The organism is Streptomyces sp. NPDC030245 (assembly GCF_055572995.1).
Window position 1 is genome coordinate 61,706 of sequence record NZ_JBVICF010000007.1, and the last position, 54,870, is coordinate 116,575.

Annotated in this window: 55 protein-coding genes and 1 pseudogene (1 of these 56 running past the window's edge); 22 read left to right on the plus strand and 34 right to left on the minus strand. The window is 71.9% G+C overall.

All coding sequences use genetic code 11. The annotated features are described in order from the left end of the window. A pseudogene (locus ACZ4Z4_RS19830) lies at positions 1 to 214 on the plus strand (SAM-dependent methyltransferase); the annotation flags it as partial. Here the strand turns inward: ACZ4Z4_RS19830 and ACZ4Z4_RS19835 are convergent. Further along, positions 179 to 1,342 (minus strand): NADH-quinone oxidoreductase subunit D, encoded by a 1,164-nt coding sequence (locus ACZ4Z4_RS19835; RefSeq protein WP_468328588.1) that lies wholly within the window; start codon positions 1,340 to 1,342, stop codon positions 179 to 181. The pseudogene ACZ4Z4_RS19830 and the gene ACZ4Z4_RS19835 overlap by 36 nt on opposite strands. A gap of 55 nt (positions 1,343 to 1,397) precedes the next feature. Between ACZ4Z4_RS19835 and ACZ4Z4_RS19840 the strand changes: the two genes are divergently transcribed. Next, complete coding sequence (locus ACZ4Z4_RS19840; RefSeq protein WP_468328590.1) at positions 1,398 to 1,916, plus strand: PH domain-containing protein; 519 nt, start codon at positions 1,398 to 1,400, stop codon at positions 1,914 to 1,916. Continuing rightward, complete coding sequence (locus ACZ4Z4_RS19845) at positions 1,913 to 3,295, plus strand: PH domain-containing protein (RefSeq protein WP_468328592.1); 1,383 nt, start codon at positions 1,913 to 1,915, stop codon at positions 3,293 to 3,295. Before ACZ4Z4_RS19840 ends, ACZ4Z4_RS19845 begins: the two co-directional genes overlap by 4 nt. Positions 3,296 to 3,456: 161 nt before the next feature. Here the strand turns inward: ACZ4Z4_RS19845 and ACZ4Z4_RS19850 are convergent, their stop codons facing one another. From ACZ4Z4_RS19850 to ACZ4Z4_RS19865, 4 genes are all read right to left on the minus strand, one after another. After that, positions 3,457 to 4,695 (minus strand): hypothetical protein, encoded by a 1,239-nt coding sequence (locus ACZ4Z4_RS19850; protein WP_468328594.1) that lies wholly within the window; start codon positions 4,693 to 4,695, stop codon positions 3,457 to 3,459. 117 nt (positions 4,696 to 4,812) lie between these two features. Further along, positions 4,813 to 5,784, minus strand: coding sequence for an ABC transporter substrate-binding protein (locus ACZ4Z4_RS19855; RefSeq protein WP_468328596.1), 972 nt, complete (start codon positions 5,782 to 5,784; stop codon positions 4,813 to 4,815). Between the two features lie 49 nt (positions 5,785 to 5,833). Further along, on the minus strand, positions 5,834 to 6,496 hold the full coding sequence (locus ACZ4Z4_RS19860; protein ID WP_468328598.1) for an ABC transporter permease: 663 nt from the start codon (positions 6,494 to 6,496) through the stop codon (positions 5,834 to 5,836). Beyond that, on the minus strand, positions 6,493 to 7,227 hold the full coding sequence (locus ACZ4Z4_RS19865) for an ABC transporter permease (RefSeq protein ID WP_468328600.1): 735 nt from the start codon (positions 7,225 to 7,227) through the stop codon (positions 6,493 to 6,495). Before ACZ4Z4_RS19865 ends, ACZ4Z4_RS19860 begins: the two co-directional genes overlap by 4 nt. Positions 7,228 to 7,385: 158 nt before the next feature. Between ACZ4Z4_RS19865 and ACZ4Z4_RS19870 the strand changes: the two genes are divergently transcribed. Further along, positions 7,386 to 8,543 (plus strand): ABC transporter ATP-binding protein, encoded by a 1,158-nt coding sequence (locus ACZ4Z4_RS19870; protein WP_468328602.1) that lies wholly within the window; start codon positions 7,386 to 7,388, stop codon positions 8,541 to 8,543. A 74-nt stretch (positions 8,544 to 8,617) separates the two neighbouring features. Here ACZ4Z4_RS19870 and ACZ4Z4_RS19875 read toward each other — a convergent pair whose 3' ends face one another. Then, on the minus strand, positions 8,618 to 9,736 hold the full coding sequence (locus ACZ4Z4_RS19875) for an alpha/beta hydrolase (protein WP_468328604.1): 1,119 nt from the start codon (positions 9,734 to 9,736) through the stop codon (positions 8,618 to 8,620). A 248-nt stretch (positions 9,737 to 9,984) separates the two neighbouring features. Here ACZ4Z4_RS19875 and ACZ4Z4_RS19880 point away from each other — a divergent pair, with 248 nt between their 5' ends. The 6 genes from ACZ4Z4_RS19880 (at position 9,985) to ACZ4Z4_RS19905 (ending at position 14,880) form a co-directional block, all read left to right on the plus strand. Continuing rightward, positions 9,985 to 11,805 (plus strand): phosphatidylglycerol lysyltransferase domain-containing protein, encoded by a 1,821-nt coding sequence (locus ACZ4Z4_RS19880; RefSeq protein WP_468328606.1) that lies wholly within the window; start codon positions 9,985 to 9,987, stop codon positions 11,803 to 11,805. A 30-nt stretch (positions 11,806 to 11,835) separates the two neighbouring features. Further along, positions 11,836 to 12,708, plus strand: coding sequence for a dihydropteroate synthase (gene folP / locus ACZ4Z4_RS19885; RefSeq protein WP_468328608.1), 873 nt, complete (start codon positions 11,836 to 11,838; stop codon positions 12,706 to 12,708). Continuing rightward, the gene (locus ACZ4Z4_RS19890) at positions 12,705 to 13,226 is read left to right on the plus strand and encodes a nuclear transport factor 2 family protein (protein ID WP_468328610.1); all 522 of its coding nucleotides are present in this window, start codon (positions 12,705 to 12,707) and stop codon (positions 13,224 to 13,226) included. Before folP ends, ACZ4Z4_RS19890 begins: the two co-directional genes overlap by 4 nt. Positions 13,227 to 13,381: 155 nt before the next feature. Further along, positions 13,382 to 13,741 carry a dihydroneopterin aldolase gene (folB, locus tag ACZ4Z4_RS19895; RefSeq protein WP_468328612.1) on the plus strand — a complete coding sequence of 120 codons (360 nt, stop codon included), beginning with the start codon at positions 13,382 to 13,384 and terminating at the stop codon, positions 13,739 to 13,741. Then, positions 13,738 to 14,349, plus strand: coding sequence for a 2-amino-4-hydroxy-6-hydroxymethyldihydropteridine diphosphokinase (gene folK / locus ACZ4Z4_RS19900; protein WP_468328614.1), 612 nt, complete (start codon positions 13,738 to 13,740; stop codon positions 14,347 to 14,349). The genes folB and folK overlap by 4 nt, the downstream gene beginning before the upstream one ends. Positions 14,350 to 14,394: 45 nt before the next feature. Beyond that, a complete protein-coding gene (locus ACZ4Z4_RS19905; RefSeq protein ID WP_468328616.1) occupies positions 14,395 to 14,880 on the plus strand; it encodes a DUF3180 domain-containing protein in 486 nt (161 codons plus the stop codon). Between the two features lie 8 nt (positions 14,881 to 14,888). Here ACZ4Z4_RS19905 and ACZ4Z4_RS19910 read toward each other — a convergent pair whose 3' ends face one another. The 7 genes from ACZ4Z4_RS19910 to dacB form a co-directional block, all read right to left on the minus strand. Further along, the gene (locus tag ACZ4Z4_RS19910; RefSeq protein ID WP_468328618.1) at positions 14,889 to 15,893 is read right to left on the minus strand and encodes an aldo/keto reductase; all 1,005 of its coding nucleotides are present in this window, start codon (positions 15,891 to 15,893) and stop codon (positions 14,889 to 14,891) included. A gap of 101 nt (positions 15,894 to 15,994) precedes the next feature. Next, entirely contained in the window at positions 15,995 to 16,600 is a 606-nt protein-coding gene (gene folE, locus ACZ4Z4_RS19915) for a GTP cyclohydrolase I FolE (RefSeq protein WP_362997247.1), read from the minus strand. 110 nt (positions 16,601 to 16,710) lie between these two features. Next, positions 16,711 to 18,729, minus strand: coding sequence for an ATP-dependent zinc metalloprotease FtsH (gene ftsH, locus ACZ4Z4_RS19920; protein WP_468328620.1), 2,019 nt, complete (start codon positions 18,727 to 18,729; stop codon positions 16,711 to 16,713). 197 nt (positions 18,730 to 18,926) lie between these two features. Continuing rightward, positions 18,927 to 19,487, minus strand: a complete 561-nt coding sequence (gene hpt, locus ACZ4Z4_RS19925; protein ID WP_030785774.1) for a hypoxanthine phosphoribosyltransferase — start codon at positions 19,485 to 19,487, stop codon at positions 18,927 to 18,929. A 54-nt stretch (positions 19,488 to 19,541) separates the two neighbouring features. Continuing rightward, positions 19,542 to 20,633 carry a tRNA lysidine(34) synthetase TilS gene (tilS, locus tag ACZ4Z4_RS19930; RefSeq protein ID WP_468328622.1) on the minus strand — a complete coding sequence of 364 codons (1,092 nt, stop codon included), beginning with the start codon at positions 20,631 to 20,633 and terminating at the stop codon, positions 19,542 to 19,544. Positions 20,634 to 20,866: 233 nt separating this feature from the next. Next, positions 20,867 to 21,997, minus strand: a complete 1,131-nt coding sequence (locus ACZ4Z4_RS19935) for a zinc-dependent metalloprotease (protein ID WP_468328624.1) — start codon at positions 21,995 to 21,997, stop codon at positions 20,867 to 20,869. A gap of 551 nt (positions 21,998 to 22,548) precedes the next feature. Then, the gene (gene dacB, locus ACZ4Z4_RS19940) at positions 22,549 to 24,057 is read right to left on the minus strand and encodes a D-alanyl-D-alanine carboxypeptidase/D-alanyl-D-alanine endopeptidase (protein WP_468328626.1); all 1,509 of its coding nucleotides are present in this window, start codon (positions 24,055 to 24,057) and stop codon (positions 22,549 to 22,551) included. A gap of 124 nt (positions 24,058 to 24,181) precedes the next feature. On the opposite strand from dacB, the gene ACZ4Z4_RS19945 reads away from it, so the two are divergent. Beyond that, positions 24,182 to 24,673, plus strand: coding sequence for an inorganic diphosphatase (locus ACZ4Z4_RS19945; RefSeq protein ID WP_055568469.1), 492 nt, complete (start codon positions 24,182 to 24,184; stop codon positions 24,671 to 24,673). Between the two features lie 117 nt (positions 24,674 to 24,790). Continuing rightward, positions 24,791 to 26,464 (plus strand): threonine/serine exporter family protein, encoded by a 1,674-nt coding sequence (locus ACZ4Z4_RS19950; protein WP_468328628.1) that lies wholly within the window; start codon positions 24,791 to 24,793, stop codon positions 26,462 to 26,464. A gap of 92 nt (positions 26,465 to 26,556) precedes the next feature. Here ACZ4Z4_RS19950 and ACZ4Z4_RS19955 read toward each other — a convergent pair whose 3' ends face one another. The 8 genes from ACZ4Z4_RS19955 to ACZ4Z4_RS19990 form a co-directional block, all read right to left on the minus strand. Continuing rightward, the gene (locus ACZ4Z4_RS19955) at positions 26,557 to 27,237 is read right to left on the minus strand and encodes a DedA family protein (RefSeq protein WP_468328630.1); all 681 of its coding nucleotides are present in this window, start codon (positions 27,235 to 27,237) and stop codon (positions 26,557 to 26,559) included. 141 nt (positions 27,238 to 27,378) lie between these two features. Then, the gene (locus ACZ4Z4_RS19960; protein ID WP_468328632.1) at positions 27,379 to 28,140 is read right to left on the minus strand and encodes a MerR family transcriptional regulator; all 762 of its coding nucleotides are present in this window, start codon (positions 28,138 to 28,140) and stop codon (positions 27,379 to 27,381) included. An 84-nt stretch (positions 28,141 to 28,224) separates the two neighbouring features. After that, positions 28,225 to 29,004 carry an ABC transporter permease gene (locus ACZ4Z4_RS19965; protein ID WP_468329432.1) on the minus strand — a complete coding sequence of 260 codons (780 nt, stop codon included), beginning with the start codon at positions 29,002 to 29,004 and terminating at the stop codon, positions 28,225 to 28,227. 8 nt (positions 29,005 to 29,012) lie between these two features. Further along, entirely contained in the window at positions 29,013 to 29,948 is a 936-nt protein-coding gene (locus ACZ4Z4_RS19970; protein WP_468329435.1) for an ATP-binding cassette domain-containing protein, read from the minus strand. 82 nt (positions 29,949 to 30,030) lie between these two features. Next, positions 30,031 to 30,672 (minus strand): PadR family transcriptional regulator, encoded by a 642-nt coding sequence (locus tag ACZ4Z4_RS19975; RefSeq protein WP_468328634.1) that lies wholly within the window; start codon positions 30,670 to 30,672, stop codon positions 30,031 to 30,033. 32 nt (positions 30,673 to 30,704) lie between these two features. Further along, complete coding sequence (locus ACZ4Z4_RS19980; RefSeq protein WP_468328636.1) at positions 30,705 to 31,256, minus strand: DinB family protein; 552 nt, start codon at positions 31,254 to 31,256, stop codon at positions 30,705 to 30,707. A 147-nt stretch (positions 31,257 to 31,403) separates the two neighbouring features. Then, complete coding sequence (locus tag ACZ4Z4_RS19985; RefSeq protein WP_468328638.1) at positions 31,404 to 32,861, minus strand: aldehyde dehydrogenase family protein; 1,458 nt, start codon at positions 32,859 to 32,861, stop codon at positions 31,404 to 31,406. A gap of 78 nt (positions 32,862 to 32,939) precedes the next feature. After that, entirely contained in the window at positions 32,940 to 33,803 is an 864-nt protein-coding gene (locus ACZ4Z4_RS19990) for a helix-turn-helix domain-containing protein (RefSeq protein WP_362997269.1), read from the minus strand. Positions 33,804 to 34,115: 312 nt separating this feature from the next. Here ACZ4Z4_RS19990 and ACZ4Z4_RS19995 point away from each other — a divergent pair, with 312 nt between their 5' ends. Next, positions 34,116 to 34,604, plus strand: a complete 489-nt coding sequence (locus tag ACZ4Z4_RS19995) for an ATP-binding protein (protein WP_468328640.1) — start codon at positions 34,116 to 34,118, stop codon at positions 34,602 to 34,604. A gap of 58 nt (positions 34,605 to 34,662) precedes the next feature. On the opposite strand, the gene ACZ4Z4_RS20000 is transcribed toward ACZ4Z4_RS19995, so the two are convergent. The 5 genes from ACZ4Z4_RS20000 to rpmG form a co-directional block, all read right to left on the minus strand. Further along, positions 34,663 to 34,902 (minus strand): DUF397 domain-containing protein, encoded by a 240-nt coding sequence (locus tag ACZ4Z4_RS20000; RefSeq protein WP_223775964.1) that lies wholly within the window; start codon positions 34,900 to 34,902, stop codon positions 34,663 to 34,665. 348 nt (positions 34,903 to 35,250) lie between these two features. After that, on the minus strand, positions 35,251 to 35,487 hold the full coding sequence (gene rpsR / locus ACZ4Z4_RS20005; protein WP_468328642.1) for a 30S ribosomal protein S18: 237 nt from the start codon (positions 35,485 to 35,487) through the stop codon (positions 35,251 to 35,253). A gap of 3 nt (positions 35,488 to 35,490) precedes the next feature. Next, a complete protein-coding gene (locus tag ACZ4Z4_RS20010) occupies positions 35,491 to 36,621 on the minus strand; it encodes a CobW family GTP-binding protein (protein WP_468328644.1) in 1,131 nt (376 codons plus the stop codon). Between the two features lie 59 nt (positions 36,622 to 36,680). Further along, a complete protein-coding gene (locus ACZ4Z4_RS20015) occupies positions 36,681 to 36,926 on the minus strand; it encodes a type B 50S ribosomal protein L31 (protein WP_468328646.1) in 246 nt (81 codons plus the stop codon). 5 nt (positions 36,927 to 36,931) lie between these two features. Beyond that, the gene (gene rpmG / locus ACZ4Z4_RS20020; RefSeq protein ID WP_362997281.1) at positions 36,932 to 37,096 is read right to left on the minus strand and encodes a 50S ribosomal protein L33; all 165 of its coding nucleotides are present in this window, start codon (positions 37,094 to 37,096) and stop codon (positions 36,932 to 36,934) included. Positions 37,097 to 37,167: 71 nt separating this feature from the next. On the opposite strand from rpmG, the gene rpmB reads away from it, so the two are divergent. From rpmB to ACZ4Z4_RS20035, 3 genes are all read left to right on the plus strand, one after another. Then, positions 37,168 to 37,404: a 50S ribosomal protein L28 gene (gene rpmB, locus ACZ4Z4_RS20025; protein ID WP_468328648.1), complete on the plus strand. Its 237-nt coding sequence runs from the start codon at positions 37,168 to 37,170 to the stop codon at positions 37,402 to 37,404. Then, complete coding sequence (rpsN, locus tag ACZ4Z4_RS20030; protein ID WP_468328650.1) at positions 37,404 to 37,709, plus strand: 30S ribosomal protein S14; 306 nt, start codon at positions 37,404 to 37,406, stop codon at positions 37,707 to 37,709. The genes rpmB and rpsN overlap by 1 nt, the downstream gene beginning before the upstream one ends. 64 nt (positions 37,710 to 37,773) lie before the next feature. Then, entirely contained in the window at positions 37,774 to 38,313 is a 540-nt protein-coding gene (locus tag ACZ4Z4_RS20035) for a hypothetical protein (RefSeq protein ID WP_468328652.1), read from the plus strand. A gap of 30 nt (positions 38,314 to 38,343) precedes the next feature. Here the strand turns inward: ACZ4Z4_RS20035 and ACZ4Z4_RS20040 are convergent, their stop codons facing one another. The 5 genes from ACZ4Z4_RS20040 to ACZ4Z4_RS20060 are packed head-to-tail and all read right to left on the minus strand — an operon-like array spanning position 38,344 to position 44,721. Further along, entirely contained in the window at positions 38,344 to 40,995 is a 2,652-nt protein-coding gene (locus tag ACZ4Z4_RS20040) for an FUSC family protein (protein ID WP_468328654.1), read from the minus strand. Positions 40,996 to 41,029: 34 nt separating this feature from the next. Continuing rightward, positions 41,030 to 42,196: an ABC transporter permease gene (locus ACZ4Z4_RS20045; protein ID WP_468328656.1), complete on the minus strand. Its 1,167-nt coding sequence runs from the start codon at positions 42,194 to 42,196 to the stop codon at positions 41,030 to 41,032. A 1-nt stretch (position 42,197) separates the two neighbouring features. Then, on the minus strand, positions 42,198 to 42,911 hold the full coding sequence (locus ACZ4Z4_RS20050) for an ABC transporter ATP-binding protein (RefSeq protein ID WP_468328658.1): 714 nt from the start codon (positions 42,909 to 42,911) through the stop codon (positions 42,198 to 42,200). Beyond that, positions 42,908 to 44,005: a peptidoglycan-binding protein gene (locus tag ACZ4Z4_RS20055; RefSeq protein ID WP_468328660.1), complete on the minus strand. Its 1,098-nt coding sequence runs from the start codon at positions 44,003 to 44,005 to the stop codon at positions 42,908 to 42,910. The genes ACZ4Z4_RS20050 and ACZ4Z4_RS20055 overlap by 4 nt, the downstream gene beginning before the upstream one ends. Continuing rightward, positions 44,005 to 44,721, minus strand: a complete 717-nt coding sequence (locus tag ACZ4Z4_RS20060) for a hypothetical protein (RefSeq protein WP_468328662.1) — start codon at positions 44,719 to 44,721, stop codon at positions 44,005 to 44,007. Before ACZ4Z4_RS20060 ends, ACZ4Z4_RS20055 begins: the two co-directional genes overlap by 1 nt. Positions 44,722 to 44,899: 178 nt before the next feature. Here ACZ4Z4_RS20060 and ACZ4Z4_RS20065 point away from each other — a divergent pair, with 178 nt between their 5' ends. The 3 genes from ACZ4Z4_RS20065 (at position 44,900) to ACZ4Z4_RS20075 (ending at position 47,722) form a co-directional block, all read left to right on the plus strand. Beyond that, entirely contained in the window at positions 44,900 to 45,601 is a 702-nt protein-coding gene (locus tag ACZ4Z4_RS20065) for a response regulator transcription factor (RefSeq protein ID WP_468328664.1), read from the plus strand. 74 nt (positions 45,602 to 45,675) lie between these two features. After that, positions 45,676 to 47,199, plus strand: coding sequence for an ATP-binding protein (locus ACZ4Z4_RS20070; protein WP_468328666.1), 1,524 nt, complete (start codon positions 45,676 to 45,678; stop codon positions 47,197 to 47,199). A gap of 4 nt (positions 47,200 to 47,203) precedes the next feature. Continuing rightward, on the plus strand, positions 47,204 to 47,722 hold the full coding sequence (locus ACZ4Z4_RS20075) for a hypothetical protein (RefSeq protein WP_468328668.1): 519 nt from the start codon (positions 47,204 to 47,206) through the stop codon (positions 47,720 to 47,722). A gap of 10 nt (positions 47,723 to 47,732) precedes the next feature. On the opposite strand, the gene ACZ4Z4_RS20080 is transcribed toward ACZ4Z4_RS20075, so the two are convergent. Beyond that, the gene (locus ACZ4Z4_RS20080) at positions 47,733 to 48,167 is read right to left on the minus strand and encodes a hypothetical protein (protein ID WP_468328670.1); all 435 of its coding nucleotides are present in this window, start codon (positions 48,165 to 48,167) and stop codon (positions 47,733 to 47,735) included. Between the two features lie 113 nt (positions 48,168 to 48,280). Next, positions 48,281 to 49,477, minus strand: coding sequence for a DUF2786 domain-containing protein (locus ACZ4Z4_RS20085; RefSeq protein ID WP_468328672.1), 1,197 nt, complete (start codon positions 49,475 to 49,477; stop codon positions 48,281 to 48,283). Positions 49,478 to 50,294: 817 nt separating this feature from the next. On the opposite strand from ACZ4Z4_RS20085, the gene ACZ4Z4_RS20090 reads away from it, so the two are divergent. Beyond that, complete coding sequence (locus ACZ4Z4_RS20090; RefSeq protein ID WP_468328674.1) at positions 50,295 to 51,026, plus strand: ABC transporter ATP-binding protein; 732 nt, start codon at positions 50,295 to 50,297, stop codon at positions 51,024 to 51,026. Beyond that, positions 51,026 to 53,182 carry an ABC transporter permease gene (locus tag ACZ4Z4_RS20095; RefSeq protein WP_468329438.1) on the plus strand — a complete coding sequence of 719 codons (2,157 nt, stop codon included), beginning with the start codon at positions 51,026 to 51,028 and terminating at the stop codon, positions 53,180 to 53,182. The genes ACZ4Z4_RS20090 and ACZ4Z4_RS20095 overlap by 1 nt, the downstream gene beginning before the upstream one ends. Here ACZ4Z4_RS20095 and ACZ4Z4_RS20100 read toward each other — a convergent pair. After that, complete coding sequence (locus ACZ4Z4_RS20100) at positions 53,157 to 53,999, minus strand: nitrilase-related carbon-nitrogen hydrolase (protein WP_468328676.1); 843 nt, start codon at positions 53,997 to 53,999, stop codon at positions 53,157 to 53,159. The two genes, ACZ4Z4_RS20095 and ACZ4Z4_RS20100, sit on opposite strands and share 26 nt — an antisense overlap. A gap of 685 nt (positions 54,000 to 54,684) precedes the next feature. On the opposite strand from ACZ4Z4_RS20100, the gene ACZ4Z4_RS20105 reads away from it, so the two are divergent. Beyond that, positions 54,685 to 54,870, plus strand: partial view of a bifunctional 3'-5' exonuclease/DNA polymerase gene (locus ACZ4Z4_RS20105; protein WP_468328678.1) — the 5' end (the start) only. It continues 1,527 nt past the right edge of the window; the window shows 186 of its 1,713 coding nt (coding positions 1-186); the start codon lies at positions 54,685 to 54,687; the stop codon falls past the right edge of the window.

The following is a 54,870-nucleotide window of genomic DNA, read 5'->3' on the forward strand; positions in this document are numbered from 1 at the left end:
GAGCGGCGCCCGCCCGCCGCTCACGCTCGCCTCCGAGGACCCGACGGCGTACGTACGCGCCCTCACGCGCGCGGGCGAGGCGGCGGAGCTGACCGCGCCCGGCGGCCTGGGCGACTTCGGATGGCTCCTGCAACCCGTAGGCATCTCTGCGAGGAACCTGCTTTCCGAGCCTGACGCCCTACTTGTCGATGTCGCCGACCACGAAGAACAGTGATCCCAGGATCGCCACCATGTCGGCGACCAGCTGCCCGGGAAGCAGCTCGGTCAGCGCCTGGATGTTGTTGTACGAGGCCGACCGCAGCTTCAGGCGGTACGGGGTCTTCTCGCCCTTGCTGACGAGGTAGTAGCCGTTGATGCCGAGAGGGTTCTCGGTCCACGCGTACGTGTGGCCCTCGGGGGCCTTGAGGACCTTCGGCAGGCGCTGGTTGATCGGCCCCTGCGGCAGGTCGGCGAGCCGGTCCAGGCAGGCGTCCGCGAGATCGAGGGCGTTGTGGGTCTGCTCCAGGAGGCACTCGAAGCGGGCCAGGCAGTCGCCCTCCTGGCGGGTGACGACCTTCAGTGTGTCCTGCAATTCGGCGTACGCGAGGTACGGCTCGTCCCTGCGCAGGTCGAAGTCGACTCCGGAGGCGCGGGCGATCGGACCGCTCACTCCGTAGGCATGCACCGCCTCCGGAGTGAGGACGCCCACGCCGCGCGTACGGCCCCGGAAGATCTCGTTGCCGAGCACCAGATCGTCGTACACGCCCATCCGCGAGCGCACCGCGGAAACCGCCGCACGCGCGCGTGTGGGCCATCCGGCGGGCAGGTCCTCCTTGAGGCCGCCGACACGGTTGAACATGTAGTGCATGCGGCCGCCGGAGATCTCCTCCATCACGTTCTGGAGCTCCTCGCGCTCACGGAACGCGTAGAACACCGGGGTGATGCCGCCCAGTTCGAGGGGGTAGGAACCGAGGAACATCAGGTGGTTGAGGACGCGGTTCAGCTCGGCGAGGAGCGTGCGCATCCAGACGGCGCGCTCCGGGACCTCCATGCCGAGCATCCGCTCCACGCCCAGCACGACGCCCAGCTCGTTCGAGAACGCCGACAGCCAGTCGTGCCGGTTGGCCAGCATCACGATCTGCCGGTAGTCCCGCGCCTCGAAGAGCTTCTCCGCACCGCGGTGCATGTAGCCGATGACCGGCTCCGCGTGCTGGATGCGCTCGCCGTCCAGGACCAGGCGGAGGCGGAGCACACCGTGCGTGGACGGGTGCTGGGGGCCGATGTTGAGCACCATGTCGGTGCTCTCCGCCGCGCCGCCGATGCCGAGCGTGGTCTCCGTGGTGGTCTCCGTCGTGGGACTCATGGCCACAGTCTCTCGCACGCGCCGCCGTGTCAGCGGCCCTACGTACGCTTGGAGCATGGACACGGGGACAGCAGGGCCGGCGGGACCGGCAGGACCGGCACAGGAGCGGACCGAGCCGGTGTGGACCGCACTGCCGAGAGGGCTGCTGAAGCTGCGGCGGCTCCTGCTGGTGCTCTGGCTCGTGCCGCTCGCGGCGGCCGTCGGCGTCCCGCTCGGCCTGTTCGTGGGCCCTGCCTGGGCCGCGTTCGCTCTGATACCGCTCGCCCTCGTCGCCTGGGGCTGGCCGGTCCTCGGCCGCAACTGGCGCTCGTGGAGGTACGCGGAGCGCGCCGACGACCTGCTCATCAGCCGGGGCGTGCTCTGGCGCGAGGAGACCGTCGTGCCGTACGGCAGGATGCAGCTCGTCGAGGTGACCTCGGGCCCCGTGGAGCGGCGCTTCGGCCTCGCGAGCGTGCAGCTGCACACCGCGGCGGCCGCCACCGACGCCCGCATCCCCGGGCTGCTCCCCGAGGAGGCCGAGCGGCTGCGGGACCGCCTGACCGAGCTCGGCGAGGCCCGATCGGCGGGGCTGTGAGCGGGCCGCGGGAAGTGCCGGACAGCGCCGTCCCGCAGGACGTACCGGAGAGCGCGGATGTACCGGAGAGCGCCCTCCCGCAGGAGGAGGTGTCCGAGCGGCGGCTGCACCCCGTCACGCCGCTGCGCCGCGCGTGGGCGCCCTTCGCGGTCCTCGTGGGCTGGGCGGTCCACGACCCGAACGGCACACAGCAGCGCCTCTCCGAGCTGACCGCCACCACCCTGCTCCTCGGCAGCGTCGCGGTGGTCGCGGGCGGCGCCCTCTACGGCTTCCTCAGCTGGTGGTTCACCCACTTCGCGGTGACCGCGACCGAGTTGCGCATCCGCACCGGCCTGTTCTTCCGGCGCACCGCCCACATCCGCCTCGACCGGCTCCAGGCCGTCGACGTGACCCGGCCGCTGCTCGCCCGCGTCGCGGGGGTCGCCAAGCTCAAGCTGGACGTCGTCGGGGCGGAGAAGAAGGACGAGCTGGCCTATCTCGGCGAGCGGGACGCCACCGCGCTGCGGGCCGAACTCCTCGCGCGTGCCGCCGGTTTCGCCCCCGAGGAGGCCCGCGAGGTGGGCGAGGCACCCGTGCGGGGCCTGCTGCACGTCCAGCCGCGCGTGCTCGCCCTCTCCCTGCTGCTGACCGGCGGCCCCTGGGCGATGCTCCTCGCCGCGATCGTGGTGCCCGCCTTCCTCTGGTTCGCCACGCAGAACGTATGGACGGTCCTCGCGACCGCGCTCCCCATGCTGGGCGGCGCCTTCGCGAGCAGCGGCGGCCGCTTCATCAAGGAGTACGACTGGACGGTGGGCGAGTCCCCGGACGGCATCCGCATCGACCACGGGCTGCTCGACAAGGCTCACGAGACCGTGCCGCCCGGCCGGGTGCAGACCGTCCACGTCGTGCAGCCGCTGCTGTGGCGGCGGATGGACTGGGTGCGGGTCGAGCTGGACGTGGCGGGCTCGTCGAACGGCGTCCTGGTGCCGGTCGCGCCGCGGGAGCACGCCGAGGCGGTCATCGGGCGGGTCCTGCCGGGCGTGCGCGTGCCGGACGCGGCGGACCTCGCGCGGCCGCCCGCGCGCGCGGCGTGGTGCGTGCCGCTCTGGTGGAAGGGGTACGGCCTGTCGGTGACCGACGACGTCTTCGCGGCCCGCCACGGCCTGCTCAAGCGCCGCCTCTCGCTCGTGCCGCACGCCAAGGTGCAGAGCGTGCGGCTCTCTCAGGGGCCCTGGGAGCGCCACAAGGACGTTGCGGACGTACGGGTGGACACCGGCGCCAACAAGACGGTGACGGCCCGCCTGCGCCCCGCCGCGGAGGCGGCGGCCCTCCTCCAGTCACAGGCCGACCGCTCCCGGACGGGCCGCAGAGAAGCACTCCCGGACCGCTGGATGGCATAACCCGCGGGAGACCGCGAGGAAGCACCCCGTCAGGGGCGTGGGGAACCGCGCGACCAGGCACGCACAACCCGCAGCGACGCATCCGACGCGCGCCCGGCACGGGCGGGGAACGCCGGGCCCCCGGCCCGGCGTCCAGGACACCGCTCAACCACAGCGGAGCGTTACGCCCGCAGGGCCGTGCGCAGCTCCGCCACGTCGATCTGCTCCGTCTCGTCGTGGGCCGTCAGGTCGATGACCTGGCCGACACCCTGCGCGGCGTCCCCTTCAGGGGCGTCCTTGAAGTCGCCCTCGGACTCCGCCTTGTGGACCGCGAGGGCCTCCTCGCCCACCACGTCGGCGAGGTCCTCGTTCTGCACGGACTCCAGGGCCGTCGGCGCCACGCTCTTCGTGCCGAAGAAGTCGAAGCCGCCCTGGGGCACCGGGCGTCGGGCCTGCACGGGCGGCGCGACGGCGACCGCGCGCTCGTGCCCGGCGAATCCATCGGCCGCCCCGGGCTTCCCCCGCGACTCGTCCTCCGCTTCCGGCGCGGCCTCCGGCGTCGCCGCCGGCTCCGCCCGGGTCGCCGCGCGCGGAGCCATGCGGTCGAGCGCCGCGTTGGCCCGCTGGAACAGCGAGGGGGTGGGGGTCGCGCCCGGCCGGGCGGGAAGCTCGGCCGCAACGGGAGCCTCGGTACGCGCCGCGGAGTCCTCGCTGCCCGCAGCGGAACTGCCCACCGCGGAGCTGCCCTCCGCGGAACCGTCCGTACGCGGAGCGGGAGTCTCCGTACGCGCGGCCGCGGTCTCCGTGCGCGACGCCGGCACCGGCGCCCCCGCCCGGACCGCGGGCACGAGGTCCTCGGCGCTGGAGCCGGTGCCCGAGGCCGAGCCGCTGTCCGAACCGGCAGCCGCCCCCGCCACCGGCAAGGCGGGCGTGCCGGACGACGACGATGTCGAGGCCGTCGGCGACGTCGCCTCTATGGCGAGCAGCCGCCTGCCCTCCAGGGCGCTGGCCCGCTCCGTCTCCGCGGTGGCGTACCGCCGCAGGAGCGCGGCGTGTTCGTTGCGCAGGGCGGCCAGCTCGGCGCGCTTGGCGCGCAGCTTCGTCTCCAGCTTGCCGCGCAGTTCGCGGGACTCCTCGAGGTCGGCCTCGGCCTCGGCTATCCGTTCCTCGTAACGCCATTCGTCGCTCGCGCGGGCGCGGCCGAGCTCGGCGACGCGTTTGCCGGCCGCCTGGTCCCAGCGGCGCATGACGACCGAGCCGACGACGGCGGCCGCGGCCGCTGCCGCGACGAGCCCGCGGAGCACGACCGGTTCCGCGAACATCCAGGCGCCGCCGGCGCTGAGAATCGATACGCCTGCGACCGTCGAGGGGGGAAGCAGCCTGTGCAGGGGTGGGGAATGGCGGTGACGTCCACGTGGCATGGCCAGAAACTTACCGCGCGTAGGCGACGTATGGTGCCGCGCCCGGCAAAAAGCAGGCATCACATTCATGACTCGCCCTCAACTCCCCACCCTTCACGCCCCACTTCTTGATCAACTTCAGATGAGGCCCTTCGACTCCAGATACTCCTTGGCGACATCCGCTTCCTTCTGACGCTCCTCGTCGACCTTGCGGTTGAGTTCGATGAGGTCTTCCGTCGTGAGCGTCTTGGTCAGCTTCCCGAGCGCGGCGGCTATCTCCTTGTCGCCGGCCTCCTTGGCGTTCACCACGGGAAGGATGTTGTCGGCGTTCTGAAGCTTCTTGTCGTCCTCAAGGATGACGAGGTCGTAGTTCTTCAGCGTCGCGTCGGTCGTCGTGGTCAGCACCAACTGGTCCGTGCCGTTCTTCACGGCCTGCTTGGACTGTGTGGTGCCGACGCCCTTGGGGTCGATTCCGGCGACGTCGATGCCGTACTTCTTCTTCAGACCAGGCGCGCAGAACGGGCGGGACTCGCATTCGTCGCCCGCCGCGATCCTGACCTTCTCGCCCGACCTGCCGAGATCCGAGAGGGTCTTGAGCTTGTGCTTCTCCGCATATTTCCTGGAGACCGCGAACGCGTTCTGGTCGACCGCCTCACCGGCCGGGAGCACCTTCAGGCCCTGCGGCTCCGCGAGCTTCTCCAGAGCGCTCACCGTGGCGTCCAGATCACTGGAGGCCACGGACTTCGCCTTCGGGCCGTTCTTCTCCAGGTTGAGGAATTCCGCGAGCGTCGCAGCGTATTCGGGCGCGATGTCGATCGTGCCCTTCTTCAGTTCGGGCTTGTAGATCTCGCGGTTCTGCACGGTCTTGACCTGCGCGTCATAACCGGCGTCCGCCAGCACGCCCACATAGAGCTCGGCGAGCACCTTCTGCTCGGTGAACCGCGCGGAACCCACCACGAGCGAGCCCTTCTTGTCGCCGCCCGCCTTGTCCGACCCCTTGCCGTCGTCCTCCAGGCTGTCCCCGCCACACGCGGCGAGCCCCGCGGTCAGCGCCACGACGGCCGCGGCCGTCCCTGCCATCCGTCGCGCGCGACGCGTTGTGCTGTTCATCGGTGAACCACCATTTCGAAGGGAAGGAAGGAAGAACCGCCGCATCGCGCTACCGCCGCATCGGGTCGAAGAGGCGCCCGGCGACCACCAGGACCCCCTCCACGAGGAGCGCGAGCAGCGCCACGAGGAAGGCACCCGCGACCACTTGCGGGGTGTTCTGAAGGTTGAACCCGGCCGTGATGATCCGGCCGAGGCCCCCCTCGCCCGCCATCGCGGCCAGCGTGGCCGTCGCGACGACCTGCACGCCTGCGGAGCGGATGCCGGTCATGATCAGCGGATACGCGAGCGGCAGCTCGACCCGCGCGAACAGCTGACCACCACTCATGCCCATGCCGCGCGCGGCCTCCACCACGGACCGGTCCACCTCGCGCATGCCGAGATAGGCGTTGGTCAGCAGCGGCGGCACGGCGAACAGGACCAGCGCGATCAGCGTCGGCGCGTCGCCGTGCTCTCCGAGCGGGGTCAGCGTGAGCAGGATCAGCAGGGCGAGGGTGGGGACCGCGCGGCCCACGTTCGAGATGTTGACCGCGAGGGCGCCGCCCTTGCCGATGTGGCCCAGATACAGCGCGAGCGGCAGCGCGATAAGGCAGGCGACGGCGAGACAGACCCCGCTGAAGTACAGATGCTCGGCGAGGCGGTGCCACACGCCCTTCTCGCCCTGCCAGTTGGCGCCCGTGGTCAGCCAGTCGTACGCCCCCGTGATCGCGTTCATACCGGCTCAGCCACCTTGGCCACGGCGGCCTTGCGGGCCGTCCTGCTCGTCCGTATGCGACGTCGATGGGCTCTGGTCCACGGGGTCAGCCACCGCTGGAGCGCGAGCAGCAGCAGGTCGGCGGTGACGGCGAGGAGGACGCAGAGCACTGAGGCGGTGAGCACCTGCGCCTTGAAGGTCGTGTCGAGGCCGTCGAGGATGAGCGTGCCGAGGCCGCCGTAGTCCACGATGGCGCCGACGGTGGTCAGGGCGACCGTCGAGACCGTGGTGATACGGACGCCGGCCAGCAGGGCGGGCAGCGCGAGCGGCAGCTCGACCTCCCACAGCAGCCTCAACGGCCCGTACCCCATGCCCTTGGCGGCGTCCCGCGCCTCGTCGGGCACGGCCTGGAGACCGGCCAGGATGTTCCGCACGAGGACCGTGAGTGAATACAGCACGAGGCCCGTGACGACCAGGGAGACGGAGAGCCCGAAGAAGGGCAGGAGCAGCGAGAACATCGCCAGGGACGGGATCGAGTACAGCACGGTCGTCACGCCGAGGATCGGTCCCGCGAGGAACCGCCAGCGCCGCGCGAGGAGCGCGAGCGGCAGGGACACGGCGACGCCGATCGCCACGGCGGCGACGGTGATCCCCACGTGCTGAAGGGTCGCGTCGATCAATTCCTGGCTGCGGGTGCGGAGATACTCCCCGCAGATCCAGTCGTTCCTCACCAGACAGTTCTGCTCGGCCACGCGCCCCACCTCCCCCGAATCCCCGAACGTATGCCGCACACACGTCCCCCCGTGTCTGGCGACCCTAACGCGCGGCACCGACAATCGCAGAGACTCGTCGTACTGCCGCAACACGGCCGTCACGCAGAGCCCGCCACCGCCGTCCACAATGGGGAACCATGATCCGGTTCGAGCACGTCACCAAGCGCTACGCGGACGGCACCACAGCCGTCGACGATCTGTCCTTCGAGGTCGCCGAGGGTGAACTGGTCACGCTCGTCGGCCCGTCGGGCTGCGGCAAGACGACGACGATGAAGATGGTGAACCGGCTCATCGAGCCGAGCGAGGGCCGGATATGCGTCGACGGTGACGACATATCCGCCATCGACCCCGTCCAACTCCGGCGCCGCATCGGCTATGTGATCCAGCAGGTGGGTCTCTTCCCGCACAAGACCGTGCTGGACAACACGGCGACGGTCCCGCACCTCCTCGGCGTCAAGCGCGCCAAGGCCCGTGAGCGCGCCGCCGAACTCCTCGACCTGGTCGGCCTCGACCCCGCCGTCTTCGGCGACCGCTACCCCGAACAGCTCTCCGGTGGTCAGCGCCAACGCGTCGGTGTGGCCCGCGCCCTGGCGGCCGATCCGCCGGTGCTCCTGATGGACGAGCCGTTCGGCGCGGTCGACCCGGTGGTCCGCGAGCACCTACAGAACGAGTTCCTCCGCCTCCAGCAGGCCGTGCGCAAGACCGTGCTCTTCGTCACGCACGACATCGAGGAGGCGGTCCGGCTCGGCGACCGCATCGCCGTCTACGGACAGGGCCGCATCGAGCAGTTCGACACGCCCTCGACGGTGCTCGGCGCCCCCGCGAACGACTACGTGGCGGACTTCGTCGGCGCGGACCGCGGCCTGAAGCGGCTCTCCGTGACCCCCATCGAGGAGGGCGACCTGGAACAGCCTCCCGTGGTGCACCTCGACGACCCGCTGCCCAAGGAGCTCGACGCCCGCTGGGCCGTCGTCCTGGACGGCGAGAACAACCTGCACGGCTGGCTGTCGGCGGAGCACGCGCGCGTGAGCAGCGGCACGGTCCGCGAGCACGCCCGCCGCATGGAGGCGTGGCTCCCGGTCGGCGCGAGCCTGAAGCAGGCGTTCGCGACGATGCTTCAGCACGACGCGGGCTGGATCGCGGTCATCGACAAGGACAGCGAGGGACGCTTCCTCGGCGTGCTCACCCCGGCCCGGCTGCACGAGGCGCTGCGCCGCTCGACGGCGGCGGACGCGCGCGACATCGCGCGCGCGGAGGTGGAGTTGGAGACGGTGGCGGCCATCGGCACACCCTGACCCGCCGGCGGCCGCCCCCGGCCGCTCAGGGCCGTCAGCCGCCGCTCAGCGTCGCCCACTGCCCCTCAGAGCCGTCAGCCGCCGCTCAGCCGCCCGCTCATCCACTGCAACGTCGCGGGGATCTCCCTGCGCCACGTGTTGAAGTTGTGCCCACCGCTCTCGAGCGTGATCGACGAGACGCGCGTGGGCGCCTTCACCTTGTCGATGAACTTCAGGGTGTCGCGGTAGTTGTCCTCGCCCTTCTTGCTGCTGGTCACCAGGAGGGACGTCTTGGGCGCCGGCATGTGGTCGAGGTACCACATCAGGTCGGCGCGCCGCTCCAGCTCCTTGTCGCCGTGGAAGAGATCGCCGGTGGTGACGTCGATGGGCGCCTTGTAGTACGCGGACAGGCCCGCCCCCGCGCCGTACGCGTCGGGGTGGTGCATGGCGAGCTTCAGGGCGCAGTAACCGCCCGTGGAGTCCCCGATGATGCCCCAGTTCTGACCTTTGACGCCCACCCTGTAGTGGTCCGATATCGCCGCGGGCAGGTCCTCGGCGAAGAACGTCTCCGTCTGCGGCCCGCCGGGGACGTCCACGCACTCCGTGTCCCGCGGCGGCGCCACCGTCGGCCGCATCATGATCAGGATCATCGGCTGCATCTTGCCCTCGGAGGACAGCCGGTGGGCGGTCTGCGGGTAGTGGAGCCCTTTGATGAGCGCCTCGGCGGTGCCGGGGTAGCCGGTGAGCGCCACGGCCGCGGGGAACTTCCGGTCCCTGTACTGCGGCTGGAAGTACTCCGGCGGCAGGTAGACGTAGGCCGGGCTGGCTATCTTCGACTCCTGGCCGCTGACCTCGATCTTCTGGATCTGGCCGCCGGTCACGGGCCGGCCGCCGCCCGGCACGTTCACGGTCTGGGTGTCGACGACCTTGACGGGTCCTGCTCCTTTGGCCGGATCGTGGTCGACCACCAGTCCGGGCGCCGTCTCCTGGCCGAAGAGGTCGGCCCACGTGGCGTAGAAGCCGAAGGCCTGGTTGGCCGCGAGGCCCACCGACGCGAAGACCGCGATCTGGGTGGCGAGGAGCAGCCCGACGCGGCCGGTGATCGCCTTCCAGCTGCGGCGGGCGAGCCGCGGCCAGAGCCAGATCGTGCCGACGAAGAGCAGTACGGCCAGCAAGACCGCAAGGGCGAGTACCTTGTTGCTCGTGAGACCCATGGGGTGTTCAGCCTGCGCTTTCTACCTTTGCCGGGCACATGCCTCGGCTTGACCGGACCCGGGACCGGGCCTGCCGACGCCTGCCGGGGGCCTTGCCGAGCTTTTCCAGCGGTTTCCGGTCGGGAATGAACCCGTCTACCCGAAGGACCGTCCTAGAGGGGGCAATGTTGCCGGATGCCTCTTTGGCACCGGGTTAAAGCTCTCTCGCAGAACTACGGGATGCGATGTCTGTCAGGATAGATGGGGAAATGTCGGGCGGGGTTCCGGGCAGTGAGGTGCGCCACCACGACAGCCGGCTCCGCCGGATACTGCGCGGGCCGCGCCCCGAGGCCGTACCGGCCCTCGTCGCGAGAGCCTGCGCCCTCGTCGGCCTGCTCAATGTCGCGGCAGGTGTATTCCCCCGCTTCCGGCACAGCCGTATGCACGCCATCGCCGAGGTGCTGCCCGGCGCCCTCGGCCCCTTCGCCGCCGCCCTCGCGCTGAGCTCCGGCATCCTGCTGCTGCTGCTCGCGCACGGCCTGCGGCGCCACAAGCGGCGGGCCTGGCGGGCCGCCGTGGTGCTGCTGCCCGCCGGCGCCGTGGCGCAGTTCGGGTACCGGCACTCGGTCGTCGGCGTCGTGATCTCGCTGGCCCTCCTGGCTCTGCTGTTGCGCCATCGGAGTGAGTTCACCGCCCTCCCCGACCCGCGCAGCCGCTGGCGGGCGCTGGCCAACTTCGTCCTCCTCGGTGCCGGATCGATTCTGCTGGGCCTGGTGATCGTCAGCGTTCACCCCGGCAAGGTCATCGGGGACCCGAGCATCACGGAGCGCCTGGAACACGTCCTCTACGGACTCTTCGGCTTCGAAGGGCCCGTCGACTACTACGGACGCACGTCCTGGACGGTCGGTTTCTCCCTGGGCGCCCTCGGCATGCTCACCGCCCTCACCACGATCTACCTGGCCTTCCGCCCCGAGCACCCGGCCGCCAGGCTCACCGAGGACGACGAGACGAAGCTGCGCGCGCTGCTCGACAAGCACGGCGGCCGCGACTCCCTCGGCCACTTCGCGCTCCGCCGCGACAAGGCCGTCGTCTTCTCCCCCAGCGGCAAGGCCGCCGTCACCTACCGCGTCGTCTCCGGAGTGATGCTCGCCAGCGGCGACCCGATCGGTGACGTCGAGGCCTGGCCGGGCGCGATCGAGCGCTTCATGGACGAGGCGAAGGCCCACTCCTGGACGCCCGCCGTCATGGGCTGCTCCGAGACCGGTGGCGAGGTCTGGACCCGCGAGACCGGCCTGGACGCCCTGGAGCTGGGCGACGAGGCGGTGGTGGACGTCGCGGATTTCTCCCTGTCCGGGCGTGCGATGCGCAACGTACGCCAGATGGTCAAGCGGATCGAGCGCAATGGCTACGAGACGCGCGTACGGCGCATCCGTGACCTGGGCGAACAGGAGCTCGCCAGGATCCAGCGCGCCGCCGACGACTGGCGCGGCACCGACACCGAGCGCGGCTTCTCCATGGCGCTCGGCCGCATCGGCGACCCGGACGACGGCGACTGTCTGATCGCGACCGCCCACAAGGCCGACGAGGAGCCGGGTCCCTACGGCGACCTGAAGGCTGTCCTCCACTTCGTTCCGTGGGGCAAGGACGGCGTCTCCCTGGACCTCATGCGCCGCGACCGCGCCGCCGACCCCGGCATGAACGAGCTGCTCATCGTCGCCGCCCTCCAGGCGGCCCCGAAGCTCGGCATCGCGCGCGTGTCCCTCAACTTCGCGATGTTCCGCGCGGCCCTCGCCCGCGGCGAGAAGCTCGGCGCGGGCCCTGTCCTGCGCGCCTGGCGCGGCCTGCTGGTCTTCCTCTCCCGCTGGTTCCAGATCGAGTCCCTGTACAAGTTCAACGCGAAGTTCCGCCCCCGCTGGGAGCCCCGCTTCGTCGTCTACCGCTCCAGCAAGGACCTCCCCCGCATCGGCTTCGCCGCCATGCAGGCCGAGGGGTTCGTCACGCTGGCGCTCCCCCGCTTCCTGCGCAGGGGCACCCCGCAGCGCCGCCCCTGCCCGCACCGCAGCACGGAACGCGAGATGCAGGCGGCGTAACACGCCCCTGTCCGGGCCTAGGCTGGAGGCATGAGTACGTTGCGCGGGCGGGGATCGGTCCAGGGGCTGCCGGAGTGGGACCGCTGTGCGGTCATGGGCGTCGTGAACGTGACGCCGGACTCCTTCTCCGACGGCGGCCGCTGGTTCGACACGACGGCCGCCGTCAAGCACGGCATCGACCTGGTCGAGCAGGGCGCCGACCTCGTCGACGTCGGCGGGGAGTCCACCCGGCCCGGCGCCACCCGCGTCGACGAGGACGAGGAGCTCAAGCGCGTCGTCCCCGTCGTGCGGGGCCTGGCCGCCGAGGGCGTCACGGTCTCCGTGGACACCATGCGGGCCACCGTCGCCGAGCAGGCCCTCGCCGCGGGCGCCGTCCTCGTCAACGACGTCAGCGGCGGCCTCGCCGACCCCCGCATGGTCCCGGCGGTCGCCGCCGCCGAAGCCCCCTTCGTCGTCATGCACTGGCGCGGCTTCCTCACCGACATCCACGCCAAGCCGGTCTACGAGGACGTGGTCTCCGAAGTCGTCGACGAGCTCCACGCGCGCGTGGCCGCCGCCATCGAGGGCGGCATCGCCCCCGAGCGCATCGTCGTCGACCCGGGCCTCGGCTTCTCCAAGGAAGCCGAGCACGACCTGGCGCTCCTGGCCCGTCTGGACCGGCTGCGCGAGCTCGGCCACCCGATCCTGGTCGCCGCCTCCCGCAAACGTTTCCTCGGCCGTGTCCTCGCGGGCCCCGAGGGCGCCCCGCCGCCCGCCCGCGAGCGCGACGCCGCCACCGCCGCGGTCTCCGCCATCGCCGCCCACCAGGGCGCCTGGGCGGTCCGCGTGCACGAGGTGCGGGCGACGGCCGACGCGGTCCGTGTCGCCCGCGCCGTCACGGGCGCGGCGGGCGGCCACCGGTGACCGCGGCCGGCACCGACATCGAGCAGGTCGAGCGCGCCAACACCGCCTTCTACGAAGCGCTGGAACGCGGCGACTTCGACGAGGTGTCCGACCTGTGGCTGGACAACGAACACACCACCGGCCACACAGGCGACCCCGACGACCCGGAGGACACCGGGGACGCGGCGGGCGACGCCGTCTCCTGCGTCCACCCCGGCTGGCCGGTCCTGACGGGCCGCGGCGAGGTCCTCAGGTCGTACGCCTTGATCATGGCGAACACCGAGTACATCCAGTTCTTCCTCACCGACCTGAAGGTCGGCGTGGCGGGCGACACCGCCCTGGTGACGTGCACCGAGAACATTCTCAGCGGCGGCCCGCCCCCGGAGGGCGGCGGCGAGCTCGGTCCGCTCGTCGGCCAGCTCGTGGTCGCCACGAATGTGTTCCGCCGCACACCCGACGGCTGGAAGCTGTGGTCGCACCACGCGTCCCCGGTCCTTGCCGAAACCGACGACGAAGAGGACGACGAGACCCCGTCCTGAGTGGGTAGGCGCCGTTCGACAGGCGTACGACGCGGCGGCCGACGGGCCCCTCGGGCGAACACTGTCAGTGCTCGCAGGTAGATTCGAACGAGGCTGGTGTGCCGACCGCACTCGGCGCAGGCCTGCCGATACCGACGATTGCAGGAGTGATTCGCGTGGATCGTGTCGCGCTGCGCGGCCTCAAGGCCCGCGGGCACCACGGTGTCTACCCGCGGGAGCGCGAAGAGGGCCAGACCTTCATCGTGGACCTGGTGCTCGGCCTGGACACGCGAGCGGCCGCGGCCGACGACGACCTGTCGAAGACCGTGCACTACGGCATCGTGGCCGAGGAGGTGGTGGCCGTCGTCGAGGGCGACCCCGTCGACCTCATCGAGACGCTCGCCGAGCGCATCGCACAGGCATGTCTGAAGCACGACGGAGTCCTGGAGGTCGAGGTGTGCGTGCACAAGCCGGACGCCCCGATCACCGTCCCGTTCGACGACGTGACCGTCACCATCACCCGGAGCCGAGTATGACTGCGCCCTTCAAAGCGGGTCAGAGCGACCCCACCGTCCAGCCGGTGCCCACCTCCGTGGTCGAACAGGTCGATGCGGCGGACAGCACCCTGTCCAACCCGAACCGCGCCGTGATCTCCCTCGGCAGCAACCTCGGCAACCGCCTGGAGACGCTCCAGGGCGCCGTCGACGCCCTGGAGGACACCCCCGGCCTCCGGGTCAAGGCGGTCTCCCCGGTGTACGAGACCGAGCCCTGGGGCGTCGACCCCGGCAGCCAGCCCTCGTACTTCAACGCGGTCGTCGTGGTGAAGACCACCCTGCCGCCCGCCTCGCTCCTGGAGCGCGCCCAGGCGGTCGAGGAGGCCTTCCACCGCGTCCGCGACGAGCGCTGGGGCCCGCGCACGATCGACGTGGACATCGTGGCGTACGCCGACGTGGTCTCCGACGACCCGGCGCTCACGCTGCCCCACCCGCGCGCGCACGAGCGCGCCTTCGTCCTCGCCCCCTGGCACGACGTGGAGCCCGAGGCCCGGCTCACGGGCCGCGGCCCGGTGGCGCAGCTGCTCGCCGCGGTCACCCGCGACGGCGTCGCGCCCCGCGCCGACCTGGAACTCCGACTGCCCGAGTAGTCGTTAGAAGGCGGTCGAGGCAATCAAGCCGATGAAGGGTCATCCGTGAAGCAACTGCGCATCAGGACGCTGGCCGGCCTCTTTCTCGCGGCCGGAGTGCTGTCCTGGTCGGGCGCCCGCCTGTGGGACTCCGTCGGCACGCTGCCGCGCGTCCCGCTGGCCGCGCCCATCGTGCTCGCGGTCATCGCCGTCGTCCTGCTGGCGACGGCGCTCTCGCTGCGTGCACGCCTGCGTGCCCAGCGCGAGCGCCGTCCCGGCGCGAAGGGCGTGGATCCGATGATGGCCGCCCGCGCCGTCGTCTTCGGCCAGGCCAGCGCCCTGGTCGCGGCCCTCGTCGCCGGGATGTACGGCGGTACGGGCGTATTCCTCCTGGAGTACCTCGACATCCCGCCCCGCCGCGACCAGGCGGTGTACGCAGGGCTCTCCGTCCTTATGGGCATCGCGGTGATAGCGGCCGCCTTCTTCATGGAGCGCGTCTGCAAGCTCCCCGATGACGACGACGAGAACGGAGAGGCGGCTCCGGCGGCCTAGGGCGCCCGCTACAGCAGCGTGCCGCCCTCGAACTCCGTCTGCTCCAGGATCCGCCCGAGCCGCGCCAGGACGTCGGCGTCAAGCCGCACGTGCGCCGCCGCGAGGTTCTCCTCGATGTGCTTCGGCGTACGGCTGCCGGGGATCGGTACCACATTCGGGTCCTGGTGCAGCAGCCAGGCCAGCGCCAGCTGCGCCGGGGTGATGCCGAGCTCCTCCGCGACGCCCCGCACGGGCGCGAAGCGGTCGTTGTTCGCCTTCAGGTTCGCCGCGTCGAAACGCGGCGCGTTCTGCCGGAAGTCGCCCTCCGCGACCCGGCCGACCGTGCCGGTCAGGAACCCGGCGCCCAGCGGCGACCACGGCACCAGTCCGACGCCCAGCTCGCGCGCCGCCGCAAGGAGCTCAGGATCGGCGGGCTTCCACATCGACCACTCGATCTGCACCGCCGCCACGGGGTGCACGGCGTGCGCCGCCCGCAGCTGGTCGGCCGTTACGTTCGAGAGCCCCAGGTGCCGCACCAGCCCCTCCCGGACCAGCTCGGCGACCGCCCCGACGGTGTCCTCCAGGGGCACCTGCGGGTCCGGGAAATGCGGGTAGTAGAGGTCGATGTAATCCGTCCGCAGCCCTCGCAGGCTCGCCTCGGCATAGCCGCGTACGTGCTTGGGGTCGGCGTTGACCGCCAGCTCCCCGAACGCGTATCCGATGGGGAAGGGGTGCGGCTCCACACCCTCCGGCAGCCGGAAGCCGAACTTGGTGGCTATCGCGACCTGGTCGCGGCGCCCTCTCAGGGCCCTGCCGATGAGCTGTTCGTTGTGCCCGTCGGCGCCGTACCCGTCGGAGGTGTCGATGATCGTGGCGCCCGCGTCGACCGCCGCGAGCAGCGCCCGCTCTGCGCGCTCGTCGTCGATCTCGCCGTACACCCCCGGGGAGAGCACCATCGCGCCATAGCCGAGGGCGGAGACCTCCAGACCGCCGAGCTTGCGGACGGGCAGGGACCGGTTGCTTGTCTCAGTCATGCACCCAGTCTTTCGGCCGCTGCCCGCGCCCGCCATCACTTTGATCCACAACGCCCGCCCGCGGCAGACGAGTTGGGAGGATCGACCGAATCCGGTCCGGCTCAGCGAGCCATGATCAGGCTCATCGCCTCATTGCGCGTGGCCGGATCCCGCAGCTGGCCGCGGACCGCGGACGTGATCGTCTTCGCGCCCGGCTTGCGCACCCCGCGCATCGTCATGCACATGTGCTCGCACTCGACGACCACGATCACCCCGCGCGGCTCCAGTATCTGCATCAGGGAGTCCGCGATCTGCGTGGTCAGCCGCTCCTGGACCTGCGGCCGACGCGCGTACACATCCACGAGGCGGGCCAGCTTCGACAGGCCCGTGATCTTGCCGTCGGTGGACGGGATGTACCCGACGTGCGCCACCCCCACGAACGGGACCAGATGGTGCTCACAGGAGCTCATGACCTCGATGTCCTTCACCAGGACCATCTCGTCGTGCCCCAGGTCGAACGTCGTCGTCAGGACGTCCTCGGGCTTCTGCCACAGCCCGGCGAATATCTCGCGGTACGCCCGCGCGACGCGGCCCGGGGTCTCCCGCAGGCCCTCGCGGTCGGGGTCCTCTCCCACGGCGATGAGCAGCTCACGCACGGCGTTCTCGGCCCGCTTCTCGTCGAACTCGCCGATCGAGCCCTCGCCGTCAAGCGTCACCGGGTCGGTCATGTTGTGCCTCGTTCCTGTGCGTCTCGCGCGGGCGTACGAAATCAGCCGCGCCCCCCAGGCTAGAACCAGGGGGGCGCGGCATCCATTCCGGGCCTGCTGAGGCGCGCGGGTCAGCTCTCGGGGCGGTCCTCCGGGGCCACCTCGAGGGACTTCTCCGTGCCGGAGGTCACCGTGGGTCCGCCGTTCGCACCGTTCGTCAGGGAGAGCTCCCGGGGGGAGAGCACCGGCGGGCGGGTCGAGGGCGTGCGCCGCGAGGAGCCGGTCCACGCCGGGCGGGCCGGACGCTTCACGATGCCGGCGAAGACCTCGGCGATCTCCTCCTTGTTGAGCGTCTCCTTCTCGAGGAGCTGGAGGACCAGGTTGTCGAGGATGTCGCGGTTCTCGACCAGGATCTCCCAGGCCTCGTTGTGCGCGGTCTCGATGAGCTTCTTGACCTCTTCGTCGACCAGCGCGGCGACCTCTTCCGAGTAGTCCCGCTGGTGCGCCATCTCGCGCCCGAGGAACGGCTCGGTGTTGTCCCCGCCGAACTTGATCGCGCCGAGCCGCTCGGTCATGCCGTACTGCGTGACCATCGCGCGGGCGGTGGCCGTGGCCTTCTCGATGTCGTTCGCCGCGCCCGTCGTCGGGTCGTGGAAGACGAGCTCCTCGGCCGCGCGCCCGCCCAGCATGTACGCGAGCTGGTCGAGCATTTCGTTGCGCGTGGTCGAGTACTTGTCCTCTTCGGGCAGGACCATGGTGTAACCCAGGGCCCGGCCGCGGGACAGGATCGTGATCTTGTGGACCGGGTCCGAGTTCGGGGAAGCCGCCGCGACCAGGGCGTGTCCGCCCTCGTGGTACGCGGTGATCTTCTTCTCCTTGTCGGACATGATCCGGGTCCGCTTCTGCGGGCCCGCCACGACACGGTCGATCGCCTCGTCCAGCGACTGGTTGTCGATCAGCTTCCTGTCGCTGCGGGCGGTGAGCAGCGCGGCCTCGTTGAGGACGTTGCTCAGGTCGGCGCCGGTGAAGCCCGGCGTGCGGCGCGCGACCGCCGACAGGTCGACGTCCGGGGCGACCGGCTTGCCCTTCTGGTGAACCTTGAGGATCTCCAGACGGCCCTGCATGTCCGGGCGGTCGACGGCGATCTGCCGGTCGAAGCGGCCGGGGCGCAGGAGCGCGGGGTCGAGGATGTCGGGCCGGTTCGTCGCGGCGATCAGGATGACGCCGCCCTTCACGTCGAAGCCGTCCATCTCGACGAGCAGCTGGTTCAGCGTCTGCTCGCGCTCGTCGTGGCCGCCGCCGAGGCCGGCGCCGCGGTGGCGGCCGACCGCGTCGATCTCGTCGACGAAGACGATCGCCGGGGCGTTCGCCTTGGCCTGCTCGAAGAGGTCACGGACACGGGAGGCACCGACACCGACGAACATCTCGACGAAGTCGGAACCGGAGATCGAGTAGAACGGAACCCCGGCCTCACCGGCGACGGCGCGCGCGAGGAGCGTCTTGCCCGTACCGGGCGGGCCGTAGAGCAGCACGCCCTTGGGGATCTTGGCGCCGACGGCCTGGAACTTCGCCGGCTCCTGGAGGAACTCCTTGATCTCGTGGAGCTCCTCGACCGCCTCGTCGGACCCCGCCACGTCGGAGAAGGTCGTCTTCGGGGTGTCCTTGGTGATGAGCTTCGCCTTGGACTTCCCGAAGTTCATGACCCGGGAGCCGCCGCCCTGCATCTGGTTCATCAGGAACAGGAAGACGACGACGATGAGGACGAAGGGGAGCAGGGAGAGCAGGATGCCGACGAAGGGATTCTGCTTCGACGGGGAGACGGTGTAACCGTCCGGGATGTCCTTGCTCTGGTACTTGGCCTGCAGGGTCTTGGCGAGGTCGACGCCCTGGTCGCCGATGTAGCTCGCCTGGATCTTGCTGCTGTCCTTGACCTTCTGGCCGTCCTTGAGCTCGACCTTGATGATCTGCTCGTCACCGGTGGTGAGCTTGGCGGATTCGACCCGGTTCTTAGCGATCGCCTGGACGACCTGGCCGGTGTCCACCGTCTTGTAGCCACCGGACGAGCCGACGACCTGCATCAACACGACCACGGCAAGGACGGCCAGCACGATCCACATGACTGGCCCACGGAAGTATCGCTTCACGTCCATCCATACGGAGCGAAGACGCCCCGTCCCTCCTGCCATAGTGAGTTTGATAAAGACTGTTCTTCGGACGGTACCCCAGCATTGTGACCCGAAGCCGCCGGGGACGGCTGGCAATCCCGCCTTCGCATGCTTCAACGCCGGGAAACGGGTGAGGGTTCCCCGACGTCGTACACAGGCCCGCGGAGCGCTCCCGCGGGACGTCAGCCGCCGTAGACGTGCGGGGCGAGCGTGCCGACGAACGGGAGGTTGCGGTACTTCTCCGCGAAGTCCAGGCCGTACCCCACGACGAACTCGTTCGGGATGTCGAAGCCGATCCACTTCACGTCGATCGCGACCTTCGCGGCCTCCGGCTTGCGCAGCAGCGTGCACACCTCGAGGGAGGCCGGCTCGCGCGAGCCGAGGTTCGACAGGAGCCAGGACAGCGTCAGACCGGAGTCGATGATGTCCTCGACGATCAGGACGTGCTTGCCCTTGATGTCGGTGTCCAGGTCCTTGAGGATCCGCACGACGCCGGACGACTGGGTCCCCGCGCCGTACGACGACACGGCCATCCAGTCCATCGTGACGGGGGTGGACAGCGCGCGCGCCAGGTCCGCCATGACCATCACCGCGCCCTTGAGGACTCCGACGATCAGCAGGTCCTTGCCCGCGTACTCCGCGTCGATCTTCGCGGCCAGCTCGGCCAGCTTCGCGTCGATCTCTTCCTTGGTGATGAGCACCGACTTGAGGTCGGTGCCCATGTCTTTCGCGTCCACCCGCATCACTTTCGGTCGTCCCACCGGCCGACGGGGTCCCCAACGCACACGGGGCTCTCGTCAGCCTTGCCGGATCACCAGTCTGCCACCCTGGCGCTGAGCCACGACTTTGCCCGGGAGATTGATGACTCCCTGGCCTCGCCAGCCGGTGATCAGCCGGTCGACCTCTTCGATGTGCCGGGCGAAGAGCGAGCCCGCGGGCGCCCCCGCCTCGATGGCGGCCCGGCGCACGATGCGGCGGCGCACGGCGGGCGGCAGCGCGTAGAGCTTCGCGCACTCCAGGAGGCCGGCGGCGTCCCGGACGGTCGCCTCGGCCTGGGCGGCCCATGTGTCGAGCGCGTCGGCGTCGTCACGGGAGAGCTGGGCCGTCCGGGCGAGCGCCTCGACGACGCCCTTGCCGAGGGCCTTCTCCAGGGCGGGCAGGCCCTCGTGGCGCAGCCGGGAGCGGGTGTACGCCGGGTCGGTGTTGTGCGGGTCGTCCCAGACGGGCAGCGACTGCACCATGCAGGCCTTGCGGGCGGTCTGCCGGTCGATGTGCAGGAAGGGGCGGCGGTAACGGCCCGCGACCCCCGAGGTCGCGGCCATTCCGGACAGGGAGCGGATCCCGGAGCCGCGGGCGAGGCCGAGCAGCACGGTCTCCGCCTGGTCGTCGCGGGTGTGGCCGAGCAGGACGGCGGCTGCCTCGTGCCGCTCGGCGGCGGCGTCCAGGGCCGCGTACCGCGCGTCGCGGGCGGCGGCTTCCGGGCCGCCTTCGCGCCCGACGGCCACGGCGACGGACTCGACCGGGGTCAGGCCGAGGGCGGTGAGGCGCACGACGACCTCGGCGGCGCGCAGGTCGGAGCCGGGTTGCAGTCCGTGGTCGACGGTGACGCCGCCCGCGCGGATGCCGAGCTTGGGGGCTTCGAAGGCGAGCGCGGAGGCGAGCGCCATGGAGTCGGCGCCGCCGGAGCAGGCGACGAGCACGGTCGGTGGCGGGGCCTGCTCGTGCGAGGGGTGTGGCGGGTGCGGGGAGTGGGGCGGGTGCGGGGGGTGGGGCGGGTGCGGGGGGTGTGCGGGGTCGGTTTCGGTGCTGCGCTGTACGTCGGTCAGTACGTCGTGGAGTACGCGGCGGACCGCCAGGCGTATCGCCGCGACCGCAGGATGGGGACCCATGTCCGGTTCCCTTCGTGAAGTTCGGGGGGTGAGCTCGGACCAGTCACTCAGGACCCACCGGGGAGATCCGGTCCCGGACGGGGCCTTCTCTCCCTTGCGTACGGTCACTCAGAGTGTGTCGATGGTGACAGAGCCGAGCCGTTACCCGAGCATTGCACGCCTACCCATCGCCCACGGTCCCTCGGACGGGTGATTGCGGGGGCGTTCTCCTGCCGTCGGCCGCGATCGGTTCCTCAGTCTCCCTTACGGTGCACCCTCGCGACCCAGTCCGCCGGTTTGGCGATCTCCGCCTTGGTGGGCAGCGTGTTCGGCGAGGTCCACACGCGGTTGAAGCCGTCCATGCCGACCTGCTCCACGACCGCGCGCACGAACCGCTCGCCGTCCCGGTACTGCCGCAGTTTCGCGTCGAGGCCGAGGAGCTTGCGCAGGGCCTGGTCGAGGCGGCTCGCGCCGCGCGCCCGCCGCTGCTGGAACTTCTCGCGGATCTCGGCCACGGACGGCACCACGTCCGGTCCCACGCCGTCCATCACGAAGTCCGCGTGCCCCTCCAGGAGGGACATCACCGCCGTCAGGCGGGCGAGGATCTCCCGCTGGGCGGGGGTCTGCACCAGCTCGACGAGGGAGCGGCCGCCCTCGGCGTCCTCGCCCTCCGCGTCGGTGCGGCCGCCGCCCGCCAGGGACTGGACGGCCTCCCTGACCCGCTCCAGGACCGTCATCGGGTCGACCTCGGTCTCGCCCAGGAACGACTGGATCTCGCCTTCGAGGTGGTCGCGGAGCCAGGGCACGGCGGTGAACTGCGTGCGGTGTGTCTCCTCGTGCAGGCAGACCCAGAGGCGGAAGTCGTGGGGGTCCACGTCCAGCTCACGCTCGACATGCACGATGTTCGGCGCGACCAGGAGGAGGCGGCCGCCGCCGTCCGCGCCGGCGGGGAGGTCCCGGGTGGGTGGGGCGAAGGTCTCGTACTGGCCGAGGACGCGGGAGGCGAGGAAGGACAGGAGCATGCCCAGCTCCACGCCCGTCACCTTGCCGCCGACCGCGCCGAGCACGGCGCCGCCCGGGGTGCTGCCGCGCTTGTCCTGCATCTTGTCGAGGAGGGGCTTGAGGATCTCCCGGAAGCCCGCCACATTGGCCCGGACCCAGCCCGCTCTGTCCACCACGAGGACCGGGGTGTCGTGGGTGCCCTCCGAGCCCATCCTCGTGAAGGAACGGACGTGCTCCTCCGAGGACTTGGCGTGCCGCCGGAGCTCGGCGACGACGGCGCGCGCCTCGTCCCGGCTCACTTCTGGGCCCGGCCTCACGAGGCGGGTCGCGGTCGCCACCGCGAGGTTCCAGTCGACCATCTCCGCACCACGGATGCTCGTCATGCGGTCAACGGTACGTGCTGGCTCCCTCTGGTGGAGGGGCTTGCACCCCCGGATTGACCCGGGGCGGGCCCCTAGGGGGTGGATGGGCGGTCGGGGAGGGTGGGTTGTGCGGTTGTGTCCCCGGTGCGGGTCCGGTGTGGCTTGGCGCGCCCACGCGGCGGAGCCGCACACGGACACAGCCCCGCGCCCCTGGCCCACCCGGCTTGCCCCCAGCCGTCCGGGGGGGGTGGGTTGTGCGTTGTGTCCCCGGTGCGGGGCCGATGTGGCTTGGCGCGCCCACGCGGCGGAGCCGCACACGGACACAGTCCCGCGCCCCTGGCCCACCCGGCTCGCCCCCAGCCGTCCGGGGGGGTGGGTTGTGCGCTGTGTCCCCGGTGCGGGGCCGATGTGGCTTGGCGCGCCCACGCGGCGGAGCCGCACACGGACACAGTCCCGCGCCCCTGGCCCACCCGACTTGCCCCCAGCCGTCCCTGGCTGCCCCGGCTTGCCCCGAGCCGTCTCGGGGGACCGGGCCTCGTGGCCCGGCGTCCGGGACGGGTGTGAGCTCGGTGCTAGCGGCAGCCGCAGTTCGCCACTGTGGAGGCCATGTGGTCCAGGGCCGTCTGGGCGGCTTGGGGGTCCGTTGTGCCTGTGGTCATGAAGGCGAAGAGGAGGAGGCGGCCGTCGGCGTCGACGACTGTGCCCGCGAGGGTGTTCACGCCGGTCAGGGTGCCGGTCTTGGCGCGGACCAGGCCCGTGCCCGGGGAGTCCTTCGGGTAGCGGTCGACCAGCGTGCCGGTGAAGCCGGCCACCGGCAGGCCCGTCACCACGGAGCGCAGTTCGGGGCGGCCCGGGTCCGCGGCGTGGTCCAGGAGGGCCGCCAGGAGCTCGGCGGAGGCGCGGTCGGCGCGGTCCAGGCCGCTGCCGTCGGCGAACTCCGCCCCGGAGAGGGGCAGGCCCAGCTTCTGCAAGCGGGCCCGGACCGCCCTGCCCGCGCCGTCGAAGCTCGCCGGCTCCTTCGCCGCGATGGCCGTTTGGCGGGCCAGCGCCTCCGCGATGTCGTTGTCGCTGTGCGTCAGCATCCGCTCGACGAGCGAGGACAGGGGCGGCGACTCGACCTTCGCGAGGGACTCGGCCCGGTCCGACGCCTTGGAGGGGGTCGGAGCGGCGTCCGGGGCGGGTTCGGTTTCGATGCCGTGGTCCTTGAGGAAGCCCGCGAACTTCTTCGTCGCCTCGGCCGCCGGGTCACCCGCGCGCGGGGCGGGCCCGCTGGAGGAGTCGTCCAGGCGCCCCTCGTCGGCCATCAGGGCGCTGACCGGCGTGATGTTCTCGTTGGGACCGATGACGTGCTGCGGAGGGCCGGAGTACAGCGACGTGTCGTACGAGAGTTTGATCTTGTCGATGCCGCGGCTCTTGAGGGCGCGCGCCGTCTCCTCGGCGAGCCCCCGAAGGCTCGCCGCCGTGTCCGTGTAGCGGCCCTCCTTGCGGGCCGTCAGCGTGGGGTCACCGCCGCCGACCAGGACGACGTCCGGCGCACCGGAGGAGTTCGGCTCCAGCATCGTCTTCGTGGCGATGCGGTGGTCGGGGCCCAGCGCCGACAGCGCCGCCACCCCGGTCGCGATCTTGATCGTCGACGCGGGGGTCAGGCCGTCGCCCGCGTTCTTGCCGTACACCCGCTTGCCGGAGGCCGCGTCGAGCACGACGGCCGACCGCTTCGGGCCGAGCGCCGGGTCCTTCAGGAGCGGATCGAGGACCTCCGCGAGGGCGCGGTCCGTCGGCCTGGGTGCCGTGCCCGCGGGCGCGCCGAGCCCGGCGAGCACGGACGGGGCGCTCGGCGCGGCGTCCGGCGCGCCACCCGGCGCGCCACCGGCGTGATCTGCGCCACCCCAGGCCTCCTGGGAAGCAGCCCGGTCCCGCTCCGCCGTACGCTGACCGGAGGAGTCCCAAGGGCCGGCCGCGGCCACCGCCCCGGCCGCGATGACCAGGCCGAAGGTGGCGGCACCAGCCGTGAGCTGCAAGGTCGTGAGCTTGCCGGAGAACCCGGCGAGCTTGTCGGCGGCAGGCTTGGACAGCTGTCTCAAAAGCTGTCGAGGCCGCTGCCAAGGCTTGAGCTCCGGCACGACGACCAGCCCCTTTCGCGATCACACATCTGCGTGAGGGACACTTAATCACCCGAAGTATGTGCTGATCATGGAGGAGCCACCCGTGGAGTTCGACGTCACCATCGAGATTCCGAAGGGTTCGCGGAACAAGTACGAGGTGGACCACGAGACCGGCCGGATCCGTCTGGACCGTCGCCTCTTCACGTCGACCAGCTACCCCGCGGACTACGGCTTCGTCGAGAACACCCTCGGCGAGGACGGTGACCCGCTGGACGCCCTGGTCATCCTGGACGAGCCGACCTTCCCCGGCTGCCTCATCAAGTGCCGCGCGATCGGCATGTTCCGGATGACCGACGAGGCGGGCGGCGACGACAAGCTGCTCTGCGTCCCGGCCTCGGACCCGCGCGTGGAGCACCTGCGCGACATCCACCACGTCTCCGAGTTCGACCGCCTGGAGATCCAGCACTTCTTCGAGGTCTACAAGGACCTGGAGCCCGGCAAGTCCGTCGAGGGCGCCGACTGGGTCGGCCGCACGGACGCCGAGGCCGAGATCGAGCGTTCCTACAAGCGCTTCAAGGACGAGGGCGGCCACTGAGCCAGTCGTTACGGACGGGCCGCGTGACCCCAGGGGTCACGCGGCCCGTTCGTGTATCTGTGCCCATACTGGCCATACGGAGGGTGCGTACGAGTCGTATGAGAAGTGAGGGCATCAGTGGCCGAACAGGAGGCCGAGGACCGTAAGCCTCAGTCGGACGAGGCCCGCAGCGCGTTCGCGCAGCCCAGCGGGGTGATGCCGCAACCACCGGCCCTTGAGGACGAGTCCCAGACGACATCCGAGTTCGCCATCCCCACGGGCCTCGCGACGCCGTCCGCGACGACCCAGGAGACGGACAAGTCGGCGTTCACCACGCCGCACACCTACAGCGCGCGGAACGCCCCACAGGCCTTCACGCCCGCGCAGGGCATACCCCTGGTGAAGCTCACCAAGGACGTGCCCTGGCAGGACCAGATGCGCACCATGCTGCGCATGCCGGTCACCGAGCGTCCCGCCACGGAGGCCGCGCAGAAGCAGGAGGACGAGGCCGGGCCCGCCGTGCCGCGCGTGCTCGACCTGACGCTCCGTATCGGCGAGCTGCTGCTTGCGGGCGGCGAGGGCGCCGAGGACGTGGAGGCGGCGATGTTCGCCGTCTGCCGCTCGTACGGCCTGGACCGCTGCGAGCCGAACGTGACGTTCACGCTCCTGTCGATCTCGCACCAGCCCTCGCTGGTGGACGACCCCGTCACGGCCTCCAGGACGGTACGCCGCCGGGGCACGGACTACACACGTCTGGCGGCGGTCTTCCACCTGGTGGACGACATCAGCGACCCCGAGATCGAGGTCTCCCTGGAGGAGGCCTACCGCCGTCTCGCGGGCATTCGGCGTAACCGTCACCCCTACCCCGGCTGGGCGCTCACGGCGGCCAGCGGCCTCCTCGCGGGCTCCGCGTCCGTGCTGGTCGGCGGTGGTGCGCTGGTCTTCCTGGTGGCCGCTGTCGGCGCGATGCTCGGCGACCGGCTCGCCTGGCTCTGCGCGGGGCGCGGGCTGCCGGAGTTCTACCAGTTCGTGGGTGCCGCGATGCCGCCCGCCGGGATGGGAGTGGCGCTCAGCTTCGTGCACACCGAGGCGTCCATGGCCTCGGCGGTGATCACCGGTGGGCTCTTCGCGCTGATACCTGGGCGGGCCCTGGTGGCGGGCGTGCAGGACGGCCTGACCGGCTACTACATCACCGCTGCCGCACGCCTTCTTGAGGTCATGTACCTGATCGTGGGCATCGTCTGCGGCGTACTGCTCGTGCTGTCGCTCGGCGTGATGCTCGACGCGACGAATCTGACCCCGGAGACGAAGTTCGGCGTGACGTCGTCGCGGCCGGTCATCCAGATCCTGGCGTCGATGGCGCTGAGTCTCGCCTTCGCGATCCTGCTCCAGCAGGAACGTAACACCGTGCTGATGGTGACCCTGAACGGCGGCGTCGCCTGGGTGATGTTCGGCGCCCTGGCGCAGACCCCGCTGGAGCTCTCGCCCGTCGCGGCGACGGCCGTCGCGGCCGGTCTGGTGGGCCTCTTCGGGCAGCTCTTCTCGCGCTACCGGTTCGCGTCGTCACTGCCTTATGTGACCGCCGCGATCGGCCCGCTGCTGCCCGGCAGCGCGACGTACTTCGGGCTGCTCGCCCTGGCGCAGAACGACCTCAACACGGGCATGAACTCGCTCACCAGGGCCGTCGCGACGGCGCTGGCCATCGCGATCGGCGTGAACCTGGGGAGCGAGGTCTCCCGGCTGATCCTGAAGGTGCCGGGGGCCGCGTCGGCGGCGAATCGCCGTGCGGCGAAGCGGACGAGGGGCTTCTGACCCTGCGGGTCGGGCGGGGGCGGGGTGGTGGTTCGGGGGCTCTGCCCCCGGGCCCCCGGTCCTCAAACGCCGGACGGGCTGAAACCCCTGCCCTAGCGCTTCGCGTGGCGGCCGCGCTGTGCCGTCGAGGCGCCTTCCGCTCCCGCCGCCTTCTTGGACTTGCTGCGGGCCCGCAGGAACTCGATGGCGATCGGCACCACCGAGATGAGGACGATCAGGATGAGGATCGCCTCGATGTTCTTGTGCACGAACTCGATGTTGCCGAGCCAGGCGCCGAGCAGCGTGACGCCCGCGCCCCACAGGACGCCGCCGATGATGTTGAACGTGATGAACGAGCGGTACCGCATGCCGGAGACGCCGGCGATGATCGGCGTGAACGTCCGCACGATCGGCACGAAGCGGGCCAGGACCAGGGACTTCGGGCCGTACTTCTCGAAGAAGTCGTGGGCCTTGACCACGTTCTCCTGCTTGAAGAGCTTGGAGTCCGGGCGGTTGAAGAGCGCGGGGCCGACCTTCTTGCCGAAGAGGTAACCCGCCTGGTCGCCGAGGATCGCGGCGATGCAGATCAGCACGCAGGCCAGCCAGAGCGGGGTGTCCAGCTTGTCCGTGGTGATCAGCAGGCCCGTGGTGAACAGCAGGGAGTCACCGGGCAGGAAGAAGCCGATCAGCAGGCCCGACTCGGCGAAGACGATCACCAGCAGGCCCCAGAGGCCGAACTGGTTGAGCAGGTAATCCGGATCCAACCAGCTTGGTCCGAGCGCAAGCGTCGTCACGGTTCCGGGCTCCTGAGGGTGAGGGGGCGGTGCGGCGGCGGGTGCAGCCGCCCAAAGTTATCAACGCCAGGCGCCCCGGCCGGGTTCCACTCCCCTTCTCGGCCCGCACTGTGCGGAAACTGCAACCACTCCGTGCGGCCGTCACCCGCCGTCGCGGGCCGCGTTCGCCAGGATCGCGTCCCGCAGGTAGACGGCGAGGCCGGGCCGGATCGCCTCGTAGAAGGCCGTGAACCGCTCGTCGGCGACGTACATCTCGCCGAGACAGACGTGCATCTCACGCGGGCACGCGTAGTGGTTCGCCGTGATGAAGCGACGGTGTGCCTCCGCTGCGTCCATGGCCTCCGGGGAGTGTGCGGGTACCCCCTGGGCGAGCAGGTCACCCACGCGCGCGTGGACCGCGTTCAGCTCGTCGTTGATCCGCTTCCAGTCGTCCTTCGTGTACGAGGCGGTCCTGCGCTGCGACTCCCGGTAGGCCTCCGTGTCGCCCCAGCGCTGCTCGGCCTCTTCCGCGTACTGCTCGGGATCGTGGTCTCCGAAGACCTCGAACTTCTCCTCGGGCGTGAGGTTGATGCCCATCTTCTTCGCCTCCATGGCGGTCTCGACGGCGGCGGCCATCTCCTGGAGCTTGTGGATCCGCGCGGTCAGCAGCTCGTGCTGGCGGCGCAGATGGACCCGCGGGTCCGCTTCCGGGTCGTCCAGGAGGGCCGCCACCTCGTCGAGGGGGAAGCCGAGCTCTCGGTAGAACAGGATCTGCTGCAACCGGTCGAGGTCCGAGTCGCTGTAGCGCCGGTGTCCCGCGTGGTTGCGCCCGCCGGGCACGAGCAGGCCGATCTCGTCGTAGTGGTGCAGCGTGCGCACCGTCACTCCGGTGAAACCGGCGACCTGTCCTACGGAGTAGGTCATGGCTTCCGCCCTTCTTCTCTCGGTACGCGGATCAGCCTGCGTCCTCACGTCGCGTGAGGTGCAAGCCGGCCGCCGAAACCGCCCCTACTTGCTGAGCGCCCCGAACCTCCGTACCGCCAGCGGCAGGAAGATCCCCACGAGCACCAGCGGCCACAGCACCGCCAGGAGCCCCGCGTTCTCGGCCGCCCAGGAGGTGCCCGTCACTCCCGGATCGTTGCCGAAGAGGTCGCGGACGGCGGTGGCCGTCGCCGACATCGGGTTCCACTCGACCGCGGCGCCCAGCCAGTCCGGCATGTTCTGCGGCACCGTGAAGGCGTTGGAGAGGAAGCCGACCGGCCAGACCAGGATCTGCACGGCCATGACCAGCTCGGGCTTGCCCGCGACCATCGCGAGGTGGATGCCGAGCCACAGCATCGCGAACCGCAGCATCATCAGCAGCCCCACGGCCCCGAGCACCGCCCCGAACGAGCCGTGCCAGCGCCAGCCGATCGTGAGCCCCACGCCCATCATGACCAGGAGCGAGACGAAGGACTGGAGCATGTCGGCGACCGACCGGCCGACCAGCACCGCGCCGTTGGCCATCGGCATGGAGCGGAAGCGGTCGATCACGCCCTTGTTGAGGTCCTGGGTGACCGCGACCATCGTCGCGTCCAGGCCGAAGACCATCGTCAGCGCGAACATGCCGGGCACGAGGAACTCGGCGTACTCCCCCGCGATGCCCTTTCCGCCGCCGATCAGATAGGTGAACATCAGCAGCATCATCACCGGGAAGACGAGGCCGACGAGGACCTGCACCGGCTGCCGCGCCCAGTGGGCGAGTTCGCGCCGCGTCATGGTCCAGGAGTCGGTCGCGGCCAGACTCATCGACGTACTCACACGCTCTCCTTCGTACGCTCCGTCAGGCTCAGGAAGACCTCGTCCAGGGTGGGCCTGCGCAGCGCCACGTCCTCCGCGTCGATGCCGGCGTCCCGCAGGGCCCGCACGACGCCCGTGAGGGCCTCCATGCGGTCCGTGACGGGCGCGGACGCCAGGCGGCGGTCCGCGTCCACCGTGGCGCCCGGGGGCAGCAGGGCGGCCGTACGGTCCAGTTGGGCCGCGTCGCGCACCACCACGTCGATCCGGTCGCCGCCCAGCTTCGCCTTGAGGTCGTCCGCCGTGCCCTCCGCGATGACGCGGCCCTCGTCGATGACCGACATGCGGTCGGCCAGCTGGTCCGCCTCTTCGAGGTACTGCGTGGTCAGGAGCACGGTGGTGCCGCCGCCGACCAGCGAGCGCACCGAGTTCCACACCTCGGCGCGGCCACGCGGGTCCAGGCCCGTGGTGGGCTCGTCCAGGAAAAGCACCTCCGGGTCCGTGATGAGGGAGGCCGCGAGGTCCAGGCGGCGCCGCATGCCGCCGCTGTACTGCTTGACCGCCTTGCGTCCGGTGTCCGCGAGACCGAACCGCTCCAGGAGCTCGTCGGCCCGCACGCGCGCGTGGCGGGCGCCCAGGTGGTAGAGCCGCCCGAACATGTCCAGGTTCTGCCGCCCGCTCAGCTCCTCGTCCACCGCGGCGTGCTGGCCGAGCAGGCCGATGCGCCTGCGCACCTCGTCGGGCCTGCGCCGCACGTCCTGCCCGGCGACCTCCACGCGCCCCTCGTCGGCCCGCAGGAGGGTGGCGAGCATCCGCACCGCCGTGGTCTTGCCCGCGCCGTTCGGCCCCAGCACCCCGTGCACGGTGCCGCGCTCCACCCGCAGGTCGAGGCCGTTCAGCGCCTTCTTCTGCCCGTACGCCTTGTGTGCGCCCTCTACGACGATCGCGTCCGTCATCCGGCTCCCCTCGCTGATCATCTAGTCAAAGTTGACTACAAGGAGGGACGGTAACCCGAGTCTTGGGGTTCGTCAAACTTGATTAGTGGTTGCGCTCCGCGGGCTCGCTCCCCGCCGCGTACGGATTCTCCTGATCCTCGGCGAGCACCCCTACGAAGGGCTCGCCCTCGCCCGAGAAGGTGTAGGCGCCCGCCTCGATGCGGGCGATCAGGCCCCTGGTCCACTCCGCGCCCGTGTCGGCCGAGTGCACCCAGTAGTTCATGATCTCGCCGATGTGCCCGAGCTGTCCGGGGCCGTCCTCCGGCGTGTAGTACTCCGTGACGGAGGTGCGCCACTCCTCGATGCGGCGCACCCGCTCCTTGAGCAGGGCCACGGCCTCCTCACGCGGCAGGTCCACGACGAACCCGATCCCCGTCGTGAGGACGTCGGGCCGCTGGTCGTACGTGGTCAAGGACTCACGGAGCAGGGAGAAGTACTCCTCCGTACCCTTCTCCGTGACCTCGTACTCGGTGCGCGGCGGGCCGCCGGCGGTGGAGGGCGCGACCTCGTGCGCGACCAGGAAGCCCTGCTTCGCCAGCTGCTTCAGGGCGTGGTAGATCGAGCCGGGTTTGGCGTTGGACCACTCGTGGGCGCCCCAGAACTCCAGGTCGTTGCGGACCTGATAGCCGTGGGCGCGGCCGTGCATGCGCACCGCCCCCAGAACCAGCAGCCGGATCGCTGACATGTACCGCGCCCTTCCACTCAGCCCCCGGGTCTTCAACTTTGACTAGGGTATCCCTGGTCCAGCGCCACCAGCTCGAAGGCCGTCTTTCCGTCGAGGGATTCGCGGATGATGTCGGCGTGGCCCGCGTGCCGGCCGATCTCCTCGACCAGGTGCAGCATCAGCCAACGCATCGACACCGCGCCGCCCGCCGGGAACCACGGCGCCTCGGGCAGCGGGAACGTGTCGTCGAGGCTCGGCACCGCGCGGATGAAGTCCTCGGTCTCGCGGGCGACCTCGTCCCAGAAGGCCAGCGTCCCGGCGAGCGTCTCGCCCTCCACGAGGCGGAAGCTGTCGCCCCAGGTCGCCTCCGTGCGCGCCTTCTCGTTGGGCTTCTGCTGGGCCAGGCGCAGCCACAGCAGCTCCGTCTCCGCGACGTGCTTGACGAGGCCGCCGAGCGTCAGCTCGCTGGCGCTCGGGCGGGCGTTCGCCTGTTCGTCGGTCAGGCCGAGCACCGAGCGGCGGACGCCGCCGCGCTGGGCCTCCACGAAGGCGATGAGGGCACCGCGCTCGTCTCCCCTGGCTTCCGCGCTGACGTGAGTGACCATGGTGTCCGCCTATTCTCCGGCCCGCCGCCGCGGGCTGTTCCGCCGGGCCTTCCGCCCGGCTTTCCGACACCACAGACGCTACGGAGCCTTGCGGTCAGGTTCTGTCCGCAAGGCTCCGAGGGCGAGGAAATGTCAGAAGAGGAAATGTCAGAACGGGAAGCGGGACCTGCCGTGCTGCACCGAGATCCACTTCTGGGTGGTGAAGGCGTCCACCGTCGACTCGCCGTTCAGCCGTCCCACGCCGGAGTTCTTCTCGCCGCCGAAGGGCACGATCGGCTCGTCGTGCACCGTGCCGTCGTTCACGTGGATCATGCCGGTCCTGACGCGCTTGGCGACGCGCACGCCGCGCTCGACGTCGGCGGTGTGCACCGCGCCGCTCAGGCCGTACGGCGTGTCGTTGGCGATGCGGACGGCCTCGTCCTCGCCGTCGAAGGGCAGCAGCAGGGCGACCGGGCCGAAGATCTCCTGGCTCAGGACGGGGGAGCCGGCCGGCAGGTCCGTGAGGACCGAGGGGGCGACGAGGTTGCCCTCCGTCCGCCCGTGCAGCAGGGCCTTCGCGCCGGCGGCGACGGCCTGGTCGACGACGGCCGTGACGGCGTCGGCCTGCGAGGAGTTGATGAGCGGGCCGATGTGGGTGCCCGGGTCGGCCGGGTCGCCGACCTTCAGGCCCGCGACCTTGGCGACGAACTTCTCGGTGAACTCGTCCGCGACGGACCGGTCGACGAGGATGCGGTTGGCGGCCATGCAGACCTGGCCCTGGTGGACGAAGCGGCTGAAGACCGCCGCGTCCACTGCGTAGTCGAGGTCGGCGTCGTCCAGGACGATCAGCGCGCTGTTGCCGCCCAGCTCCAGGATCGAGCGCTTGAAGTGCGAGGCGCAGACCGTGGCGACGTGGCGGCCCACGCGGTCCGAGCCGGTGAACGAGATGATGCCCGGCACCGGGTGCTCGATCAGGGCGTCGCCTATCTCGGCTATGTCCGTGATGACGACGTTGAGCAGGCCGGCCGGCAGTCCGGCGTCCTCGAAGACCTTGGCCACGAGGGCGCCGCCGAGCACCGGCGCGTTCTGGTGCGGCTTGAGGACGACCGCGTTGCCCAGGGCGAGGGCCGGGGCGACGGACTTGATCGAGAGCAGGAACGGGAAGTTGAAGGGGCTGATCACCCCGACCACGCCCACCGGGACGCGGTAGAGGCGGTTCTCCTTGCCGTCGTCCGGCGAGGGCAGGACGCGGCCCTCGGCGCGCAGCGCGAGGTGGACCGACTCGCGCAGGAACTCCTTGGTGAGGTGGATCTCGAAGGCCGCCTTGAGCCGGGTGCCGCCCAGCTCGGCGATGATCGCCTCGGTGATCTCCTCCTCGCGGTCCTCGACGATCCGCAGGGCGCGCTCGAACACCGCGCGCCGGGTGTAGGGGTTGGTCTCGGCCCAGTCCCGCTGGGCGCGCTCGGCGGCGCGGTAGGCCTGGTCGACCTCGTCGGCCGTGGCGACCGTGATGGACGCCAGCTTCTCCCCGTCGTACGGATTGAAGTCGATGATGTCCCAGGAGCCCGACCCGGCCTTCCACTCCCCGTCGATGTACTGATGAGCCAGGTCGGTGAAGAAGGACATGAGACGGACCCCTTGCCGCGGCAGCGGACGGCCGCAAACGGAAGCAGACACCTGATCTCACGTCATAGTACTTATGTTTCAGGTGAGTTGAAGCAGTCCGCGGAGAAGATCCCGGCTCCCGACCGGATCCGGGCTGTCCTTCTGGAGCTGGGCCACGACCCTTTCGTACTGGGCCACTTCCTCGGCCTTGTCGAGATAGAGCGCGCCGGTGAGCTGCTCCACGTACACGACGTCGGAGAGGTCGGACTCCGGGAAGCTCAGCATCGTGAAGGCGCCGCTCTCGCCCGCGTGCCCGCCGAAGCTGAACGGCATCACCTGGAGGGTGACGTTCGGACGCTCGGAGATCTCGATGAGGTGCTGGATCTGACCCCTCATCACCTCTCGGTCCCCGTAAGGACGTCGGAGCGCGGCCTCGTCCAGTACGCAGTGGAAGCGGGGCGCGTGCTCGGAGGCGAGGAGCTTCTGGCGCTCCAGGCGCAGCGCGACGCGCCGCTCGATCTCGGCCTTGCTCGCGCCCTTCATGCCGCGCGCGACGACCGCGTGGGCGTACGCCTCGGTCTGCAACAGGCCGTTGACGAACTGGACTTCGTAGACGCGGATGAGCGAGGCGGCGCCCTCCAGGCCGATATATGTCTGGAACCATCCGGGCAGGACGTCCGAGTAACTGTGCCACCAGCCGGTGAGGTTGGCCTCTTTGGCGAGCGAGAGGAGTGCGCCGCGCTCGGCCTCGTCGGTGACGCCGTAGAGCGTCAGGAGATCCTCGACGTCCCTGGACTTGAAGCTCACCCGTCCCAACTCCATGCGGCTGATCTTCGATTCGGAGGCGCGGATCGAGTATCCGGCCGCTTCACGGGTGATGCCGCGGGACTCTCTGAGCCGCCTCAGCTGCGAGCCCAGCAGGATGCGCCGTACCACCGAGCCGCTCGACTCCCCTGCGGTCACTTCGCTCAATCCTCCCGATCGACTGGAAGCCAGCAGTCTGCCATTAAACGCTCCGGGCCGTACACGTCCGGTTACAGAAATGGAAAGGGGCCGAAAGGTCTCCAGAAGAAACCGTAGGAAGAAATGGGCAAGAAGTGCACGGGAACGACCAAGTCCGGCGCGTGCACGTGCATCTGCCCTTGCATCTGCTGTGCGCATTCGGAACCATGGTCCGCGCGCCACTGCTGTACCGACCGCGTACCACCGCACCATCGGCGACCGACCGCGCCACCGCTCCATCGCTACGTACCGCGAAACCGGGGAGTGCCTCGCATGGGGACGAATGGATCGACCATGCTCGAGCCGTTAAGGCAGGGGCTACCTCCGATCGACCCCTCCGCGGTCTCCGACGCGGCCTCCGTCGCCCTCCCCGCCCGCTACGAAGCGGTGGGCAGCGCACGCCGGTTCACCCGGCAGACGCTCTGCCAGTGGGACCTCGACGACAGGTTCGACGACATCGCGCTCGTGGTCTCCGAACTCGTCACCAACGCACTGCGCCACGCGCTGCCCGCGGACACCCCGCGCGACCAGCAGGAGCCGCCCGTCCGGCTGCACCTGATGCACTGGGCGACCCGCCTCGTGTGCGCGGTGCGCGACCCCAGCGACGACAGCCCGGTCACGCGCGACACCGACGACGACTTCTCGGCGGAGTCGGGCCGGGGCCTGTTCCTCGTCGACTCATTCAGCGACAGCTGGGGCTGGCACCCGCTCGCCGGCGCGCTGCGCGGCAAGGTGGTCTGGGCGCTGTTCCGCCTGGGTTAAGGGGACAAGGCCCGCCTGAGTCGAGGGGTCAAGGGCCGCCTCGGTCGAGGGGAGCGGGTCAGCCGCCTATCAGGTGGTCGAACTCCCCGTCCTTCATCCCCAGCAGCATCGCCTCTATCTCGGCGCGCGTATAGACGAGCGCCGGGCCGTCCGGGAAGCGCGAGTTGCGCACGGCGACGTCGCCGCCCGGCAGCTTCGCGAACTCCACGCACGAGCCCTGCGAGTTGCTGTGTCTGCTCTTCTGCCAGACCACCCCGTGAAGCTCCGTGGCCGCCATGCCGTTAAACGCGTGGTGCACAGGTCGCTCCCCGGTGGTGCGGTGCCGTGAGTGGCTCTAGATGCAGTGGTCAACTGTCCCGGATCATAGCTGTGTTCACATGCGGATGCATGGGCAGATGCACGTGCACGCGGGGTGTTCCCGTGATTACAGCCGTGTCGGCGCCTCGTCGGCACCTCGTCGACCCGTCGGCACCTCGTCAGCCTGTCGATACCTCGTCAGCCTGTCGGTCCCTCGTACAGGAAGAGACGCACGCGGCGCCCTTCCTGTTCCCTCGGACACGAGCGGACACGAGCGGACACGAGACCGGCCTCCTGCCGGCACCCAGGGGCGCCGGCAGGAGGCCGGTGAGGGGAGAGCGAGGTCCGGTCAGCGAGGCGTCCCGTACGGCAGGAGCGCCATCTCGCGGGCGTTCTTGATCGCTGCGGCGATCCGCCGCTGCTGCTGGGCCGTCACACGCGTCACCCGTCGGCTGCGGATCTTGCCCCGGTCCGAGATGAACTTGCGGAGCAGATCCGTGTCCTTGTAGTCGACGTATGTGATCCCGGCCTGGTCCAGGGGGTTGGGCTTCGGCTTCTGCGGGCGCGAGGGCTTGCGCGGGGACAAGGGTCAGACCTCCAGGAGGGTGTCAAAGGCGGGGGGCAGGTGTTTCCAGGCGGCACGCCCTGCGGCGTACTCCTCGTCCGTCAGGAGGCAGGACTCCAGGACCTCTTCGAGCCCTTCGCGGTCCAGGCCCGGCGAGGTGAACACCAGGTGGTTGCAGCAGTCGCCGTGCTCCGGATGCCAGTCGAGGGCGGCGGCCGCGCGGCGCACCGGCGGCACCATCTCCCACGCGGCGTCCGGCAGCGAGGCCAGCCACGGCCCGGCGCTCTCGACGCAGAGCGCGCCGCCCGCCGCGTCCCACCCGAGCAGCGTGTCCGGGTGGTCGGCCAGCCAGAAGCGGCCCCGGCTGCGGGCGGCCGCGCAGGTCAGGTCCTCCAGCGCGTTGTAGAGCCGCTCCGGGTGGAACGGCCGCTCCCGATGCCATACGAGGGTGGAGACCCCGCACGCGTCGGCCTCGGTCGGCAGCAGCGCGCAGGCCGGGTGCTGCGCCGCGGCGGCCGCCTCGACGTCGAACCCGGTGAGCGCGGCGCGGGCCAGGCCGCCCTGCCCGATGAGCACCTGCCGGGCGGTCGGGTGGAGCTGGGCGAGCAGGGCGCGGTCCTCGTCGTCCGCCTCCGGGGAGTCGGTGACGGCGAGCACGGGCGCGTACTCCAGCTGGCGCGCCCAGGTGTCGGCGACGGTGCGCTGGTCGGTGGGGGCCGCGGCGAGCCCGGCCTCCATGAGGTCGTCCCCGTTGCCGAGGCAGGGCAGGAGCAGGGCGGGGTCGACGGCCGTGACCACGCCGCCGAGCACGAGGCCGTCGCCGCCGTGCGCGGCGACGACCTCTGCCATGGCCTTGGGCTCGACGGAGTCCCACAGCTCGACGACCGCGAGCCGGGTGAGCCCCGCGTCCGCGAGGCGGTCCAGCTCGGGCACGAGGTCCTCGCGGAGCGCGCAGCACGCGCAGTCGTTGACGAGCGGGGCGTCGCCGGTGGAGAGCACTCCGGTGACGTCGCGGACCGTGCGGACGACGGTGCCCGTCACGGCGGTCGACAGGTCGTGGTGCAGGGCCACGCTGCCGGGGACGGTGGCGAGCAGTTCGTCGACGGCCGCCTTGCGGGCGGCCGCGTGGAGGCCGGCGACGATCACGACGTCCATCCGGGGTGTCGTCCCGGGCGTCTCCCCCTCGGCCCGCGCGGGCCGGTCCGGGCCCGGCATCAGCGCTTGCCGAAGCGGCGCTCGAAGCGCTCGACGCGGCCGGCCGTGTCCAGTACGCGGGCCGTGCCCGTGTAGAAGGGGTGGCTCGCGGACGAGACCTCGACGTCGATGACGGGGTACGTACGCCCGTCCTCCCACTCGACCGTCTTCGCGCTGGTCGCGGTCGAACGGGTGAGGAAGGCGAAGCCGGCGGCCTTGTCGCGGAAGACGACGGGGCCGTAGGGCGGGTGGATGTCCTTGCGCATGGCGGTCAGCGCTCCTCTCGGAAGTCGACGTGGCGTCCTGCCATCGGGTCGTACTTGCGCAGCGTGAGGCGGTCGGGGTCGTTACGGCGGTTCTTGCGGGTCACGTAGGTGTAGCCGGTTCCCGCCGTGGAGCGGAGTTTGATGACGGGGCGGTGTTCGGTGCGGGCCATGTGGCTAGTATATGAAAATGACTCCCGTTTTCAACAGGGAGCCTTTTCCCTCTACCGAGAGGTGCGTCACCTTGTCCGCCCACTGCCAGCTGACCGGCGCGGAACCCCGCTTCGGCCACAACATCTCCCACTCCCACCGGCGGACGTCCCGCCGCTTCGACCCCAACGTCCAGCGCAAGCGGTACTGGCTGCCGAGCGAGGGGCGGTACGTGCGGCTGCGGCTCAGCACGAAGGGGATCAAGACCGTCGACAGCATCGGGATCGAGGCGGCCGTCGCCCGGATCCGTGCGCGTGGAGTGAGGATCTGATGGCCAAGAAGAGCAAGATCGCAAAGAACGAGCAGCGGCGCGTGATCGTCGCGCGGTACGCCGCGCGCCGGGCCGAGCTGAAGGAGATCATCCGCCGCCCCGGCACGGGCGCCGCCGAACGGCTCGCCGCGCGGAGGGAGTTGGCGCGCCAGCCGCGTGACGCGAGCGCGACGCGGGTGCGCAACCGGGACAGCGTCGACGGGCGCCCGCGTGGATACGTGGGGACCTTCGGACTGTCGAGGGTGAACCTGCGCGAGCAGGTGCACGCCGGATACCTTCCCGGCGTGCGCAAGTCCTCCTGGTAGTCGTAGTCGCCTTGGTGGCTTGACGCGCGATGGTGACCGAACCGGCTCTTCAGGGGGACTTCAAGTGCGCTCGTACGTCAACGGCCGGGCCCGTGCAGGTGCCGTGGCGGCCGGTCTGGTCGCTGCGCTGGTGCTGACGGGGTGTGGGGGCGGGGACGGCGGCGGTGGCGGCAGCAAGAAGGGTCGTGGGGCGCCCGGTTCGGGCTCTTCTGGTTCGGGCTCTTCTGGTTCGGACTCTTCTGGTTCGAGTTCTTCCGGCGGGTCTGACTCCGAGGCGTCCGAGGCCGAGGGCGGCAGCCTGGAAGGCTCGTGGGTCACCACGGCCGACGGGTCGCCGCTCGCCCTCGCCGTCACCGGGAAGACGGCGACCCTGCTCGGCGAGGACGTGCTGTGCAACGGCACCGTGGGCGGCCGGGCGGGCTCGCAGGTGATCAGCCTCAAGTGCCCGAAGGGGAAGGCGGACCGTACGACGGGACGCGTCGAGTCCGTGGACGGCAAGTCCATGACGGTCGCCTGGGAAGGCGTCGGCGAGGACGAGTTCCTGAAGACGCGGGGCGGCAAGCTGCCGGACGGGCTGCCCACGGCCGGTGCGCCTCAGCCCTGACCGATCCTCGCGCCCCCTCCTGGGGCGTGCTCAACGGGCCGTGGGCCCCGGGCCCTCCCCCGGGTTCCGCGGCCCGTCGGCGTCCGGCGGCTTCGTGCCGGAGCCGTCCACCAGCATCGGCGGCGGTGCCGTGTCCAGGGCGTCGGAGAACTCGTCCAGGGTCTCCAGGAGCAGGCCCGCTCCCCTGCGGACCACCCGGTCGGGGACGCCCTCGCCGTCCCACTCCTCCAGAGCCGTACGGACCGCGTCCCACTTGGGTACGCGGCGTTCGCGCACCGCCTTCGCGCCCTGCTCCGTCGACCTGCGCAGCGCCTCGGCCAGGCGGGCCGCCGCGGGCACGGGGGTGTCGCCGCGCTCCGGCAGGTGGGCCTCCATCAGCATGGCGACGCGGCCGAGTTGGGCGAGCGCCTCCTCCGCGTCGGCGGCCGCGGCGCGGGAGAGGCCGCGGTGGCGTACGGGCTCGTTCTTCGCCCGGTTCACCGCCTCCTGCCAGGCGACGCGGGCGTCGCGGGCCGCGAGCAGGGCCTCGCGCACGTCCGGGCAGGCCTTGCCCGCCGGGTGCGCGTAGCGGTCGACGACCGCGGCGGCGTACCGGCCGTCCGCGATCAGCCAGTCGGCGAGGCGGGTGCGCAGGCGCGGGGTCTCCCAGGCGGGGTAGAGCGCGTACGCGATCATCGCGAGGAGACCGCCGAGCAGGGTCAGGACCACGCGCTCCGGGACGGTCTGCGTCCACTGCTGGCCGCCCATGCCGAGCAGGAACACGACGTACGCGGACACGCAGGCCTGCGCCGCCACCTGGCCGGTGCGCATCAGCAGGTACATCATCCCGGCGCAGACCACGGCGAGCGCGGCGGAGAGCCCCGTGCCGGGGTGGGCCAGCTGGACGAGGCCCGTGGCGAGGGCGACACCGACGAGGGTGCCGCCGAACCGGGCCACGGCCCGGGAGTACGTCTGGGAGAAGTCGGGGCGCATCACCATGACGGACGCCATGGGGGCCCAGTAACCGTGCCCGAGGGGCAGCCAGTGCCCGAGGAGATACCCCGCGGCGGCCACCGACGTGACCCGGATCGCATGCCGTGTCACCGGCGAATCGTGCCGGAAGTCGTCCCGGACGGCCCGAAGGGCGGCAGGCACGAGAGCGAGGAGGCTGGGGCGGAGGAGGGGGGTGGGGGGCGGCGCTGCGGATGTGGATGTGGATGTGGGCGGCGCTGCGGATGTGGATGTGGGCGGTGCTGCGGATGTGGCGGGGGTGGTGGGGGCTTCGGGGCTTGCGGGGGTGTTGGGGCTCGTGTGGGTGTCGGGGCTCGCGGGGGCGGCGGGGGCGGGCGCGGTTACGGAGGGGTTGGGGGTGTCCGGGGCTGCGGGAGCCCCCGGGGCCGCGGCAGCGCCCGGGGCTGCGGGAACGCCCGGGGCTGCGGCAGCGCCCGGGGCCGTGGGAACGCCCGGGGCCGCGGGAGCCCCCGGGTCCGTGGGAACGCCCGGGGCCGCGGGAGCCCCCGGGTCCGTGGGAATGCCCGGGGCCGCGGCAGCATCCGGGTCCGTGGGAATGCCCGGGGCTGCGGCAGCGTCCGGGGCCGCGGGAACGCCCGGGGCTGCGGCAGCGCCCGGGGCCGCGGGAACGCCCGGGGCCGCGGGAGCGTCCGGGGCTGTGGGGGTGGCCGGCGTCGGCTCGGTCGGGGCGGGGGAGCGTGCGGGCTGGGTGTTGCCCGCTGTTTCCAGGACGTCCTTCAGGAGGGCGACCAGGCGGGTCGCCGCTCGGCCGGCCGGGCCCGTGAGGAGCGCGCCGGTGTCGGGGGTCTTGAGGGCGGCGAGGGCCGCCGGGGGGAGCTGGACCGGCGCGCCGTGCCGGATCGCCCGGGCCGCCGCGTCCAGCACCGCGCCCGCCGCCCCGAGGAGTTCGCGGACCCGGTCCCGCTCCTCGCCCTCCGGCGGTACGCCGACCGCCGGGTCCGCGAGGGAGGCCAGGACCGGACGGATGCGTTCGGCGACTCCTCGCGCGCCGTGCAGCTCCGCGGGGCGGGTGCGCGCCTGGCGCGGGGTGATCGTCGCCGCGTCGCGCGCCGCCATCAGGGGTTCCGGGTCGAACGGGGCCACCGGGTCGTGGCGGAGCCTGCGGGCGTAGTCCGCCTCCGCGGCCAGCGCGTCCGCCAGCGCGTCCCGGTGGGCGCCCCATCTGCGTACCGGAAAGAGGATGACCAGAGCCGCCTGCACGCAGCCGCCGACGATCATCATCGCCGCGTGGCCCGCCGCCGCGGCGACCGACGTGGGGATCGTGACCGTCACCAGCATGATCGCGACGTTGGACGACGCGATGATGCCGACCGTGGGACCCGCCGCCCAGCTCAGTCCGGCCAGGAAGGTCCAGAGGCCGAGCAGCGCGAGGAAGAGGAGCAGGTGGGAGCCGGTGAGGTAGCCGAGGAAGGTCGAGACGGCGAGGCTCGTGCCGGAGGCGAGCGCGAGCTCGGGCCGCGGCCGCCAGCTGCGCTGGAACGTGGCGATGGCCGCCTGGAACGCCCCGAACGCGGAGCTCGCGGCCACCGCGGGACCGAACAGGGTGAGGCTGACCCCGATGATGATCGCCAGGCCGGCGGCGCCGCGCAGGGCGACCAGCGGCTCAAGGCGTTTGCGCTCGACGGTCAGACCCGAGCGAGCTGTCTCTTTCAGCGCGCGGAGCCAGGTCACTCTGTGATGATACGGGGCATATCGGGCGGCCGTGTCACGTCGCGTTCAGCGCCGCCGTCGGGTGCAGACGCGAGGCTCGTACGGCGGGGTAGAGGCCCGCCGCCACGCCGATGAGCAGGGTCGCGGCGAAGCCCGCCGTCAGGGACCAGGGCGGGACCACCGGGGTCCACTCCTGGCTCAGGGCGAAGGCGTACGTCGCCGTCGCGCCCAGGAGTGCGCCCGTCGCCCCGCCCAGCGCCGACAGCAGCAGGGACTCCGCCAGGAACTGGAGACGTATCGCACCCTTCGTGGCGCCCAGCGCGCGGCGCAGGCCGATCTCCGCGCGGCGTTCCAGGACCGAGATCACCATCGTGTTGGCGACGCCGACCCCGCCGACGAGGAGGGCCACCGCGCCGAGCCCCAGCATGAGCGTCGTCAGGCCCTCGTCCGTCGCCGCCTTCGCGGCCAGCGCGTCGGAGGGCCGGGAGACCTTCACCGAACCCTCGTCGCCCGGACTGACCGTGCGGGCGAGCACCTCCCGTACGTCCTCGACCGTGTGGTCGGGCGAGCGCTCGAAGACCATGGACGGATGGCCGTCGAAGCGGAAGTACTTCTCGGCCGCGGGGAAGCCCACCATCGCCACGCGGTCCAGGTTCGGGACCAGCTCGACGGGTTCCAGGACGCCGATGACGACGACGTACTCGTCGCCCATCATGATCTTCTCGCCGGGGGACGTGACGCCGAGCCGGTCCGCCGCCACCGCGCCGAGGACGGTGACGGGCAGCTTCTGGTTCACCTCGTCCAGCCATTTGCCCTGCCGCACCCGGGCGTTGAGGGCGGCCAGGAGGTCCGGGCGGGCGGCCTGCACCGTCACGCCCGCCGTCTGCTCCTCCGGCACCACGTCGCTGCGGCGGACACGGGCGTCGACGTCACCGGTCGCCGTGGCGTGCCGGACCGGACCGATGCGCTCCACCATCGCCACCGCCGACTTGGGGAGCGGCACGTCGTTGCCCATGGCGTCCTTGCCCGCCTCCGCGGTGAGGAGGTTCGTGCCGAGCCGGTCGAGCTTCGCCATCAGGTCCGACTTGCTGGACTGGGAGAGACCGACGACCGCGACCATCGTGGCGATGCCGATCGCGATGCCCAGCGCGGAGAGGACGACCCGCGCGCGACGGGTGCGCAGGCCGACGGCGCCGACCCTGAGTATGTCGCTGAGGCGCATCTCAGACCCCCTCGGACGTGATGCGGCCGTCCCGGAAGCGGACCCTGCGGGGGAGGGAGTCGGCTATGTCGCTGTCGTGGGTGATCACGCAGATCGTCGTGCCCGTCTCGTTGAGCTCGTGGAGCAGTTCCATGACGACCTCACCGGACGCCGTGTCCAGGGCACCCGTCGGCTCATCCGCGAGGAGGAGGGACGGGTCGCCGACGAGTGCGCGGGCGATCGCCACGCGCTGCTTCTCGCCGCCGGAGAGCTCGCTCGGCCGGTGGCCCAGGCGGTGGCCGAGGCGGACGCGTTCCAGGGCGGTGCGGGCACGGGCGCGGCGCTCCTTGTGCCGCACGCCCGCGTACAGCAGTCCGTCCGCGACGTTGTCGAGCGCGTCGCGGCCGGCCGCGAGGTGGAAGTGCTGGAAGACGAAGCCGATGTGGCGGGCGCGGAGCGCCGACAGGCGGGCGTCGCCAAGAGCGCTCACGTCGTGGCCCGCGACGCGGACCGTGCCCGAGGTGGGCCGGTCGAGCGTGCCGATGACGTTCAGCATCGTCGACTTGCCGGAGCCCGAGGGGCCGACGATCGCGAGGAGTTCCCCCGCGCGCACGGTGAGGGACACGCCGCGCAGGGCGTGCACGCCGCCGGCGTACGACTTGGTGACGTCGCGCAGTTCGACGACGGGCGTACGGACAGGGGCGGAGGTGATTGTGGGTGTGGGTGTGGGGTTCATGGGGCTGCCACGCCCACCTTCGTGCCCTCCTTGAGCCCGGGGGCACTCACCTCGATCCTGCCGTCGGCCGTCATGCCCGTCCTGACCCGCACCATGCGGGACGTGCGGCCGTGGACCGTCTGGAGGCCGTAGCCGCCGTTCTCGCCGCGCAGGGCGACGACCGCCTCGACCGGGACCGTGAGGACGTCCTCCCGGGACTCGCTGACGAACCGCACGCTCGCCGTGGCCCTGGTGTCCTCGCCCGACACGGCCGACCTGCCGCCGTCCAGGGTCACTTCGACCGTGATGCCGTCGCCGGCGCCGGCGGAACCGGAGCCGCCGCCTTCGGACGCCCCGGTGTCCTCCGGCCGCACCGTGCCGGCGACCCGGCCCGGCTCCTTCCTGCCGCTGGGCAGCGTGACCTCGACCTTCGTGCCGGGCGCGGTCAGTGCCGCGTCGGCCTGGTCGAGCTCGGCGCGGACGACCGGTTTCGTCGAGGCGACGGTGAGGACCGCCTTGTCCGGTCCGACGGGATCGGCGAGCGCCGCGTCCGCCGAGACGACCTTGACCTGCTCGGGCTGGAAGACCACGTCGCCCTCGCCGACCCGGCCCGTCGGCGTGCGGTTGAGGGACTTCTGCCACCGTTCGACGGCCGCCTCGGTGGCCCGGTCGAAGCGCGGGTCCACGTACAGGCCCGCGCCGTAGCCGAGGGCGACGAGGTTGCGCTCCAGCTGGAGCACGTCGCTGCCGCGGTTTCCCGCCTTCATCTCGCGGAAGGCGGGCACGGGTCCGTACAGGAGCGTCACCGGCTTGTCGTCCCGTTCGTAGAGGGCCTGGCCGCGCGTGACGGTGGCCCCCTCGCGCGCGGCGACCGTGACCGTGCCGTCGACGGGCGACTTCACCGCCCGGCGCCCCGCGAAGTCGATCTTCCCGTCGACGGTCTCGGACTTCACGAGATCGGCGCGGGTGACGGTGGCGGTGGCGGGCGGCAGCCCGCCCTCCCCGCTCCCGGCGCCCGTGCCGTCCCCCCGGGCCGAGACGACGAGGACGCCCGCCGTCACCGCCGCGGCGGCCAGCACGGCCCCACCCGCCAGAAACCCCGTACGGCGTCTCATCACTGCATTCCGTCCAGGCCCTCGAGCAGCTTCCCCTTGCAGGCCTCGCGGGCCTCCTTGTACGCGGGCGAGTCGCGGTCCATCGTCGGGTTCGCCGGGTTCGGGTCGCCGCCGGGCATGACGTTGCCGCCCGACATCGTGGGGTTGGTGAACTTCGACAGGCCGTTCTCCCGCATGCACTTGGCGTGCGCGAGCATCGACTCGTAGTCCTTCTGGGCGTCCCGCTCGGGCTCCAGGTTCATGGCGGCCTTCATCTCGGGAAAGCAGACGCCGTCCTTGCCGCCCTTGTACTCCTCGCCGTTCCCTTCCGGGTCGACGACCTTGTCGATCTTCGCCCAGTCGAGGTAGCCGCTCAGCTTCGGATCGGGGAAGTCCTTGACGCCGGCCTTGCCGCGCATGCACTGGACGTACTTCAGCTGGGCGTCGTAGAACGCGCTCTTGCCCTTGGCCGAGCCGGTCCCCCCGGTCCCCTTCTCGTCCCCGTCCGTGCCCTTGCCGTCGCCGCCCGTGCCCGTGCCATCGCCGGCGGGTGCGTCAGGGGCGGAGGCCACGGCTTCGTCCTTGGCGGCGTCGTCGTCCCCGCCGCCCCCGCACGCCGCCGTGATCGCCAGGGCGGGAAGGACGAGGAGGCCGGCGAGGCGGCGGGACAGGGAACGGGCCTGGGGACGGTCCAGGGGGCGCCTGGTGGTCGTTCCCGGTGTGCTGTGGATGCTCATGGCGGCACTGTGCCGCCGCCACATGGTGGTCGTTCCACGACCGCATGATGAACACGTAACGACACATGATGAGCGCGTAACAACGCCACATGATGAGCACGTAACAATGCCCGGTGGTGCGGGGATCACTGGCCCGGCAGCCCCTGAACTGGGCAAACCTGCGCCCATAATCGTCCCCATGGCCCGAGTACCCCACGTGCTGCTGATCGAGGACGACGCGTCCGTGCGCGACGGCATGGAGCTCGTGCTGCGCCGCCACGGGTACGCCGTCGACACCGCCGCCACCGGTGAGGACGCCCTCGCCCTCCTCGCCCGGCCCGCCGGGCACGACGTCGAACTCGCCGTGCTCGACCTGATGCTGCCCGGCATGGACGGCTTCGAGGTCTGCCGACGGATCCGTGCCACCGGGTCGACGATCCCCGTGGTCATGCTCACCGCGCGCGGCGACGACAGCGACATCGTGCGCGGCCTGGAGGCGGGCGCCGACGACTACGTGGTCAAACCCGTGACCGCACCGGTCCTGGAGGCACGTATCCGGGCGGCGCTGCGGCGGGCCGAACCGGTGCGGCGGCGGCCCGGCGAGGACACGTACGCCGGTCTCGTCATCGACCGCGCCGGGCTCACCGTCAGCAAGCGCGGCACACCCATCGCCCTGCCGCCGACCGAACTGCGGGTCCTGCTGGAGCTCTCCGCGTCGCCGGGGCAGGTGTTCAGCCGCGAGCAGCTGCTGCGGTCGGTGTGGGAGCACGACTTCCTCGGGGACTCGCGGCTCGTGGACGCGGCGGTCGGGCGGCTGCGGGCCAAGATCGAGGACGTGCCCGCCAAGCCGGTGTTCGTGCAGACGGTGCGGGGCTTCGGGTACCGGTTCGGGCCGGTATGAGGGGCCGGGGGGACGCCGCGCGGCGTACGCGGCCGCAGCCGGAGACCAAGTCCCGGGCGCGGATGGGGACATGGATGCGGGCGCGGATGCGGGCGCGGGCACGGGCACGGGCGCGGTGGAAGGTGTGGGGCGGACTGCGCACGCGCCTCGTCGTCGCCTTCGTGCTCGTCGCGCTCGTCAGCGCGGTCACCGCCACCGGGCTCGCCTACCGCGAGTCCCGCAACGCCGTCCTGGACCGCAAACAGGACGCCGTGCGCACCGACTTCAAGAACCGCGTCGGCCAGGCGGCCGCCGACCTCGCCATGCCGCCCGACGAGGTGTCCCTCACGCGGTTCGCGGCCGGGCTCGCCGACGGGCTCGGGGACGGGCTCGGGGACACCGTGGTCGTCGCCGAGTACAGGTCGCTGACGGTGTCCTCCGACGCCTCCGCCGAGGCGGCCGCCGACCGGTCGCTGATCTCCGCCTCCCTGCGCGACGCCGTCCGTACCCGCAACCGCATGAGCCTCCAGCGGGTCGACCGGCACGGCAGCCCCTCCCTGGTCGTGGGCACACCCGTCACCTTCACCTCCGGGTCGCCGTCCGGGCTCGACGTCTTCGCCGTCAGCTCGCTGCGCGCCGAGCAGGACGACACGGAGGCCATACTCGACACCGTGCGGGGAGGCCTGGTGCCGGTCCTGCTGCTCACCGTCGTGCTCGCACTGCTCGCCGCCCGTACGGTGCTGCGGCCCGTGCGCGAGCTGGGGCGCGCCACGCGCCGGCACGCGGCCGGTGACCTCGCCTCGCGGGTCGTGGTGCCGAGGGGGCACGACGAGATCGCCGACCTGGCCAAGGACTTCAACCGGACCGCGGCGGCCCTCGAGACGTCCGTCGCCGAGCTGCGCGAGCAGGAGGCGAAGGCGCGGCGGTTCGTCGCCGACGTCTCGCACGAGCTGCGGACGCCGCTCGCCGCGATGACGATGGTCGCCACGGTCCTCGACGAGGACGCCGGACAGCTGCCGCCGGACGTCGCGCGCGCCGCCCGCACGGTCAGCGCGGAGACGGCGCGGCTCGCGCGGCTCGTCGACGACCTGATGGAGATGTCCCGCTTCGACTCGGGCGCCGCACGCCTCAACCTCGGCGAGCTCGACCTCGCCGAGACCGTGCGGAACACGCTGGCGCTGCGGGGCTGGACGACGCGGGTACGGGCCGAACTCCCGGACGGTGACGGCGTACGGGCCGTGGCCGACCCGCGCCGCCTCGACGTCGTCGTCGCCAACCTCGTCGGAAACGCCCTGCGGCACGGCGCCGAACCGGTGACCCTCACGCTGCGCGCCGCGGGCGACTGGGTGACGGTCGAGGTCGCCGACCGCGGGCCCGGCATCGCCCCCGAGGTACTCCCCCACGTCTTCGACCGCTTCTACAAGGCCGACAGCGCGCGGACCCGGTCGGAGGGCAGCGGCCTCGGCACGGCCATCGCGCTGGAGAACGCACGACTGCACGGCGGGACGATCGAAGTGGCCAACAGGGCGGGCGGGGGCGCGGTGTTCACGCTGCGGCTGCCATGGCGACGGGGAGGGGAAGGGGGTGAGGCACGTGAAGCGCGTGAAGCGCGTACGTGATGCCGTGAGGGTGGGAGCCGGCTCGGTCGCGGTCGCGATCGCGGTCACGGTCGCGTTGGTTGTCACGGGGTGCGGGGTGCGGCCCACCGGCGTGGTGGACGCGGGCGAGGCGGCGGGCGGGCTGACGAAGGGGCTGCGGATCTACTTCGTCTCCGAGACGGGGCGGCTCGAAGGCGTGACCCGGGCCATGAGCCTCCGCGATCCTGCCGACGTCTTCAAGCTGTTGATGACCGGCCCCACGGAGGCGGAGCAGCGGTCCGGACTGACCTCGCTGGTCGACAGCGGGCAGTTCGAGGTCAGCGGCGAGGGCAACCGGCTGTCGGTCCGGGTGCCCGTCGCCACACTCGACCCGGCATCCGTCGGGGACCGCAACTACACCGGTCAGCTGGTGTGCAGTCTGGCGCGGGCCCGGGCTCTCCTCGACAAGCGGGGGCGGACGCGACCGGACGATGTGCGGGTGTCCGTGCAGCCCCTGGAGGAAGACGCGTTGGGGCCTTACGTGTGCTCGGACTTCTTGCAGTAGGCGAGGTCCGTCAGTGGCGTTCGGTGATGTGCTGGTCGCGTGCCGCCTGGTAGACGCGGCCGTTGCCCTCCGCGTGGGCCTCCATGTGGATGCCTCCGCTGACTTCCTGCCCGTCGGCGCCATGAGCGAGGCGGTCGAGCAGGGACTTCAACTCGGGCGCCGCCTCCGGGTGTTCACTCAGCAACGTGATCGTCCTGGCGCACCAGTGGCCCTCCAAGCGGCTGCCCGGGTGGCCCGCCCCCGGGGCGGCATCGCTTTCCGCCGCGTCCAGCGCCGTGCGGCGCGAGGCTTCGAGCTCCCGCTCCACGTCGTCGGCGGCCTCGGGCTGGAAGCGGCGCCAGAACGCCACCATGCCGTCCTTGGCCTGCTGCCAGCCGTCGGTCACCAGGAGGGTGACGACGGATGTGCCGGCGGTGCCGGCGAGAGTGAGCAGATACGGATCCATTTGGTGCCCCCGCTATCCCACCCCTAGGTCCTGGTCGGCCCGCCAGTCAGTAGGGCGTGATGTCCAGGTTAGGCGAACTGCCGTGCGCACAGGGCACGTTGGCTCGCTTCCACTCACGGCAGGGCCGGTCCCCGGCCGCGGCCGCGGTGTGCGACATGGGCGCGGTCCGCTGCCGCCGTTCCGTGGTTCCAGCCCTCGGCGTCCGTCACGCCCCGCACTCGCGTCGTGGTCGTCTCGGGGAACATCCGCTCGGTGTGGTCGGTGACGGCGATGTCGCGGGCGGCCAGTACGGGGAGCAGGGCGGCCGGGTCGGTTGCCGCGCCCGAGCCGGTGCCGGTGCCGGTGTCCTGGGTGGCCTCCCGTGCCGCCTCCGCCACCGCGTGTTCGCCCGCCTCGGCCAGGCGGCCGCCGATGCGGTGCGCGTACGCCATCAGGAAGGCCTGCCGGAACGTCTTCGTACGCTTACGGCCCGCCGCACGCTGGCCTGCCTCCGCCTTGGCCATCGCCGTGGTGCCCTGCACCAGCAGGGAGGTGTAGAGGAGCTCGACCGACTCCAGGTCGGGCTCGAAGCCCACCACGGTCGAGAAGCCGTACGCCTCGTTCCACACCGCCCGGCAGTGGTTCGCGGCGGCGACGGCGTCGAGCAGGATCGCCTTCGCCGTCTCGTACGGGGCGTCCACGCCGATGCGGCAGGCGGCCGGGACGTCCTGCGCGTGGGTGCGGGCCGCGAGCAGCGCCTCGTCGAGCGAGTGCCGGGCCATCAGCTCCTGCGCCTTGGCGGTGAGCGCCTCGGCCTCCTCAGGGAAGCCGGTCGCCTCGGCCTTGGCGAGCAGGGCGCGGATACGGGTGAATGCGCGGGGCTCGCCCTGGGCCGGGCCGGGGACGGTGTCGCCCGGGGGTGGTCCCGCCGGTTCGATCGGGGGGAGGCGGAGCAGGAGGCGGTAGAGCTGGAGGTGGGTGGTGGCCCGGGCGAAGCGGTCCTGGGCGGGGCCGTCCGCGTCGGCCGGCCCGAGCTCCGCCAGCTGGGCGGGCCAGCGGGGCGGCAGGTGGGCGTAGCGGCTGGTCTCGGTGCGGATCAGGGTGGCGGTCAGGCGTACGTGGGGGTCGGCGAGGTCGCGGCGGACGAGGCGCATGACGTCGGCGGGCTGCCAGCCTCGGTGCCATGCGCGGTGCAGGTACTCCTCGCCGCGGCGGCGCAGGTCGGCGTCCGCCTCGGGGGCGGCGGCGAGGAGCGACGCGCCGGCGTCCAGCCCTTCGTCACCGTCGCCGTACAGCGCCGCCGCGAACGCCCTGTCGATCACCGAGTCCATGAGGCAAGGGTATGGGGGTGGATTCTGGCGGGGCGCCGTGGTCGGGGGTGCAGGTCCGCGCCTCCGCGCCTTCTGCTCGTCCGTGGGGCGGGGCCGCGGGGGTATGTGCGTACTCGCCATCCCTGCGCCGCGCCTCAAGTCCAAAGGCGCCATTGCTGGCTCGGTGCTCCGTTCGCACATACCCCCACGTCCCCTCGGGCGCGCTTGCGCCTGCCCGGCCGGTGGGGGTTGCGCTCCCGCTCCGCGGGCCATCGCACAAAACCCCCGGCCCGGCGGCCGGTAGGGCCCCTTCCCGTACGCCTGGGCCACGCCCCTACCCGCCGGTGGGCCCGGCCCCCGTACTCCCGCAGAACGCCCCGGCCCACACCCACCCGCGCGCCGCCCCTACCCCCGCGGGCCATCGCGGGGCAGCCCCCCTCACCCGCCGCTACCCCGCCAGCCGTCGCGGGACAAACCCACCCACCCCGCCGCTACCACCACAGGACATCGCGCGCCAAACCCACCCACCCACCACTACCCCCGCAGGACATCACGGGGCAGCCCCACCCACCCCGCCCCTGCCCCCGCAGGACGTCGCAGGGCAGACCCGCCCACCCGCCCCTACTCCCGCAAGACGTCGCGGGGCAAACGGGTGGGTGGGTGGGAAACATCCGCCGCGGAGCGGCGGGCTTGATGTCCCTACCCGAGCGGGGCGTCGCAGGGGAGACCCCACCCGCCCCGGCACCCACGCGGCGCGGGCCAGGGGTATGGCCTGCCCTACCCCCGGACGCCCTCCAGTGGGCGTGTCCCGGAGGGGGCACAGCGATTGGGTGGGGGCATGAGTGAGAACGTTGTACGGCTCGCCGGGCTCCACCGCCTCCACGGCCGAGTCACCGCCCTCGACGGCGTCGACCTCGACGTCCGCGCCGCCACCTTCGTCGCCGTCATGGGCCCCTCCGGCTCCGGCAAGTCCACGCTCCTCCAGTGCGCCGCCGGACTCGACCGCCCGACGTCCGGCCGGGTCGAGGTGGGCGGGACCGTACTGACGGGACTGAGCGAGCGCCGGCTGACGCTGCTGCGGCGGGAGCGGATCGGCTTCGTCTTCCAGGCGTTCAACCTGCTGCCCGCCCTGACCGCCGCCCAGAACGTCGCACTCCCCCTGCGGCTCGCGGGGCGCAAGGTCTCGCGTACGGAGATCCGCGACGCGCTCGGTCGGGTCGGCCTCGCCGACCGTGCCGGGCACCGGCCCGGTGAGTTGTCGGGCGGCCAGCAGCAGCGGGTGGCGCTCGCGCGGGCGCTGGTCACCCGGCCCGCGGTCCTCTTCGGCGACGAGCCGACGGGGGCGCTCGACACGGGGACGAGCCGTCAGGTGATGACGCTGCTGCGGGGGCTGGTGGACGTCGAGGGGCAGACCGTGGTGATGGTCACCCACGACCCGGTCGCGGCCTCGTACGCGGACCGGGTGGTGTTCCTCGTCGACGGCCGGGTGGCGAGCGAGCTGCGGGCGCCGGCCGCCGGCGAGGTGGCGGCGGCGATGGCGGGCCTCGAAGCGGCGGAGGTGCGCGCGTGATGATCTTCCTCGCCTCTCTCCGCGCGCGGTGGAGCACGCTCGTCGGGGCTTTCGTGGCCGTCGCCCTGGGCGTCGGCCTCACCGCCGCCATGGCGCTGGGCCTGTCCGCGAGCCTCTCGGCGCCCGAGCGGGCTCCGGAGCGGTTCGCCGGGGCGCCCGTCGTCGTCATGGGGCAGGACACCCTGACGGTTCCGGTCCGGCGTGGCCCGGACGTCACCCGCGTAACGAAGCCGCTCGCTCATCCACACCCTGTGGATATCGAACTGCTGCGCGACCTCCGGCGGCTCGGACCCGTACGGCACGGGCAGAAGCGGGACGCAGTCGGCGTCGACGCCCCCGCCCGTGCCGTACGCGAGGTCGTCGGCGGGCGGGCCCGCGTCCTCACCGGCGACGACCGCCGCCACGCCGATCCCGGCACCGCCCGGGACGCCGAGGCGCTGGTGGCCGTCAACTCCTTCCTCGGCACCGCGGGCGGCGTGGCGGCCTTCGTGTCGGTGTTCGTCACGGCGTCGACGTTCGCCTTCGTGGTCGCGCTGCGGCGGCGGGAGTTCGGGCTGCTGCGGATGGCCGGGGCCACACCGGGGCAGGTGCGCAGGCAGCTCCTGGGCGAGGCGCTCGCGGTGGGCGTCGTGGCGTCCGCCGTCGGGTGCGCGCTCGGGGCGTGGGGCGCACGGCCGCAGGCCGAGGCGCTGGTGCGGGCGGGGATCGCGCCGGAGTGGTTCACGGTGGGAGGCGTCGAGGGGACCGACTGGCTCTCCTGGCCCCTTCAACTCGCATTCTGGACCGGCCTGTTCGTCTCTTTCGCCGGAGCCTGGGCCGCGTCGCGGCGCGCCGGTCGCGTCGGCCCGGTCGAGGCGCTGCGGGACGCGTCCGTCGACAGCGGCGTCATGCCGTGGAGCCGGCGCATCGTGGGGGCGTTGCTGCTGGCCTGCGGGCTCGGGCTGCTCGTCGAGGCCCTCGGCACGGACCCGTCCGCGCTCCTGAAGCGCAAGACGTACACGATCCAGCCGATGATCCTGATCACCGCGGCCGCCGCGCTCGCACCCCTCCTCGTACGTCCCGTGGTCCGCGTCTTCCGGCTGCCGGGCGCCGTCGGACTCCTCGTCCGCGAGAACTCCACCGCCGCCGTGCGCCGCACCGCCGCCGTGGCGGCGCCGGTCCTGGTCAGCGTCGCCCTGGCCGGCAGCCTGCTCGGCTCGGCGCAGACGGTGGGCGCGGCGAAGGCGACGGAGGCGGAGCGGCGGACGTCGGCCCACCTGGTGGCCGACGGCGACGCGCTGCGACCGGCCCGCTCCCAGGACGTACCAGGCGCATCCGCCGTCTCCCCCTCCGCGGCCACCGCCGTGTTCGTACGCGAGGAAGGCAGCGCCCTCGTCCGGACCGACGCGCGTGCGGTGGGCGACCCGGCGGCGCTGGCGGCGACCTCGCGGCTGCCGGTGATCGCCGGTGACGTACGCGACCTGGACGACCGCTCGATCGTCGTCAACGAGGAGTGGGAGCGGCACCGGGTCGGCGACCGCGTCGCCGTGTGGCTCGGCGACGGGCGGCCCGCGCGGCTGCGGATCGTGGCGGTCCTCGCGCGCGGGACCGGGGACAACGGCGCCTACGTCACCCGCGCGAACGCCCCGTCGGCCCCGGTCGACCGGATCGACGTCCGCCTCGCGGCGGGCGCGGACCGGGGCGCCGCGGCCGCGGCGCTGCGCGCCCGCAGCGGCGGTGAGGTGCGCACGGCCGAGGAGTGGCTGGCCGCGACGCATCCGCGGGCCAAGGCCCAGACCCGCCTCGGTCTCCTCCTGCTGCTCGGCATCTCCCTCGTCTACACGGGCATCTCGCTGGCGAGCACCCTGCTGATGGGCACCTCGGTACGCCGCACGGAACTGCGCTCGCTGCGCCTCGCGGGCGCCACCCACGGCCAGGTGCGGCTGGTCGTCGCCGGGGAGGCGCTGGTGGCCGTGGCGGCGGGCACGCTCCTCGGCCTGGCCGTCACGGCGGTCAACCTGACGGGTCTGGCCACCGGCCTCACCCTCCTCTCCGCTCCGGCGGGCGTGACGGTGCCGTGGGGCGAGCTCGGGGTGAGTGCGGGGGCGTGCGCCGTGGTGGCGGTGTCGGCGGCGGTGGCGGGTGCGGCCCTCAGCTGTCGCCGCCCTCGTCGATGAGGCGCCGCACCTCGCGGTCGACGAGGCCGAGGCGCGCCTCGGCGACGAGCGGCACGGCGCGGCGCTGACGGCGCGCCTCGTGTACGTCGATGTCGACCGTCACCAGCGCCGGCTCCCACTTCGGCGCCTGCGCGACGACCGTGCCTCGCGGGTCGACCACGCGCGAACCGCCCCAGAACGAGGCGCCGTTCTCATTGCCCACCCGGTTCACGAAGACGACCCAGCACTGCAACATGCGGGCGGTGTACGACAGCAGCGTGTCCCAGTACAGGCCGGTGTCCATGGCCTCCGGGTCCAGGCTGGCCGCGCTGTTCGTCGGTACGAAGATGACCTCGGCGCCGTCCTGCACGGCGAGCCACGGGAGCGCGGGCTGCCACGCGTCGTTGCAGATGAGGGTGGCGGCGCGGCCGTGCTCGCGGGGCAGGTCGTACGCGCGCAGGTGCTGGCCCGGACTCACGTGCTTGCGTTCCTCCCACGCCAGGTAGTTCGGGAGGTACAGCTTCCGGTGGACGTGCAGGAGCCGGCCCTCCGTGACGTACGCCGCCGTGTTGTACGCGCGAAGGCTCGTGTGCTCGTGGAGGCCGACCAGGACGGCCGGGCCGCCGGGCTCCGCCAGGCCGAGCAGCCTCGGGTCGTCCGTCGTGATCGACGTGTCCCTCTTCAGGCCGCCCAGGTGATAGCCGTGCAGGCTCAGCTCGGGGAAGACGACGAGGTCGGCGCCCTGGGCCGCGGCCTGGGCCGCCCGTTCCCGTGCGGTGTCCACATTCTGCTCGACCTCACCCAGTGCGCAGTCCGTCTGCGCCAACGCGACTCGCATACCCCGACCCTCCCAGCCCCACCGGCCCCTCGCACCCCGAGCCCCCCCCCGGGGCCGGGGGGCGGGTCTCCCCCGAGGCCCCGCGGGGAGGGGTGGGCGGGTCTCCCCCGCGACGCCCCGCAGAGGTAGGAGCCCCAAGCCCGCCGCTCCGCGGCGGATGTATCCCACCCACCCACCCGTTTGCCCCGCGACGTCCTGCGGGGGTAGGGGCGGGTGGGCGGGTCTGCCCCGCGACGTCCTGCGGGGGAAGGGGCGGGTGGGCGGGTCTGCCCCGCGACGGCCTGCGGGGGTGGGGCGGCGCGCGGGTGGGTGTGGGCCGGGACGTTCTGCGGGGGTGCGGGGACGGGCCCCGCCGGACGGGCAGGGGGCGTGGCCCAGGCGTACGGGAAGAGGCCCCACCGGCCGCCGGGCCGGAGGTTTTGCGCGACGGGCCGCGGGGCGGGAGCGCACCCCCCACCGGGGCGTAACCCGCAAGCGCTCCCGAGGGGACGTGGGGGTATGTGCGAACGGAGCACCGAGCCAGCAATAGCGCCTTTGGACTTGAGGCGCGGCGCAGGGATGGCGAGTACGCACATACCCCCGCGGCCCCGCCCCACAGACGAACAGAAGGCGCAGGCGCCAGCCACGGCACCACCCGCCCACGAACCACAGGGCGATGTCAGTGGCAGGTGCGATCGTGGGGGGCATGGGTGAGAGGTGGGTTGTCGGGGTTGTCGAGGGAGGAGCTGCGGAGCTCGTCCGGCTCGGTGACGACAGCGCGCCCGCAGGAGCGATCATCCGCGAGCCCGACCTAGCCGAAGCCATCCGCAAGCGCCCCACCGTGGACCGCTGGATCTGGCGCTCCACCGCCGCCGTCTACCCCCGCCTCCTC

Bases quoted from the DNA above. Each gene is read 5' to 3' on its own strand.
- ACZ4Z4_RS19965 (WP_468329432.1), bottom strand. From the start codon at position 29,004: ATGAGTCTGGCCGCGACCGACTCCTGGACCATGACGCGGCGCGAACTC.
- ACZ4Z4_RS19975 (WP_468328634.1), bottom strand. From the start codon at position 30,672: ATGTCAGCGATCCGGCTGCTGGTTCTGGGGGCGGTGCGCATGCACGGC.
- ACZ4Z4_RS20015 (WP_468328646.1), bottom strand. From the start codon at position 36,926: ATGCGCAAGGACATCCACCCGCCCTACGGCCCCGTCGTCTTCCGCGAC.
- ACZ4Z4_RS20100 (WP_468328676.1), bottom strand. From the start codon at position 53,999: ATGCGAGTCGCGTTGGCGCAGACGGACTGCGCACTGGGTGAGGTCGAG.
- folE (WP_362997247.1), bottom strand. From the start codon at position 16,600: ATGACCGACCCGGTGACGCTTGACGGCGAGGGCTCGATCGGCGAGTTC.
- ACZ4Z4_RS19870 (WP_468328602.1), top strand. From the start codon at position 7,386: ATGATCCGGTTCGAGCACGTCACCAAGCGCTACGCGGACGGCACCACA.
- ACZ4Z4_RS20045 (WP_468328656.1), bottom strand. From the start codon at position 42,196: ATGCGCCTCAGCGACATACTCAGGGTCGGCGCCGTCGGCCTGCGCACC.
- ACZ4Z4_RS20080 (WP_468328670.1), bottom strand. From the start codon at position 48,167: ATGGATCCGTATCTGCTCACTCTCGCCGGCACCGCCGGCACATCCGTC.
- folK (WP_468328614.1), top strand. From the start codon at position 13,738: ATGACTGCGCCCTTCAAAGCGGGTCAGAGCGACCCCACCGTCCAGCCG.
- ACZ4Z4_RS19995 (WP_468328640.1), top strand. From the start codon at position 34,116: ATGGGGACGAATGGATCGACCATGCTCGAGCCGTTAAGGCAGGGGCTA.
- ACZ4Z4_RS20090 (WP_468328674.1), top strand. From the start codon at position 50,295: ATGAGTGAGAACGTTGTACGGCTCGCCGGGCTCCACCGCCTCCACGGC.
- ACZ4Z4_RS19840 (WP_468328590.1), top strand. From the start codon at position 1,398: ATGGACACGGGGACAGCAGGGCCGGCGGGACCGGCAGGACCGGCACAG.
- ACZ4Z4_RS19970 (WP_468329435.1), bottom strand. From the start codon at position 29,948: ATGACGGACGCGATCGTCGTAGAGGGCGCACACAAGGCGTACGGGCAG.
- ACZ4Z4_RS20060 (WP_468328662.1), bottom strand. From the start codon at position 44,721: ATGAGCATCCACAGCACACCGGGAACGACCACCAGGCGCCCCCTGGAC.
- ACZ4Z4_RS19980 (WP_468328636.1), bottom strand. From the start codon at position 31,256: ATGGTCACTCACGTCAGCGCGGAAGCCAGGGGAGACGAGCGCGGTGCC.
- ftsH (WP_468328620.1), bottom strand. From the start codon at position 18,729: ATGGACGTGAAGCGATACTTCCGTGGGCCAGTCATGTGGATCGTGCTG.
- folP (WP_468328608.1), top strand. From the start codon at position 11,836: ATGAGTACGTTGCGCGGGCGGGGATCGGTCCAGGGGCTGCCGGAGTGG.
- ACZ4Z4_RS19985 (WP_468328638.1), bottom strand. From the start codon at position 32,861: ATGTCCTTCTTCACCGACCTGGCTCATCAGTACATCGACGGGGAGTGG.
- ACZ4Z4_RS20055 (WP_468328660.1), bottom strand. From the start codon at position 44,005: ATGAGACGCCGTACGGGGTTTCTGGCGGGTGGGGCCGTGCTGGCCGCC.
- ACZ4Z4_RS20070 (WP_468328666.1), top strand. From the start codon at position 45,676: ATGCGGGCGCGGATGCGGGCGCGGGCACGGGCACGGGCGCGGTGGAAG.
- ACZ4Z4_RS19875 (WP_468328604.1), bottom strand. From the start codon at position 9,736: ATGGGTCTCACGAGCAACAAGGTACTCGCCCTTGCGGTCTTGCTGGCC.
- hpt (WP_030785774.1), bottom strand. From the start codon at position 19,487: ATGCGGGTGGACGCGAAAGACATGGGCACCGACCTCAAGTCGGTGCTC.
- ACZ4Z4_RS20085 (WP_468328672.1), bottom strand. From the start codon at position 49,477: ATGGACTCGGTGATCGACAGGGCGTTCGCGGCGGCGCTGTACGGCGAC.
- ACZ4Z4_RS19850 (WP_468328594.1), bottom strand. From the start codon at position 4,695: ATGCCACGTGGACGTCACCGCCATTCCCCACCCCTGCACAGGCTGCTT.
- rpmG (WP_362997281.1), bottom strand. From the start codon at position 37,096: ATGGCCCGCACCGAACACCGCCCCGTCATCAAACTCCGCTCCACGGCG.
- ACZ4Z4_RS19880 (WP_468328606.1), top strand. From the start codon at position 9,985: ATGTCGGGCGGGGTTCCGGGCAGTGAGGTGCGCCACCACGACAGCCGG.
- ACZ4Z4_RS19935 (WP_468328624.1), bottom strand. From the start codon at position 21,997: ATGACGAGCATCCGTGGTGCGGAGATGGTCGACTGGAACCTCGCGGTG.
- ACZ4Z4_RS20065 (WP_468328664.1), top strand. From the start codon at position 44,900: ATGGCCCGAGTACCCCACGTGCTGCTGATCGAGGACGACGCGTCCGTG.
- ACZ4Z4_RS19860 (WP_468328598.1), bottom strand. From the start codon at position 6,496: ATGAACGCGATCACGGGGGCGTACGACTGGCTGACCACGGGCGCCAAC.
- ACZ4Z4_RS19960 (WP_468328632.1), bottom strand. From the start codon at position 28,140: ATGACCTACTCCGTAGGACAGGTCGCCGGTTTCACCGGAGTGACGGTG.
- tilS (WP_468328622.1), bottom strand. From the start codon at position 20,633: ATGGGTCCCCATCCTGCGGTCGCGGCGATACGCCTGGCGGTCCGCCGC.
- ACZ4Z4_RS19855 (WP_468328596.1), bottom strand. From the start codon at position 5,784: ATGAACAGCACAACGCGTCGCGCGCGACGGATGGCAGGGACGGCCGCG.
- ACZ4Z4_RS19910 (WP_468328618.1), bottom strand. From the start codon at position 15,893: ATGACTGAGACAAGCAACCGGTCCCTGCCCGTCCGCAAGCTCGGCGGT.
- ACZ4Z4_RS19835 (WP_468328588.1), bottom strand. From the start codon at position 1,342: ATGAGTCCCACGACGGAGACCACCACGGAGACCACGCTCGGCATCGGC.
- ACZ4Z4_RS20010 (WP_468328644.1), bottom strand. From the start codon at position 36,621: ATGGACGTCGTGATCGTCGCCGGCCTCCACGCGGCCGCCCGCAAGGCG.
- ACZ4Z4_RS20095 (WP_468329438.1), top strand. From the start codon at position 51,026: ATGATCTTCCTCGCCTCTCTCCGCGCGCGGTGGAGCACGCTCGTCGGG.
- rpsN (WP_468328650.1), top strand. From the start codon at position 37,404: ATGGCCAAGAAGAGCAAGATCGCAAAGAACGAGCAGCGGCGCGTGATC.
- ACZ4Z4_RS20050 (WP_468328658.1), bottom strand. From the start codon at position 42,911: ATGAACCCCACACCCACACCCACAATCACCTCCGCCCCTGTCCGTACG.